This window comes from Microbacterium sp. SSM24, assembly GCF_025989145.1.
GTDB lineage: Bacteria > Actinomycetota > Actinomycetes > Actinomycetales > Microbacteriaceae > Microbacterium.
On the sequence record NZ_JAPDNQ010000001.1, the window covers coordinates 2,510,018 to 2,565,763 of the forward strand.

A 55,746-nucleotide genomic window follows, 5' to 3' on the forward strand; every position below is an offset into this window, starting at 1 on the left:
GCATCGACCAGGAGCTCCGAAGCCGCATCTCCGTCGAAGCCGGCTACGGGGAGCGCTTCGGTGTGGTCGACGACGAGCTGCGTCCGCTCGTCGGACGGATCGCCTCGCGCGCGGACGTCATCGCGACCTCCGACGTGGTCCTGCTGCCCAAGCCTCAGCTCGACGACCTCCGCGGTCTGCGCGACGGCCAGGTGCTGTGGGGCTGGCCGCACCTGGTGCAGGACGAGGCGATGACGCAGCTCGCCATCGACAAGCGACTGACGGTGATCGCGTTCGAGGCGATGAACCACTGGGGCAGCGACGGCGCGTTCGGGCTGCACGTGTTCCACCTCAACAACGAGCTCGCCGGCTACTGCTCGGTGCTGCACGCCCTGCAGCTGTGCGGATCGACCGGCGACTACGGGCGCCGCCTGACGGCCGTAGTGATCGGCTTCGGGGCGACCGCGCGCGGCGCCGTCACCGCGCTGCGCGCGCACGGCGTGCACGAGGTGCGCGTGCTGACCAACCGCCGGACGGCCGCAGTGGCTGCTCCGATCCACGCCGCGCACATCATCCAGTTCGACCACGACGACGAGCCGTATCTCAGCGAGGTCATCACCGACGACGGTCGCGTGCCGCTCGCGCCGTTCCTCGCCGAGAGCGACATCGTGGTGAACTGCACGCTGCAGGATCCCAACCATCCGCTCCTCTACCTCCGCGAGAGCGACCTCGGCGCCTTCCGCCCGGGCAGCCTCATCGTCGACGTCTCGTGCGACGAGGGGATGGGGTTCGAGTGGGCGCGGCCGACCTCGTTCCTCGAGCCGATGTTCACCGTGGGCGACACGATCAACTACTACGGGGTGGACCACAGCCCGTCGTACCTGTGGAACTCCGCCAGCTGGGAGATCAGTGAAGCGCTCCTGGGCTTCGTTCCGGTCGTGATGGGCGGATCGACCGCGTGGGCGGCGAACGAGACGATCCGCCGGGCGACGGAGATCGCCGACGGCGTCGTCGCCAACCCCGCGATCCTCGAGTTCCAGCGACGTGATTCGGCTTTTCCGCACCGGATCGGAATATCCTGACGCAGACCGCGTTGCATGAGATACATTCACATGCATAGAAACGCGAGGAGCGACGTGAACGACATCACACCCCAGATGCAGTTCGGCATCTTCACGGTGAGCGACATCACCGAGGACCCGACGAACGGCACGACGCCGAGCGAGGCGGACAAGATCCGCAACGCCGTGACCGTGGCCAAGCACGCCGAAGAGGTGGGCCTCGACGTCTTCGCGCTGGGTGAGCACCACAACCCGCCGTTCTGGTCCTCTTCGCCCACGACGACCCTTGCGTACATCGCCGCCCAGACCGAGCGGCTCATCCTGTCGACGGCCACGACGCTGATCACCACGAACGACCCGGTGAAGATCGCCGAGGACTACGCGATGCTGCAGCACCTGTCGGGGGGCCGCGCAGATCTGATGATCGGTCGCGGCAACACCGGGCCGGTGTACCCCTGGTTCGGCAAGGACATCCGTCAGGGACTGCCGCTCGCGATCGAGAACTACAACCTGCTGCACCGCCTCTGGCGCGAGGACGTCGTGGACTGGGAGGGCCAGTTCCGCACGCCGCTGCAGGGGTTCACCTCGACGCCGCGCCCCCTCGACGGCATCGCCCCGTTCGTGTGGCATGGCTCGATCCGCACGCCCGAGATCGCCGAGCAGGCCGCGTACTACGGCGACGGCTTCTTCGCGAACAACATCTTCTGGCCGAAGGAGCACTACCAGCGGCTGATCACGCTGTACCGTCAGCGCTACGCCCACTACGGACACGGCACGCCCGAGCAGGCGATCGTGGGTCTCGGAGGCCAGGTGTTCATGGCCAAGAACTCGCAGGACGCCGTGAACGCGTTCCGCCCGTACTTCGACAACGCCCCGGTCTACGGCCACGGCCCGTCGCTCGAGGACTTCAGCGAGATGACTCCGCTCACCGTCGGATCCCCGCAGCAGGTCATCGACCGGTACGCCGCGATGCGCGAGACCTACGGCGACTACCAGCGTCAGCTGTTCCTCATCGACCACGCGGGTCTGCCGCTCAAGTCGGTGCTCGAGCAGCTCGACATCCTCGGCGGCGAAGTCGTGCCCGTGCTCCGCAAGGAGCTCCTGCAGGGCCGCCCGGCAGAGGTTCCGGATGCTCCGACCCACGCCAACCGCGTGCGGGCCCAGTACGGCGACGCCGCTCCGCGACAGGCCGTCCCCGGCGCCAACCGCGGCGACAACCTCACGGCGGGCTCGCCCTACCAGGACGCACCGGTGAAGGCCGGGGCCGCGTTCGGCGCGGCCGCCACCCGGACGGAGGCCTGACATGAGCACGCGCCGCATCGCCGTCCTCTCGGCCGGCCTCTCCAACCCCTCCTCGACCCGCATGCTCGCCGACCGGCTCGCCGCCGCGACCGCGAAGCAGCTGACGGAGCGGGACATCGAGGTGGAGGTCGACGTGTTCGAGCTGCGCGACTACGCGCACGACATCACCAACAACCTGCTCACCGGGTTCGCGCCGCCCGCTCTCGAGTCGATGATCAACACGGTCGTGTCGGCCGACGCCGTCATCGCAGTGACGCCGATCTTCTCGACGAGCTACTCGGGACTCTTCAAGTCGTTCATCGACGTGCTGGATCCCGATGCGCTGTCCGGCAAGCCCGTGCTCATCGGCGCGAACGCCGGCACCGCACGTCACTCGCTCGCGATCGACTACGCGATCCGTCCGCTGTTCACCTACCTCCATGCGGAGCCCGTCTCGACCGGCGTGTTCGCCGCGTCGAGCGACTGGGGTGCGGCCGGAGACCAGGTCGCACCGCTGGGGGAGCGCGTCGAGCGCGGCGCCCGCGAGCTCGCCGACGCTATCGCGCGTCGCGAGCCCGCCAAGAACGACGACCCGTACGACCCGGCGAACTACCTCGGCGAGGGGCGCTCGTTCGGCCACCTCCTCGGAGGCCTCACCGGCGAGTAGCCGCTACGACAGCACGATGTCCGCGGGTGCGCGGAGAGGACGCCAGTCGCCCTCTCCGCGCACCGTCGTCTGCGGGAGCACGTCGGCGTGGACCAGCGGCCCGAGATCGACTCCGGCGAGCCCCTCGATGTCGGCGATCGGCGCCTGGAACGTGCGATACGCGCCGAGGCGGGGCACGGCGAGCACTCCCTGGCTCGTATCGATCAGGTCGGACTGGTCGAGCACGAACCCCGCTGCCTCGAGGAGGGGCGTACCCGCGGCATCCGTCTGCACCCACGCGGCGACTTTGAAGAACCGACGAGGGATCCGCACACCCCGGTACTCGGGGTCGTCGGCGGCCAGCACAGGTGCGGTGACGACGCTGATCCGCTGGTGGGTGGTCTCGGCGTACGTGAGGACGTGGTCCTCGAGCCCGAGCCACAGCTCCTTCGACTGGTTGAACGCGCCCGCCTGCGGTGCGGCGTTGGTGTAGAAGAAGGTCGCCTCCGTCGCCTCGCGCGCTTCGGCGACCGTGCCCCACCCGGGATCGCGCCGGCGCACGAGGTGCCCGCGGTCGAGGTCGTTGTCGGCGTACACCGCGGGTCCGGTCTGCTCGGACGCGGGGATGCGCTCGTCGAGGCGCCACTCGCCGGTGCGGGGCACGTCGCGCAGCAGGGACCCGTCGATGTTCACCGCCGTCACCGCGGCGAGCCGGCGCTCGGCGTCGAGCACGACCGTGAATCGCGGATACACCAGCTCTCGCGTCGCCGCGTCGCCCAGCGGAACGGGAAGCGGCACCACGACCCCGAGGAACAGCTCGTCGTAGCCCGTCACGTCCGCCATCCCCCCATCCTGCCCGGTGCCCCCGACTCTCTCGCCCCGTTCCGCGGTCGGAACACGCCGATGCACGGTCGCACAGACGACATTTTGTGACTGCGAAGTTTGCCCGCGCGGCCCGACGCGCGGGCGAGGCTCACTCGGCTGCGGGCGGGCGGCGCAGGCGTCGGGCGAGGACGGCGTCGATCGCGATGCCGAGGCCGACCGCGAGAGCGATCGACACGACCACCGCCACGACCGGGCCGCCGGGGAGGAGGGCCGCGACAGCCGCGCCGATGAAGGCCTGATACCCCGCCCACGCCAGCGCGGCGCCCGCGGCGATCGCGACGTACCGGGGTGCCGGAATGCGGCTCGCACCGGCGGTCAGGTTGACCGCGAGCCGCGCGAACGGGATGAACCGCGCGGTGAAGAGTACGAGGGCGGCGCGGCGCTCCAGCCGTGCACGGGACCATGCGAACGCCGCACGCACGCGGGGGGTGCGCATCCACCGCCAGCGCTCCAGGCCGATCGTGCGTCCGACGAGATAGCAGGCGGCATCGCCGATCGTCGCGGCGACGGCCGCCACCGCGACCACCGCCCACAGCGGCGGCTCGCCCTGCGCCGCCGCCAGCGCACCGAACGCCGTGACGGCGGCTTCGCCCGGCACCACGACCAGGAAGGCGTCGCCGAGCACGAGTGCGAACAGCAGCGGCAGCGCCCACGGACTCGCGGCGACGGCGGTCAGCAGGTCTTCGAGCACGCCTCCTTGGTACCCGGACACGGTGAACGGCGACCGAACGACGCCCGTCCGGTGACGAGCGTCGGTGCATCCGGTGAACTCTCGCCGAAGCCGGCCGGTTCGCGGCATCCGGTGCCGCCGCGTGCCCCCACGCTGGAATCGTGAGAGTCGCACTCCTCGCCGAATCGTTCCTGCCCCACATGAACGGGGTCACCGGGTCGGTCCTTCACGTGCTGCGCCACCTCGCAGCCGAGGGCCACGAGACCCTGGTGATCGCCCCCCGCGCCGGGGAGGTGACCGGCGACCTGCACGGCGCGCGCACCGAGCTGCTGCGGTCGGTGCCCCTGCCGAGCTATCCGGAGGTGCGGGTGGTGTTCGCGCGCGCCGCCCGCCTCGCCGCGATCCTCAAGGACTTCGACCCCGACGTGGTCCATCTCGCGTCGCCGTTCGTCCTCGGATGGCAAGGGCTCGCCGCCGCCGACGCCCTGCGCGTGCCGACGGTCGCCGTGTTCCAGACCGACGTGGCGGCCTACGCGGAAAGGTACGGGATGCCCGGCGCGAGTGCGCTCGTGGGCCGGCACATCGCCCGCCTGCACCGCCGCGCGACGCTCACCCTCGCACCGTCGACGGCGTCGCTGCGGCAGCTGGACGCCCTCGGCGTCGATCGGCTGCGCCGGTGGGGTCGCGGCGTCGACACCGCCCGATTCACGCCGGAGCGCCGCAGCGATGCCTGGCGCTCGCGCATCGCGCCGGGGGAGACCGTGATCGGCTACGTCGGGCGTCTCGCTCCCGAGAAGCAGGTCGAGGATCTCGCGGCGCTCGCCGACCTTCCGGGCACGCGGCTGGTGATCGTCGGAGACGGCCCGTCGCGGCAGGTGCTCGAGCAGACGCTGCCGCGCGCGGTCTTCACAGGTCATCTCGGCGGGACCGATCTCGCCGAGGCGCTCGCGAGCTTCGACGTGTTCGTGCACCCCGGCGAGTCCGAGACGTTCGGCCAGACGATTCAGGAGGCGCTCGCGAGCGGTGTGCCCGTCGTGGCCACCGGTGTCGGCGGACCGGTGGACCTCGTACGCTCGAGCGTCGACGGCTGGCTCTATCGCCCCGGCGACCTTCGCGATCTGCGGGCGCGCGTGTCCGATCTCGCGGGCGACGCGGGCAAGCGGCGCGCGTTCGCCGCAGCCGCCCACGCGTCGGTGCGCGACCGGACGTGGGATGCCGTCTGCCGGCAGCTGGTCGGCTTCTACGACGAGTCGCGGATGCTGCGCCCCATCGACGACGCGCTGCTCCAGCGTGCAGGGACCCGGCCATCGGCCCCGGTCGCAGTGTCGCGGGAACGTCCGGGCTGGACGCGGTACGTCGCCCTGGGCGACTCGCTCACGGAAGGGCTGTGCGACACATCGCGCATGCCCGCTGGGAAGTACCGGGGATGGGCCGATCGCCTCGCGCAGCTGCTCGCGAGCGAGGGCACCGGCCGCGAGCCGTTCCGCTACGCCAATCTCGCGGTGCGCAGCCGCCGGATGCGGGATCTGACGTCCGAGCAGCTCCCGGCGGCCGTCGCGCTTCGTCCCGACCTCGTCTCGATCCTGATGGGCGCCAACGACCTCGTCGCCGGCCGCGCCGACGTCGCCGCGCTCGCCGCCGAGCTCGAGTCCGCCGTGCGGGTGCTGCGCGCGACCGGCGCCGATGTGCTGCTCGTCACCCCCTTCCTCCCGCGCAGACGCGCCGCGAGGCTGTTCGCGTGGCGCTTCGCGCACTTCGCGTCCGAGCTCCGGCGGATCGCCGAGACGACGGGCGCGATCCTGCTGGACCTCGAGGCGCTGCCCGCGATCGGAGACCTCGATCTGTGGGCGGACGACAAGGTGCACCTCCGGTCGCGCGGTCACCGCTTCCTGGCGTATCGGGCCGCCGATGCGCTGGGCGTGCCCGACGCCGAGGCGCTCGGCGGTCTCGACGCCGCGCTGCACGCCGAGGACGATCCGGCGGCACCGGGGTCGTGGCTCCGACGCGACGCGCTGCCCTGGGTGTGGCGCCGCGCGCGCGGCCGGACCGCGGGCGACGGCGTCGCGGCGAAGCACACCGCGTACGTCGTCGTGGGCGGACGCGGCGATGTGCGGGAGCGGTCCCGGTTCTAGCGGCGGCGGTACTCGGTCTCCGGTCGGCCCGGCGTGCCATAGCGCGGCGCGCGCGAGGCCGCACCCGTCGTCACGAGGTGCTCGAGGTACCGTCGCACGGCGACACGCGACATGCCGAGTCGTTCCGCCGCCTCGACCGCCGAGACCGGCTCGTGCGCGTGCAGGTCTGCCGTCACTCGCGCGAGCGTGTCGGCGGACAGGCCCTTGGGCAGCGCGACCGTCGCCGCCGGGCGCAGCGCGCCGAGGAGCGCATCGATCTCGGCCTGCGTCGTCGATGTTCCGGCTGCCTCGCGAGCGCGCCTGCGGTACTCGACGTACTGCTCGAGCCGCTCGCGGAAGGTCGCGAAGGTGAAGGGCTTCACGAGGTACTGCGCCACGCCGAGCCCGACCATCTGGCGCACGACGTCGGCGTCGCGCACGCCGGTGATCGCGATGACGTCCACGTCGGCGCCGCGTGCGCGCACATGGCGCAGGACGTCGAGACCGGTGCCGTCCGGCATGGTGATGTCGAGCAGGACGAGGTCGATGCCCTCGCCGTGCTCGAGGACGGCGGAGATGGCTGCGCGGGCACCCGTGCACTCGGCGACGACCTCGAACCCGTCGAGTCGCTCGAGGTACGTGCGGTGGAGTTCGAGGGTCAGGGCGTCGTCGTCGACCACGAGCACGCCGATCATGAGCGCCTCGCGGGAAGGATGACGGTGAACACGGTCGGATCGGCGGCATGGTCGATCGACCCGCCCGCGCCCTCGGTGATCGAGCGCACGAGCGCCAGGCCGACACCGCGCCCCTCGGGTCCTGGTTCCTTCGTCGAGAAACCGTGCTCGAAGATCCGCTCGTCGAGTTCGGCGGGAACCCCGCCGCCGCTGTCGGAGACGTCGATGCGCAGCATCCCTTCGCCTGCGGCGGAGAAGCGGACCCGCACCCACCGCGGCACGGCCCCGGCCGCCGCCGCATCGAGCGCGTTGTCGATGAGATTGCCGACGACCGAGACGGCATCGACGGGGGAGAGGATGCTGCGCGGGGCGTCTTGCGCGATGTCGGCGGTCCACTCGACGCCCCGTTCGCGCGCCTGAGCCGCCTTGCCGAGAAGCAGCGCGCCGACCGTGGGGTCGCCGTCACGGCGGGCGGCGACCTGGTCGACCAGGTCCTGACTCTGTCGAGAGGTTTCGGTGAGGATGTCGATCGCCTCGCGCGTGCGGCCGAGTTCCAGCAGCGACACCGCTGTGTGCATGCGGTTGCCGTGCTCGTGGGTCTGGGCGCGCAGCGCCTCGCCCAGCGTCCGCACCGACTCGTAGGACGACACCGCGTCGCGGATCGAGCCGGCCGGAAGGTCTCCGGCCACCCGCCGCGTCGTGCGCTGCGCGAGGTAGGCGCCGACGAAGCCGGCCGCCAGCAGGGCGCCCGCGACGGCGAGCACTCCGGGCAGTCTCGGCACGATGTCGGAGGCGATGCTGCCGACGGTCACGCCGACCGACACCCAACCCACGAGCTCCCCGTCGCTGAGAACCGGCACGATGGTGCGCACGCTCGGCCCCAGCGTGCCCGTGAACTCCTCGGTCGCCGGCTGCGCCTCGGCCGGAATCGTTCCCAGGTACGGGCGCCCGATCTCGTCACGATCGCGGTGGGTGACGCGGATGCCGTCGGGAGTCATGATCGTGACGAAGTCGACGCCGGCGTCGTCCATGACGGATTCCGCGAACGGCTGCAGGCCGGCGTGCGAACCGTCCGCGAGCCCGGCGGTCACGACCGGGGTCACGGCGAGAGAGGTCGCGACGGCGCGCGTGACCTCCTCGGCCTCGGTGCGCGCCGCGCGCTGCGCGTCGAGCACCAGGAGCGCGGCGATGAGCAGGACCAGGGCCGTGACGGCGATCGCGACGACGACGAACACGCGCGATGCGGCGCTGCCCTGTCGTGCGCGTGCGTCCACGGACTCACCCCTCGCGATTCGTCGTCGTTCCCATCTTCACGCGCGGCGAGATGGGACGGCGCGAAAGCACCGCAGCGACGAAGAAGCAGATCGCGCCGACCGCCGTGCCGCCGTTCGCCCACGCCTCGTTGGCGAGCTCGCCCGTCGCAGGCACGATGTACGCCCCGACGGCCGAGACGCCGAACGCGACCGATCCGATGAAGTTCAGGCCGGTGCCGTGCCACGTGCGAGCCTCGGGGTCCCACAGCCGCCGCCGGTCCTTGGTCGCGACGATCGCGAGGAAGCTCGAGAGGAGGAACGCCAGCGATCCCCACGCGTCGGGCTTCCACCCGACACCCACGGCGTCGGGTCGTGAGATCGCGGCAGCGAGTGCGACGCCCGTCGAGAGGTTGAACAGGAGGGTTCCGGCGAACTGGATGGCCGCCGCCCACCAGTCCACGAGGTCGGGCTTCGACATCTCGCGGTGGGGGATGCTGCGGCCGCTCAGGCTGAGCTGGATGAAAGCGGCGAGCGTGAAGAAGATCGAGCCCACGAAGAACGTCACGTTCGTGCCGACGGCTCCGGCCCATGACGCGTAGAACGGCAGCGACCCCGCCAGGAAGCACAGCGAGCCGATCATGAACCCCCAGGCCTCGCGCCGGAGTCTTCGGGCTGGCGGCGGTGCGGTCATCATTCCTCCGGATCGGGACGAGGGGCGGAGATCGAGGCATCCGCTCTGCGACCAATACGACCACAACTCGTCTCCGAGCGCGCGACGCCGCACGCTGGGCGTCATGCCGGAGATGGTCCGGCGCCGAGCGGACAGCGACTGTCCACCCCTTGGAGGCGATGATGGCTCTTTCGACCCGGACGACTTCGTTCCGACTTCCCGGCTTCAACTGGCGCCGCGGCAAGCAGGCGTGGGACAAGCACACGTGGCTCTACATGGCGGTCATCGCCGCTGTCGTGCTCGGCGCGCTCGTCGGCCTCATCTGGCCGGAGGTCGGCGTGGCTCTCAAGCCGCTCGGCGAGGCATTCGTCGCGCTGATCAGGATGATGATCGCACCGATCATCTTCTGCACGATCGTGGTGGGCGTCGGCTCGATCGCGAAGGCGGCGACCGTCGGCAAGATCGGCGGGCTGGCGCTGCTGTACTTCATGGTCATGTCGACGTTCGCGCTGGCCATCGGCCTGGTCGTGGGCAACCTGCTGCACCCGGGAGAGGGCCTGAACATGGCCGGCTCGACGTACGAGGTCACGGGGGAGGCGAAGACCACGCAGGAGTTCGTCCTCGGGATCATCCCCACCACGTTCTTCTCGGCCTTCACGGGTGAGAGCGTGCTCCAGGTGCTCTTCATCGCGCTGCTCGTCGGATTCGCACTGCAGCAGATGGGCGACAAGGGCCAGCCGATCATGAACGCGGTGAAGCACCTGCAGGCGCTGGTCTTCCGCATCCTCGGCATGATCCTCTGGCTCGCGCCGGTCGGCGCATTCGGTGCCATCGCCGCCGTCGTCGGAAACACCGGCATCGCGGCGATCTGGGCTCTCGGAACGCTGATGATCGCGTTCTACATCACCTGCGTGCTGTTCATCGTCGGGGTGCTCGGAACACTGCTCTTCGCCGTGACGCGCATCAACATCTTCAGCCTCGTGAAGTACCTCGCCCGCGAGTACCTGCTCATCGTGGGAACCTCCTCGTCGGAGTCCGCCCTGCCGCGGCTCATCGCGAAGATGGAGCACCTCGGCGTCTCCAAGCCCGTCGTGGGCATCACAGTCCCGACCGGATACTCCTTCAACCTCGACGGCACGGCGATCTACCTCACGATGGCGTCGCTGTTCATCGCGAGCGGCATGGGCGCGCCGATGTCGATCGGCGAGCAGATCGGTCTCCTGGTGTTCATGATCATCGCGTCCAAGGGGGCGGCCGGAGTCACGGGCGCGGGCCTCGCGACGCTCGCCGGCGGACTGCAGGCGTACCGCCCCGACCTCGTGAACGGCGTCGGCGTGATCGTCGGCATCGACCGGTTCATGTCGGAGGGTCGCGCGCTCACGAACTTCACGGGCAACGCCGTCGCGACGGTCCTGATCGGCTCGTGGACGAAGGAGTTCGACGCGACCCGCGCCCGCCGGGTGCTGGGCGGCGAGCTGCCCTTCGATGAGACCACCCTCTCGGGCGACGACCACGACGGCATGTCGGACTCCCGCGACGCCGTCGGCGTGCAGGGACTCGAAGAGGCCGCAGTCGCCGAGGCCGAGGCCAAGGAGAAGCGCGCCCGCGAGCGCGAGTCGCTGCTCAGCCGCTGAACGCGCTATCACGCCGGGTCCGTCCGCACACGCGGGCGGACCCCTCGCGTGTCAGGACGGGTCGATCTCGCCCGACTCGATCGCCGACTCGCGCTCCTCGAGGTCGAGCTCATCCATCTGGTCCTCGACCGACTCCATGGGATCGAGGGTCGCCGGAGGCAGCTCGAACTCGACCTCGTCGCCAAGTGGCACATCGCGCTCGTCGTCGGGGATGCGCTCGCGGAAATCGCTCATGGCGGCCGCCTGTGGTCTATCCGCTCTTGCGGCGGAACTCGCGCTTGGTCACGGCGCCGTGCGTGCCGTGGATCGACGAGTCGCCGTCCATGTGCGCCTCGCCCTCGCGGTGATGCGAGTTCTTCTTGTCGAGTGCTTCCTTGAACTTGCGCTTCATCTCATCGGATGCCGCGCTGGCCGGCTTCTCGTCGGTGCTCATGACTCCACCCTAAGCACCTGCGGCGTCCCGGCACCAGACGCCGCCAGGATCCGAAGCCGGTGCTAGACGAGGACCATCCGTGCAGCGAGGAAGAGCAGGACACCCACCGTGACGGCGAGCCCGACGATCCCCGGCCAGCGCGGACGGGCGCGCACGACGGCGAGGATGCCGACGATCAGCGATGCCAGTCCGACGGCGGCGGTCGCGAGGATCCCGCTGTGCCGGGCCGTCACTGGTAGGATCGCAAAGGTTGCCCTGAGGCATCCGCTCAATTCAACATGAGCTCACGGAGCAGGCCGGCAGCTAGCTGGTCCCCTGTGGTGGTCTCCTCGTCGCGTTCGCGCCGGGTGGATTTCTACTGGTGGCCAGTGCTGGCGCGAATCCGCGGTCACCGCCGCGCGCCGAGATCTGCCTGTTCCTGCTCCTTCGAAGTGCTCGCGCATCATACGGATCCGCGAGTCTAAACAAAGAAGGAGAGACCTCTTGGAAGGTCCTGAAATCACCGCCGCCGAAGCCGTCCTCGACAACGGACGCTTCGGCACCCGCACCGTCCGGTTCGAGACCGGACGACTCGCCCAGCAGGCGCAGGGTGCAGTCGCCGCCTACCTCGACGAGGAGACGATGCTCCTGTCGGCCACCAGCGCCGGCAAGTCGCCCCGCGAGGGCTTCGACTTCTTCCCGCTGACCGTCGACGTCGAAGAGCGCTCGTACGCCGCGGGCAAGATCCCCGGCTCGTTCTTCCGTCGTGAGGGCCGCCCCTCGACCGAGGCGATCCTCGTGTGCCGTCTCATCGACCGCCCGCTGCGTCCGTCGTTCGTCGACGGTCTCCGCAACGAGGTGCAGATCGTCGTCACGGTGCTCTCGATCGCGCCCGGCGAGTTCTACGACGCGCTCGCCATCAACGCGGCGTCGCTGTCGACCCAGATCTCCGGTCTGCCGTTCTCGGGCCCGATCGCCGGCGTGCGCCTCGCGCTCATCCCCGGCCACGGCGAGAACGCCGACCAGTGGATCGCGTTCCCGACCGTGTCCCAGCTCGAGGAGGCCGTCTTCGACCTCATCGTCGCCGGACGCGTCCTGCCCGACGGTGACGTCGCGATCATGATGGTCGAGGCCGAGGCCACCGAGCACAGCTGGAACCTGATCAAGGCCGGCGCGACCAAGCCCAGCGAGGAGATCGTCTCGCAGGGTCTGGAGGCGTCCAAGCCGTTCATCAAGCAGCTCGTCGAGGCGCAGAACGCCGTGGCGAGCACCGCCGCCAAGGAGGTCCGCGAGTACCCGGTCTTCCTGCCCTACAGCCAGGAGACGTACGACTTCGTCGCCGGCCGCGCCTACGACAAGCTCGTCCCGATCTACCAGATCGCCGACAAGCAGGACCGCCAGAACGCCGATGACGAGCTCAAGGATGCCGTCAAGGCCGAGCTCCTCGCCGCCGTCGAGTCGGGTGAGCTGCCGGCCGTCGCGACGCTGGAGTTCAGCGCCGCGTACAAGTCGGTGACCAAGACGATCGTCCGCGGTCGCATCCTGGCCGAGGGCGTCCGCATGGACGGCCGTGGCCTCGCCGACATCCGTCCGCTCGACGCCGAGGTGCAGGTCATCCCGCGCGTCCACGGCTCGGCGATCTTCCAGCGCGGAGAGACCCAGATCCTGGGCGTCACCACGCTGAACATGCTCAAGATGGAGCAGCAGATCGACTCGCTGTCGCCGGTGACGCACAAGCGCTACATGCACCACTACAACTTCCCGCCGTACTCGACCGGTGAGACCGGTCGCGTGGGCAGTCCCAAGCGTCGCGAGATCGGGCACGGCTTCCTGGCCGAGCGCGCACTCGTGCCGGTGCTGCCGAGCCGCGAGGAGTTCCCGTACGCGATCCGCCAGGTGTCCGAGGCTCTCGGCTCGAACGGCTCGACGTCGATGGGTTCGGTCTGCGCCTCCACCCTGTCGCTGCTCAACGCCGGTGTGCCGCTGCGCGCGCCCGTAGCGGGCATCGCAATGGGCCTCGTCACCGACCAGGTGGACGGTCAGACCCGCTACGCGGCCCTGACCGACATCCTCGGCGCCGAGGACGCGCTGGGCGACATGGACTTCAAGGTCGCCGGCACGAGCGAGTTCGTCACGGCGATCCAGCTCGACACGAAGCTCGACGGCATCCCGTCGTCGGTGCTCGCGGCCGCGCTGACCCAGGCCAAGGAGGCCCGCCTCACGATCCTCGGCGTGCTCAACGCCGCCATCGACGGCCCCGACGAGATGGCGCCCACCGCGCCGCGCGTCATCAGCGTGCAGATCCCGGTCGACAAGATCGGCGAGCTCATCGGGCCCAAGGGCAAGACGATCAACGCCATCCAGGACGAGACCGGCGCGCAGATCTCCATCGAGGAGGACGGCACCGTCTACATCGGCGCGGTCGACGGCCCGTCGGCCGAGGCCGCCCGTGCCCAGGTCAACGCGATCGCCAACCCCACCAACCCCGAGGTGGGCGAGCAGTTCCTCGGCACGGTCGTGAAGATCGCGACCTTCGGCGCGTTCATCTCGCTCCTGCCCGGCAAGGACGGCCTGCTGCACGTCAGCGAGGTCCGCAAGCTCGCCGGCGGCAAGCGCGTGGAGAACGTCGAGGACGTGCTCGGCGTGGGCCAGAAGATCCTCGTCAAGATCACGAAGATCGACGACCGCGGCAAGCTGTCGCTGGAGCCGGTGCTCGAAGAGGCAGCGGACCAGGAAGGCTCCGCCGCCGCGAGCGAAGGCCCGGGAGACGCTCCCGCCGAAGGCTGATCGCCCGAGGTGCTGTCCGGATGCCCGCTCTCTCCTTCGCGGAGGGGGCGGGCATCCGTCGTTCTGCCGGCCGACCGGTGAACAGGTCCGCCGAATGGGGGACATACGGCTGATGCGCGCCGCCTCGTGATGAAAGCGTTATGCAATGTTTACCGACTGTACGCGTCGGTGGTCGGCCATGTGTCCGGACTGGCCTACCCTCATAGGTACGTGCCGGGGGGTGCGGAATCGGTATCACGGAGAAGCCCACGGGACTCCTCGTGAGGGGGTGAGTCATGGCTGTCTTCGGCGTTGGATCGACGCTCTCTTCGCAGAGCGCTCAGGTCGGTGCGCCCCTGGGCGTGCATCCGTCCGCGCCGATCCCCGTGCAGGGGCCGTCGATCGGCACCAGCGTGCGTGTCGCCCTCGGCGAGAGCGGATTCGACGTGTTCCCGCTGATCCTGGGCGGAGCGGAGTTCGGGTGGAACGTCGACCTCGAGTCCAGCCACGCCATCCTCGACACCTACGCCGAGCTCGGCGGCAATGCCGTGCACACGTCCGACAGCTTCTCCTCGGGCCGCAGCGAGCACATCATCGGCCAGTGGATCCACTCGCGCGGTCTGCGCGACGAGGTCGTTCTGGCGGTGCGGGTCGGCGGACACGCCGACAATCCTGGGCTCGGATCCGTCAACCTGATCCGGTCGGTGGAGGCGTCGCTCACGCGACTGCGCACCGACCGCATCGACGTGCTCTACCTCGACGCGACGACCGACACGACGTCGGCCCTCGAAGACACGCTCGCCACGGCGGAATGGCTGGTCGAGACCGGAAAGGTCCGCACGATCGGGGCGGTCGGCTATACGCCCGCGCAGCTGGTCGAAGCGCGCATCTACTCGTCCGCCGGCTTCCCGCGCATCACCGTGCTCGACGTGCCGTTCAACGTGCTGCGGCGACACGAGTTCGACTCCGACCTTCGCCTCGTCGCCGGGGCGCAGGGCATGGCCGTGACACCCTCGCACGCTCTTGAGCACGGCTTCCTCGCCGGGCGGCAGCGCACGCGGCTGCGCGGGGCCCTGTCGGTGCGAGGAGCTCAGATCGCCGCCAACCTGAATCGACGGGGGAGTCGCACGCTGCGCGCGCTCGATGCCGTCGGCAGCGAGCTGGGGGTGCCCGACGCCGCGGTCGCGCTCGGGTGGCTGCTCGCTCAGAAGCTCGTCACGGCGCCGATCGTGAACGCGTACGCGCCACAGCACGTGGAAGAGCTCGTGCAGGGTGTGGGTGTGCGCCTGAGCCGTGCACAGCTGGCCGATATCGCCCGCGCAGCCGAATAGCACGCCGACACGTCCACGGACCGTGATCGTTTCGTGACGTAGGCTGAATGAGTGTCCCGTCGGGGCACGCGACCCCCGACGGAGTGAGCTGCGTGACGCACTACATCTACCTCGTGCGGCACGGTGAGCACCAGGATGCCGAGCACGGCCTCGTCGACGGACCCCTGTCGCCGCGCGGTCGGCGCCAGGCCTCGCTCCTCGCCGATCGTCTGTCGGGCGTGCCGTTCGACGCCGTGTGGCATTCGCCCCTGGAGCGGGCCAGCCAGACCGCGCGGGCCGTCCAGGAACGCATGCCGTCGTTGCAACCCGAACCGTCCGCCCTCCTCTTCGACTGCGTGCCGACGGGGATGACCGACGACACCCCGTCCGCCTTCGAGCCGTTCTTCGGCTCGGTCACCGAAGCCGAGGTCGAGGCCGGGCGCGCTCAGATGGCCGATGCGGTGAGCGAGTATCTCGCGCGCAAGCGCGGCGAGGTGCACGAGCTGATCATCACGCACAACTTCGTCATCGCGTGGTTCGTGCGCGAGGTGCTCCAGGCGCCCGAGTGGCGCTGGATGACCCTCAACCAGGCGCACTGCGGGCTCACGGTGATCGCGCAGAAGCAGGGGCGCCCGTGGACCCTCCTGTCGCACAACGACCTCGCGCACCTCCCGGTGGAGCTGCGCACCGGTCTTCCCGAGGTCTACCCGGTCTGAGCGTCGTCCCCGAGCGCCTTGCCGTACCAGCGGGACGCGTTCGGGTTGTCGTTGTAGGGCTCGATCGCGACGAACCCCGAGCGCGCATAGAGCACGCCGGCGGCCTCGAGCGAGTGGTGGGTGTCGAGTACGAGCTCGCGCGCGCCGAGATCCCTCGCGTGCTCCTCCAGCCCGTCGAGCAGCAGGCGTCCCCAGCCGCGGCCGCGGGTCTCGGGGCGCAGGTAGAGGTGCTTGACCTCGTAGCGCGTGCCGTGCGGACCGTCGGCGATGTGACGGATGCCGCCGCAGCCGACCGCGCGGCCCTCGTCGTCGACGACCACCAGGAACACCCCCGCGGGCGGGACGAACGCGGCGGGCAGCGGGAAGGTCGTCGTGTAGGCGACATCCTGGTCGGCGAAGCCGGCCGTGCGTGCCTGGAAGTACTCGGCGAGGAGCTCGTGCGCCTCGGGGGAGTCGACGGGGGATTCGCGCAGTGCTGCCACGTCCTCCAGCGTAGGCGGCGCAACGGGTCGCGGAAGCGGTCGCACCTAGGATGGAGCAATGACGACGCGCGTGGCCATCGTGGGAGGCACCGGCAAACTCGGCGGCATCATCCGTGAGGTGGTCGAGCACGAAGCGGGGTTCGAGGTGGCGGCCGTGCTGACGTCGCGCTCCGAGCTTGCTGAGCTCGACGGCGCCGATCTGGTCATCGACGCGTCGGTCCCCGCCGTGTCGATCGACGTCGTGCGCGCCGCCGTCGAGCGCGGCATCAACGTGCTCGTCGGAACATCCGGCTGGTCGGCCGAGCGCATCGCCCTCGTGCGCCCCCTCGTCGAGGCCGCCGGGACCGGTGCCGTCTTCATTCCGAACTTCTCGCTCGGCTCAGTGATCGGCTCGGCGCTCGCCGCGGCCGCCGCGCCGTTCTTCCCGTCTATCGAGATCGTCGAGGCGCATCGCGAGACCAAGATCGATTCGCCGAGCGGCACCGCCGTGCGCACGGCCGAGCTCATCGCCGCCGCGCGCGCCGGCGTCGGGCCGGTCGAGTCGCCCCACGTCGACCAACGTGCCCGCGGTCAGCAGGTCGCCAGCGTGCCGATCCACTCGCTGCGCCGCCCCGGCGTCGTGGCGCGCCAGGAGGCGATCCTCTCGGGAGCGGGAGAGTCGCTCACGATCGTGCACGACACCGTCGAACCGGCGCTCGCGTACGGACCCGGCATCCGTCTCGCCCTCGCGGCAGCGAAGGACGCCACCGGCGTGATCGTCGGCCTCGACAGCTTCCTCGACATCGGCCTGCGGCGTCCCGGCGACGCTGCCGCCGAGCATCCTGTCGACGAGGGCGGCGTGCCCGGACAGGTGGCGAGGACCACCGGCGCATGAGCGCGCGCATCGGCGTCGCCGTCATGGCGGTGCTCCTGGCGCTGTACATCGCCCTCGTGGCCCAGCGGGCGTGGCTGCTGCTCGTGAGTGGAAATCCGGTGGGGGTGCTGATGGGCGTCGTGCTCGTCGTCCTTCCCGTCATCGCGGTGTGGGCGCTCGGCAGAGAGATCTGGTTCGGCGTGCGCGCGGAGCAGCTCGGTCGCCGGCTCGAGGCGGAGGACGCCCTGCCCGCCGAGGAGATCCAGGTCCGGCCCAGCGGACGCGCGGTGCGCTCCGAGGCCGACGCCCTCTTCCCCGCGTACCGCGCCGACGTCGAGGCGCACCCCGACGACTGGCGCGCGTGGTACCGACTCGGACTCGCGTACGACGCGTCCAGCGACCGGCGTCGGGCCCGCGAGGCGATCCGTCGCGCGATCCGCCTGGAGCGGGACGAGCAGCGCGCCTGAGGTCAGTCCGCCGCAGGGACTGCCGCAGCGACGGCTTCCTCGACGGTGCGGTGAAGGAAGGTGAACCCGGATGCCTCGAGCACGGCGGGCGCGACATCCGCATCGGTCGTCAGGAGGGCCTCGGTGGCGTCCGGGCCCAGCACGGTCCGCATCGCCCACACCGGCGCTCGCAGCAGGAACGGGCGGTTCCGTCGCACGGCGAGGGCGAACCCGAGGTCGTTGGCGGTGGCGCGATTCGGCCCCGTGAGGTTGACCGGGCCGGTGAGGCCCGCGTCGATGACGTGGCGGATGGCTCGTATCTCGTCCTCCAGTGAGATCCACGGCCAGGCCTGGGTCCCCTTGCCGATCGGCCCGCTCACGCCGAGGTCCGTGAGAATCATGAGGGGCTTGAGCACGCCGTCCCGATGGACGATCGGCGCCGTGCGGAGCATCGAGATCCGAGCGTCGTCTCCGGCCGCCCCTGCCGCGGTCTCCCACTCGCCGCACAGATCGGCGAGGAAGGTCTCCCCGCGGGGTGAGGTCTCGTCCAGGCGGCGTCGCGGCGCCGAGCCGTAGTACCCGACAGCGGACGCGGAGACGAAGTGCGGAGCATCCGTCCCCAGTTCCCGCACGGCGCGCGCGATCGCGAGCGTGGGGGTCACGCGCGACCAGAGCAGCGTGTGGCGGTACTTCGGCGTCCAGGGGAAGCGGCCGATGCTCGCGCCGTTGAGCCCGACGACCGCCTCCGCGCCGGCCAGCACCCCGGGGTCGAGCGGAGCGTCGTCCGTCAGCCATTCGACCTCGTCGGGGGCCGTGGGCGCGTGACGCACGAGAAGTGTCACCTCGACGCCGTCGGCGCGGAGACTCTCGACGAGCGCCGACCCGATCAGTCCCGACGCGCCCGCCACCACGACCCGGCCTCTGCCGGATCGCGGTGTCGCAGCATCAGGCAAGCGTCGCCTCGAGCGTGATGTCGATGCCGGCGAGCGCCTGCGAGACAGGGCAGCCGGCCTTGGCCTCCTGGGCGAGCCGCTCGAAATCCTCGGGCTCGAGTCCGGGGACGACCGCGTTGACGTTCAGGTGGCTGCCGGTGATGCCGGTGCCCGGCTTGAAGGTGACGGATGCCGTCGTGTCGATCGACTCGGGAGGGGTGCCGTTCTCGGCGAGCGCGAGCGAGAAGGCCATGCTGAAGCACGATGCGTGAGCGGCGGCGATGAGCTCTTCCGGCGTCGTGGTGGTGGTGGACCCTTCGCTGCGGGCCTTCCAGTTCACATCGAAGGTGCCCAGGCCCGACGACACGAAGGTCACCTCGCCGGATCCGTCGAAGAGGCCGCCCTTCCAGGCGGTGGTGGCTTCGCTCGTGACCGTCATGGGTGCCTCCCGTCGCTGCGCCCGACGACCGGGCGTCTCGCGGTCAGCCTAACGGCGGGGCGTGATGCCGCGCGACGGGTTGACGGCGCACTGCCGTCGTGTTCGGGCGTCAGGCCGAGGCGGGGCGGGCGCGGCCGACGATGCCGACGCGCTGCAGAAGCAGGTAGAGCTGGCAGCCGAGGCACAGACCGAACGCGGCATTGAGGAACGCCGCGACGAAAGCCATCGCCGCCGCGATCGTGAGCGCCCACGGCACACCGAACAGCTGCAGCACGAGGCCCAGCGTCGCCACGAAGAGTCCGACACCCTGCGCGAAGCGCGGCGGGCGAGGATCCTCGAGCTCGGTCGGGGGCTTCAGGCGTGGCGCCACCGCCTTGCGGTAGAGCACGGCCCACGGGGCGGTCCGCGGCGAGAGCACGCCCCACAGGAAGAGGAGGCCGATCACCAGCAGCAGGAGGAATGCGGGGTCGAGCACGCGTTCGGCGAGCGACGCCTCCGGCAGAAGCCAGCTCCCGAAGAGCGGCGTCACGGGCTCATAGCCGAACCAGCCGAACGCCGCCGCGCCGTACGCCGTGGAGAGCCCGGTGAGCCCGAGGAACACATCGATCAGAAGGAGGAGCGCCGTGATCCCGGCGACGAAGCGGGGACCTCGGGGGTCGATGCCGCGCGGGGCGGGAGCATCCGGGTTCCTAGACATTGGCGTCCTCCGAGATCAGTCGGTTCAGTTCGAGTTCGAGCACCTCGCGGCTGGGGGTGCCGCCGAAACGGGTCTGGACGACGCCTTCGCGGTCGAGCACGAGAGTCGTGGGCGTCTGGAGCACATGGAAGTGCTTCGCGATGTCGGGCCGATGCGTGAGGTCGACGTCGAGATGCCGCACGCCGTCGTGGGCGTCGGCGATCGACGCGAGGGTGCGGTGCACTCCGGGACAGCGCGCACACAGCTCGGTGCTGAACTGCAGGAGGGTGGCGACCTCGCCGAGTCCGTCGGCGCCGAGGCGCTCGGGCTCGACGACCTCGTGCGGCACGTGACGCTGAGGCCGCGACTGCGCCCAGCGCAGGTACACGCCGACGCCGACGGTCACCGCCAGGAGCAGGGCGATGGCGACGAGCGCGGTGACGAGGTTCACAACTGATCAGGGTATCTCCGTTCACCTGAATGGATACCGGATGCCGGTATGTGACGTTCCGGACGTAACAAACCCGGGTGGGGGAGGGCGCGGGTATCGTGGCAGCCGTGACCGGCGCCATCGCGACTCCCTACGAAGACCTCCTGCGTGACGTGCTCGAGAGCGGCACGCACAAAGACGACCGCACCGGCACCGGGACAACGAGCGCCTTCGGGCGCCAGATCCGCTTCGACCTGTCGCAGGGCTTCCCTCTCATCACGACGAAGCGGGTGCACTTCAAGTCGATCGCGTACGAGCTGCTGTGGTTCCTCCGGGGCGAGTCCAACGTGCGCTGGCTGCAGGAGAACGGTGTCACGATCTGGGACGAATGGGCCGACGGCGACGGCGAGCTGGGCCCCGTCTACGGCGTGCAGTGGCGGTCGTGGCCGACGCCGGACGGCGCGCACATCGACCAGATCTCGCAGGTCATCGACCAGATCCGCGCGAACCCCGACTCCCGGCGCCTGCTCGTCTCGGCCTGGAACCCCGCCGACATCCCCGATATGGCGCTCGCACCGTGTCACGCGATGTTCCAGTTCTACGTCGCCGACGGACGCCTGTCGTGCCAGCTCTACCAGCGCAGCGCGGACCTCTTCCTCGGGGTGCCGTTCAACATCGCCTCGTACGCGCTGCTGACGCTCATGGTCGCCCAGCAGACCGGTCTGGAGCCGGGCGACTTCGTCTGGACCGGCGGCGACTGCCACATCTACGACAACCACCTCGACCAGGTTCGCGAGCAGCTCACGCGCGACCCCTACCCGTACCCCACGCTGCGCTTCGCGCGGAAGCCGGAGTCGATCTTCGACTACGCATTCGAGGACTTCGTCGTCGAGGACTACCAGCACCACCCGGCGATCCGCGCGGCGGTCGCGGTATGACGGCACGCATCGGCCTCGTGTGGGCCGAGGCGTCCGGTGGCGTCATCGGAGCGCAGGGCGGCATGCCCTGGCACGTGCCGGAAGACCTGGCGCACTTCAAGGAGGTCACGGCCGGCGCCCCCGTCGTCATGGGCCGCAGGACGTGGGAGTCGCTGCCCGACCGGTTCCGGCCGCTTCCCGGGAGGCGCAACCTCGTCGTGACGCGCAGCGATGACTGGGCGGCTCCCGGCGCGGAACGGGCGCCGTCCCTCGAAGAGGCCCTCGCGACGGCAGCGGAGACCGCGCCCGAGTGGATCTGGATCATCGGGGGCGGCGAGCTCTTCCGCGAGAGCATCGAGTCGGCGGATCGCCTCGAGGTGACCGAGCTCGACCTCGAGGTCGACGGCGACACCTTCGCGCCGGATCGCGCGGACTGGCACACCGTCGACGTGCAGCCTGCCGGGGGCTGGAGCACGTCGAGGAGCGGCATCCGCTACCGCTTCCTCCGGCTGGAGCGACCGGCCTAGGCTTTCCCGCATGGCGAAGACAGCGGTCATCACGGGGGCGAGTTCGGGCCTGGGCGCCGAGTACGCACGGCAGCTGGCGGCCCGCGGCGCTGATCTGGTGCTCGTCGCACGCGACCGCGAGGCGCTGGACGGCCTGGCGCGCGACCTGGTCGCGCGACACCATGTCGGCGTCGAGGTGATGGCGCTCGACCTTCTCAAGCCCCGACAGCGCGCGAAGCTCGAGAGGCGCCTCGCCGATCACGAGCATCCGGTCGAGATGCTGGTCAACAACGCCGGGTTCGGACTGCCGCTGGCGTTCGAGCGCAACTCCGTCGAAGACGAGGTCCGCCACCTCGATCTGCACGTCGAGGTGCCGCTGCGGCTCTCGCACGCGGCACTCGGACCCATGCTCGAACGCGGTCACGGCCGCATCCTCAACGTCGCGTCGGTCGCCGGGTTCACCCCGCGCTCGACCTACGGCGCGTGCAAGGGCTGGCTGATCAGCTTCAGCCGCTGGGCGAACGTGGAGTACGAGAAGCGCGGCGTCACGGTGACGGCGGTGTGCCCAGGGTTCACTCACACGAACTTCCACGAGCGCGCCGGGCTCCCGCCGGGGCAGGAAGGCGTGCCCGACTGGATGTGGCTCGACGCGACGACGGTCGTGAGCGAATCGCTCCGCGACGCCGCGCGCGGGCGTGCGGTGTCGATCCCGTCAACCAAGTACAAGATGCTGGTCGCGCTCACGCGCTTCGCCCCCTCGGCGCTCGTCGCGCGCGCCGCTGCGACCGGACGCTGACGCCTTCCGCGCCGCGCGCGCTGCGGCATCCCGATAACCTGGGAGCATGACGCATACGGGCAACCCCTTCGGACAGGTTCTCGTCGCGCTCGTCACCCCGATGACGGCCGACGGCGAAGTCGACTGGGCCGCCGTCGAGAAGCACATCGACGACGTCATCGCCGCCGGCGCCGACGGCATCGTCGTCACCGGTACGACCGGCGAGACCTCGACGCTCACCGACGCCGAGAAGATCCGCCTCGTCGAGATCGGCAAAGACGTCGCAGCGGGCCGCGCGAAGATCATCACGGGCGGCGGATCGAATGAGACGGCGCACGCGATCGAGCTGTACAAGGCCAGCGAGCAGGCCGGCGCCGACGGCATCATGATCGTGACGCCGTACTACAACAAGCCGACGCAGGCGGGCATCCTGACCCACTTCCGGCTCGTCGCGGACGCGACCGACCTGCCGGTGATCCTCTATGACATCCCCGGCCGCACCGGCGTCCCGATCAAGTACGAGACGATCCTGCGCCTGGCCAAGCACCCGAACATCCTCGCCATCAAGGACGCCAAGGGCGACTTCAGCGAGGTGAGCCGCGTGCTCAACCAGACCGACCTGATGTACTTCTCGGGTGACGACGCCAACGTGCTGCCCCACCTGGCGATCGGCGCGACGGGTCTGATCGGGGTGACGGCGAACATCGCCCCCGCGCCGTACCGGGCCATCGTCGACGCCGTCAATGCGGGCGACCTCAAGACCGCGACCGCCGCGCACCAGCAGCTCGAGCCGCTCGTGCGCGCCGTGATGACGCACGTTCCCGGCACTGTCTCGGCGAAGTACATCCTCCACGGCCTCGGTCGCATCGGCAGCCCGCGCGTGCGCCTGCCGCTGGTCGGCCCCGAAGAGTGGGAGGCCGCCAAGATCGAAGACGAGCTCGCACTCGTGACCGGCGTCCCCGGCGCCGACTTCTCGAACTTCCGTCCCGACCGCAACGCCGCCGCCGGTGGCGCCCTGCCGAAGGTCTCGGGCACTACGCGATGACAATGCGCACCGGCGCGTCCACGACGGGACGCCGGAGCGAGAACGGACCGGATGCCGCGGCATCCGGAGCATGCACCGGCCCCGCCGGCGCATCGGAATGAGCCCAGGAGGCCCACCATGCCCACCACCCCGTTCGACCCGCCCGCCCTCGAGCCGGGCACCCTCCGTGTGACGCCCCTCGGGGGACTCGGCGAGGTCGGTCGCAACATGACGGTCTTCGAATACGACGGGAAGCTCCTGATCGTCGACTGCGGCGTGCTGTTCCCCGAGGAGCATCAACCCGGCGTCGACCTGATCCTCCCGGACTTCGAGCCGATCAAGGGTCGCCTCGATGACATCGTCGGCGTGGTGCTGACGCACGGCCACGAGGACCACATCGGGGCGGTGCCCTACCTTCTCAAGCTGAAGTCCGACATCCCCATCGTCGGGTCGGGCCTGACGCTCGCGCTCACCGAGGCGAAGCTCAAGGAGCACCGGATCAAGCCGTACAGCCTGACCGTCGCGGAGGGGCAGCACGAGAAGCTCGGGCCCTTCGAGCTCGAGTTCATCGCGGTGAACCACTCGATCCCCGACGCGCTCGCGGTCGCCGTGCGCACGCCCGCCGGCCTGGTGCTGGCCACGGGCGACTTCAAGATGGACCAGCTTCCGCTCGACGGCAGGCTGACCGACCTCCGTGCCTTCGCGCGCCTCGGCGAGGAGGGCGTCGACCTGTTCCTCGTCGACTCCACGAACGCCGATGTGCCGGGGTTCACCCCGCTGGAGCGCTCGATCGGCCCCGTTCTCGACCAGGTGATTGGCCGCGCGCCGCGCCGCGTGATCGTGGCCAGCTTCTCGAGCCATGTCCACCGCGTGCAGCAGGTGCTGGATGCCGCGGCCGCCCACGGCCGCCGTGTCGCACTGCTCGGTCGGAGCATGCTGCGCAACATGACGATCGCCGAGGACCTCGGCTATCTCAACGTTCCCGATGGCGTGCTCATCGACTACAAGAAGGCGCGCGACCTGCCCGAGGACCAGATCGTCTACATGTCGACGGGGTCCCAGGGAGAGCCGATGGCTGTGCTCAGCCGCATGGCCAATCTCGACCACGCGATCGAGCCCGGTCCGGGCGACACGGTGATCCTGGCGTCGAGCCTCATCCCGGGCAACGAGAACGCTGTCTACCGGGTGATCGACGGCCTCACCAAGCTCGGAGCGAACGTCGTGCACAAGGGCAACGCCAAGGTTCACGTCTCCGGTCACGCGGCGGCCGGCGAACTGCTGTATTGCTACAACATCCTCAAGCCGAAGAACGTGCTGCCGATCCACGGCGAGTACCGGCACCTCATGGCCAACGCGCGCCTCGCGCAGGACACCGGCATCGATCCCGAGCGCACGATCCTCGCCGAGAACGGCACGGTCATCGATCTCAAGGACGGGAACGCGCGGGTCGCCGGACAGCTGGACCTCGGTTTCGTCTACGTCGACGGGTCGACGGTGGGCGAGATCACCGACGCCGACCTCAAGGATCGCCGGATCCTCGGCGAAGAGGGATTCATCTCGGTGATCGTCGTGGTGGACGCTTCGACCGGCAAGGTGATCTCGGGTCCCGAGATCCACGCGCGGGGGTTCGCCGAGGACGACGCCGTGTTCGACGACGTCAAGCCGAAGATCGCGGCCGCTCTCGCGGAGGCCGCGAAGTCGGGCGTGCGCGACCAGCACGCGCTGTCGCAGATCGTTCGCCGCACCATCGGGCGCTGGGTGAACCAGTCGCTGCGCCGCCGGCCGATGATCATCCCGCTCGTCATCGAGGCGTGACGCCGCCGTCACGCAGAGACCGGGCGGACGAGGCATCCGCTCTCCGTCGCTAAACTCACGGCATGTCCCCCTCGTTCTCGGTACGCGCCGCCACGCAGGCGGACGGGGCGTTCCTCGGGGACATGGTCGTCGAGGCCGCGAACTGGCGACCCGGCGGCGGGCAGCCCAAGCATCAGCTGATCACCGGCTCCGACCACAGCCGGTACGTGGCGGGATGGATGCGTCCGAGCGACGCCGGCATCGTCGCCGAGGACGCCAACGGTGAGCCGATCGGCGCGGCGTGGTACCGGATGCTGCCCCGCACCGATCCGGGGTTCGGGTATGTCGGCACGGGGGTGCCCGAACTGATCATCGGCGTGCGTCCGATCTGGCGCGCGCACGGGGTCGGCCGTGCACTGCTGCAAGCCCTCTGCGCCCAAGCGCGCACCCAGGGCTTCGGGCGCATCAGCCTCAGCGTCGAGCGTGGCAACTTCGCCGCCACGCTCTACCGCAGCGAGGGATTCGCGGTCGTGGAGGCCGGTCACGGCCGAGACACGATGGTCAAGCGCCTGCGCTGAAGCGGATCGGGGGCCGTCGAAGCCCCGCGCGGCTCCGCGGAAAAGTCGGGAGCCCGGCTTACCGTGGGGGAATGGCCAGGAGCTCCAGCCCGACCAAGAACGGTCGCGCGCCCTCACGCACGCAGGCGTCCTCGTCGCGCGCCAAGAAGCCGGAGCCGGCGCCGAAGCGCTACGTCGGCGAGTCCGATCGGCCCCCGGTGATCGTGCGGGCGTGGCTCGGGCTCGCCCACGCCACGGGCGCGCTGTTCCGGGCGTTCGGTCCCGAGACGCTCGAGAAGGATCAGCGGCGCGACGGCTTTCCGTTCTTCCTCGTGCTGCTCGCGGTCGCCGGTGCGGTGAACGAGTGGTTCTTCATCGGCAACGAGATCGCCGGGGGGATCAGCGCCTACACCGTCGGTGCGCTCGTCGGCCGCGAGGCGTTCATCCTTCCGGTGCTCCTGCTCGTGCTGGCGGGCTGGATGTTCCGGCATCCGTCCTCGGTGCACGACAACGGCCGCATCGGCATCGGCTTCGGCCTGTTCATGTGGACCATCGCCGGCTTCTGCCATGTCGCCGGCGGACGCCCGCAGCCCAGCGAGGGCCTCCTCGCGCTGAGCGAGGCCGGCGGTCTGTTCGGATGGATGCTCGGCGAGCCGCTCGCACTCGTGCTCACCGACGTCGGCGCGTACATCGTGCTGTCGCTGCTGGCCGTGCTCAGCATCCTGATCATCACGAAGACCCCGCCGAACCGCATCGGGCGACGCCTGGGCGAGCTCTACGCGTGGATGTTCGGCGCCGAACCGCGCACCGACACCGCGGTGGCGGATGCCGCAGCCGACGCCGACGCGGACGACGACCCGTCGCTGCCGTGGTGGCGTCGCAACAAGACGGGTCGTGAGAAGGACCCCGACGACGGCGTCCTCGGATCGGACGACCTCACCGCGCTGCTCGCCCCCGGCACCTCGCAGGGCGGGTTCGACCAGGTCTTCGAGGCGCCGCCCGTGCCCGAGACCGCTCCGGCCGATGCCCTCACCGAGATCATCGACCCGGCCGTGCTGTCGGCAGCCAAGGCGTCGAAGGGCTCGAAGACGTCACTGCGCGACGACAGCGTCGACCCGCTCGAAGACGGCGTGCTGCCCGGGCTCGCCGGCATCGGCACCGACGCGCCCGCGGCCGCCAGCACGGCGCCGTACCGGCTGCCGGCGGTCACCGCGCTCGCTGCGGGAACGCCGCACGTCGCTCGCTCGCAGGCCAACGACGACACCGTCAAAGCGATCACCAGCGTGCTCGAGCAGTTCTCGGTCGACGCTCGCGTCACCGGGTTCTCTCGCGGCCCGACCGTCACCCAGTACGAGATCTCGCTCGGCCCGGGTGTCAAGGTCGAGCGCATCACGGCCCTCACCAACAACATCGCCTACGCGGTCGCCTCGAACGAGGTCCGCATCCTCGCGCCGATCCCCGGCAAGAGCGCGATCGGCGTCGAGATCCCCAACGCCGACCGCGAGATCGTGACGCTCGGCGATGTGCTGCGCTCGCAGAACGCGCAGCAGTCCACGCATCCGATGACGATCGGGGTGGGCAAGGACGTCGGCGGCGGCTACGTGGTCGCCAACCTCGCGAAGATGCCGCACCTCCTCGTCGCGGGGTCGACGGGGTCGGGCAAGTCCAGCTTCGTGAACTCGATGATCACGAGCCTGCTGATGCGGGCCAAGCCCGCCGACGTCCGCATGGTGCTCATCGATCCGAAGCGCGTCGAGCTCACCTCCTATGCGGGCGTGCCGCATCTCATCACCCCGATCATCACGAACCCGAAGAAGGCGGCCGAGGCGCTGCAGTGGGTCGTGAAGGAGATGGACATGAGGTACGACGACCTCGCGTCCTTCGGGTTCCGTCACATCGACGACTTCAACCGCGCGGTCGTCGCCGGTGAGGTCATCCTGCCGCCCGGCAGCGAGCGGGTGCTGAAGCCGTACCCGTACCTCCTCGTCGTCGTCGACGAGCTCGCCGACCTCATGATGGTCGCCCCGCGCGACGTCGAGGACTCCATCGTCCGCATCACCCAGCTCGCCCGTGCGAGCGGCATCCATCTGGTGCTGGCCACCCAGCGGCCGTCGGTCGACGTCGTGACGGGCTTGATCAAGGCGAACGTCCCATCGCGTCTGGCGTTCGCGGTGACGAGCGTGACCGACTCACGCGTCATCCTCGACCAGCCGGGGGCCGACCGCCTCATCGGGCAGGGCGACGGGCTGTTCCTCCCGATGGGAGCGTCGAAGGCCCTGCGCGTCCAGGGCGCGTGGGTGAGCGAGCAGGAGATCGAGAAGGTCGTCAAGCACGTCACCGCGCAGGCTCGGCCCGAGTACCGCAACGACGTCGCGGTCGCGGCCGAGAAGAAGGAGATCGACGCCGACATCGGCGACGACCTCGAGCTCCTCCTCGCGGCGGCCGAACAGATCATCTCGACGCAGTTCGGCTCGACCTCGATGCTCCAGCGCAAGCTCCGCGTCGGGTTCGCGAAGGCCGGTCGCCTCATGGACCTGCTGGAGTCCCGCGAGATCGTCGGGCCGTCCGAGGGGTCGAAGGCGCGCGACGTGCTCGTCACGCCCGATCAGCTGCCGGCGGTGCTGGCCCGTCTGCGAGGCGACGATGTTCCGGATGCCTCGGCTCCGGCATCCGACCCGTACGGCTCCGACGCCGTCGACGCGCAGTACGACGGCTACCCGGTGGTCGAGGGTGACGACGGGTCGGAGGACGCCTGGGGCCTGACCGGCCGCGACTGATGCCGTCGCACGGATAGGCTCGGCGCATGGCCATCCCGCGGCAGCTTCCGAACATCATCACGATCGTGCGCATCCTGTGCGCACCGGTGTTCCTGTGGATGCTGCTGGCCGACGGGGGAGCGGACGGCCCGCTGCGGTGGTGGGCGGCGGTGCTGTTCATCGTCGCGATCGCGACCGACGGGATCGACGGGTACCTGGCACGCAGGCACGACATCGTGACCGACCTCGGCAAGCTGCTCGATCCGATCGCCGACAAGGTGCTCACGGGGTTCGCCTTCATCGGTCTGTCCATCCTCGGTGAGCTTCCGTGGTGGATCACGGCGCTCGTGCTCGTGCGCGAGGTCGGCATCACCGTGCACCGCCTGATCGTCGCGAGCGACCACGTCGTCGCGGCGGCGTGGATGGGCAAGCTGAAGACGCTCGCGCAGGCGGTCGCTCTCTCACTCGCGCTCTTGCCGCTGTGGACCCTGGTCGGCGACTGGATCTTCTGGGTCAACGGCGTCACCATGACGATCGCCGTCGTGCTCACGGTCGCGAGCGGCATCGACTACGTCATCACCGAGGCTCGGGGGGCGCGGCGGGCGAAGGGCGCGGCGTGACACCGGCCGCGGAACTTCTGGCCGCGCTGGCCGCGAAGGGCTGGACGGTCGCCGTCGCGGAGTCGCTCACCGGTGGCCTCGTCGCCGCCACGATCGTCGAGGTCCCCGGAGCGTCCGCCGCACTGCGCGGCGGCGTCGTCGCCTACGCGACGGACATCAAGCGCGACGTCCTCGGGGTGGACGCCGGTCTTCTCGCCTCGGCGGGCGCCGTCGATCCCGAAGTGGCACGGCAGATGGCCTCGGGCGTGCGGACACTCCTCGGGGCCGACGTGGGCATCGCCACGACGGGAGTCGCGGGACCCGGGGCGCAGGACGGAAAGCCGGTGGGCACGGTCTGCATCGCGGTGGTCACGCCGGATGCGGCGGTGTCGTCCACCGAGATCTTCTCGGGCGACCGGGCCGCGGTCCGCGCCGCGGCGACCGAGGCCGCTCTCCGCGCTGCGCTGGCGCGGCTCTGAGATACCCGCGATCGCCGACGCCGCGGTGCGGGAACACATCGGGTTTCTTCTCGGTTACATTCGGTGATTCCCACCCATTCCCCAGTTCACGGGATTAGATTGGCATCATCCGGTGCTGTACTGTGATCACCCCGGATAAGCGGAATCAGAAGTGAGGAGGGGGCCCACAATGATCCTGGTTCGTCAAGAGATCGGCGAAGTGCTTCGCGACTTCCGCCAGCAGAAGGGTCGGACCCTCCGACAGGTCGCGAGCCGCGCAAGCGTGGCGCTCGGCTACCTGAGCGAGGTGGAGCGCGGTCAGAAAGAGGCCTCGAGCGAGATCCTCGCATCGGTCGCAGAAGCGCTCGACGTGCCCATCTCGATCATCATGCGCGAGGTCGGCGATCGCATCTCGGTGCTCGAAGGCCTGCAGACCTTCCCCGACGTGGTCCCCGACGACCTCGTCGCCGCCGTCGACGCCGAGCTCTCGCTCCGCTGACACTCCTGTTCCACCGCCTCCCCGGAGCCGCACGCCTTCATGCGCCGCAGTGAGTTCGACCGAGCCGTCGACGACGAGTTCGGACTTCGCGGCGACGCGCTCGTCGTGGACCTCGTCCTGCCGGGAGCCGGCGGCCGCACCGCCGCCGAGGCTCTGAAGGCCGGTGTTCCGCCGCGCGAGGTGTGGCTGGCCCTGTGCGCCGAGACCGACGTTCCGCTCGAACGCCGCTACGGCGCGGGTCGACTCGAACCCAAGCGCTGAGCCGCGAAATCGACCGCCGCGTGTGAGGAAATCGCGGCGTGTCTTTTCGAACGGGTGTTCGATACCGGCGTAGGCTCCTGCACAGCAGGTGTCGAGGACGTTTCTGTCCCCGAGAGCGGGGGAGCGAAGACGGATGTCGGAGCCCCTCCCTAGCGTGGACAACGTCGAACGACACCTCACGCCTTGTCGCAGCATCCGTCCCACCGGGGCCGGAGCGCGACAGCCTACAGGCGACGGAACGCGAGCATTAGGAGCACGTCATGCCCTCAGCAGTTGACCGCGAGAAGGCCCTCGAATCGGCCCTCGCCCAGATCGACCGGCAGTTCGGAAAGGGCTCGGTCATGCGACTGGGCAGCGACGAGCGCGCTCCTGTCGAGGTCGTCCCCACGGGATCGATCGCGCTCGATGTCGCGCTCGGCATCGGCGGACTTCCCCGTGGCCGCATCATCGAGATCTACGGTCCGGAGTCGTCGGGTAAGACCACGCTCACGCTGCACGCGATCGCCAACGTGCAGCGTGCGGGCGGCATCGCCGCGTTCATCGACGCCGAGCATGCGCTCGACCCGGACTACGCCCAGAAGCTCGGCGTCGACATCGACTCCCTGCTCGTGTCGCAGCCCGACACCGGTGAGCAGGCGCTCGAGATCGCCGACATGCTGGTGCGCTCCGGGGCGATCGACCTGGTCGTCATCGACTCCGTCGCCGCGCTCGTGCCCAAGGCCGAGATCGAAGGCGAAATGGGCGACACGCACGTAGGTCTGCAGGCGCGCCTTATGTCGCAGGCGCTGCGCAAGCTCACCGGTGGGCTCAATCAGACCAACACCACGATGATCTTCATCAACCAGCTGCGCGAGAAGATCGGCGTGTTCTTCGGCTCTCCCGAGACCACCGCCGGCGGCAAGGCACTGAAGTTCTACGCCTCGGTGCGCCTCGACATCCGTCGCATCGAGACGCTCAAGGACGGCACCGACGCTGTGGGCAACCGCACGCGCGTCAAGGTCGTGAAGAACAAGATGGCGCCGCCCTTCAAGCAGGCCGAGTTCGACATCCTCTATGGTGTCGGCATCTCGCGCGAGGGCAGCCTGATCGACTTCGGTGTCGAACACGGCATCGTCAAGAAGTCCGGTGCCTGGTACACGTACGACGGTGAGCAGCTCGGCCAGGGCAAAGAGAACGCCCGCAACTTCCTCATCAAGAACGAGGACGTCGCCGCCGAGATCGAGTCGAAGATCAAGGCGAAGCTCGGCATCGGCCAGCCGAAGGCGGTCGAGGCTCCGGCAGACGACCTGGCCGCGCGCCGCCCGGCGTAGTGTCGACGTCGCTCGACAAGCGTGTTTCGACGTCGCTCGACAAGCGTGTTTCGACGTCGCTCAATAAGAGTGTTTCGACGTCGCTCAACAAGAGTGTTTCGACGTCGCTCAACAAGCGGGGTGGGCTATGAGTGACGGGGGCGAGCGCGAATCGCTCGCCCCCGTGATCCCGCTCTTCGGTGGTCCGGTGCCTCAGCGCCCCGAGCCTGCGAGCCGGGCGACCGAGCCCGGTCGGGCACGGCACGTCTCCCGCGAGGTCCTCGATGAGGACGACGACCCGCGGGTCGCGGCGGCGTGGGACGCGCTCGAGGCGGTCATCGACCACGGTCGTGCAGATGGCGGGCAGCCACCGCCGGTGTCCCCTTCGGGGCCGTCTGCCTCCGACCGGTCGGTTCCCGGCTGGCATCCGACATGGGCGTCCGACCGCGCGCCCCGCCGACCCGAGAGCGCCGATGAGGCGGATGACGAGCCGAGCGTCGACCTCGCCGAGAAGGCGCTCCTCAAGAAGCTGCGCACCCGATCGCTCTCGGTCTCCGAAGCCCGCACCGCGCTCCGTGAGCACGACCTCGACGACGCAGCGATCGAAGCGGTGATCGCGTCGATGGAGGAGTACGGCTACCTCGACGACGCGGCGCTGGCCGAGCAGCTCGTTCACAACGGTGTCGACCGTAAGGGGCAGGGGCGTCAGCTCATCGCGCAGACGCTGGCCAAGCGCGGCGTCCCGCGCGACATCGCCGATGCGGCGCTCGCGACACTGCCCGACGACGACCTCGAGCGGGCGCTGGAGTTCGCGCGTGGCAAGGCGCGATCGATGCAGAGCCTCGATCGCGACACCGCGCTTCGTCGTCTGTCCGGCCAGCTCGCCCGCAGGGGCTACGGCGGATCGCTCGCCATGACCGCGGCACGCCTCGCACTCGACGAACGTCCTTCGGGATCGAGCGGCGTCCGCTTCCGCTGAGGGACTGCTCTCGAGCGCCGGCGAAGGCCGTCGACGGCGGGCATCGGCGCTCATCCCCGGCATCCGTACGCGGGTCAGGATGACGCTGCGGCCCCGGCGCCACCACGGGCCGAAATCTCAGAACCGGCTCGTAGAATGGCATCCATCATGACCATGCCGTCCAGCTCTCCGACCCTCATCGCACCCTCTGAGGCCGCGCACGGCGCGGACGGGCGCGCTCGCACCTACGAGGTGCGCACGTTCGGGTGCCAAATGAACGTGCACGACTCCGAGCGCCTGTCGGGTTCGCTCGAGAGCGCCGGCTACGTGCGCGCCGAGACCGGTGAGGACGCCGATGTGGTCGTCATCAACACGTGCGCCGTGCGTGACAACGCCGCCGGGAAGCTGTACGGAACGCTCGGCCACCTGAAGTCGCGTAAAGACAAGCACGACGGCATGCAGATCGCGGTCGGCGGCTGCCTCGCCCAGATGGACAAGGACACCGTCCAGGAGAAGGCTCCCTGGGTGGACGTCGTGTTCGGCACCCACAACATGGGGTCCCTGCCGAGCCTCCTCGAGCGCGCGCGGCACAACGGCGAGGCCGAGCTCGAGATCCTCGAGTCGCTCGAGATCTTCCCGTCGACCCTGCCGACGAAGCGCGACAGCATCCACAGCGGCTGGGTGTCCATCTCCGTCGGGTGCAACAACACCTGCACGTTCTGCATCGTGCCGAGCCTCCGCGGCAAAGAGAAGGACCGTCGTCCCGGCGACATCCTCAACGAGATCCGCCTCCTCGTCGACGACGGCGCGATGGAGGTGACGCTCCTCGGTCAGAACGTCAACTCCTACGGTGTCGAGTTCGGCGACCGCCAGGCATTCGGCAAGCTCCTGCGCGCCGCCGGCGAGATCCCCGGACTCGAACGCATCCGCTTCACGAGCCCCCATCCGGCCGCGTTCACCGACGACGTCATCGACGCGATGGCCGAGACCCCCGCCGTCATGCCGCAGCTCCACATGCCGCTGCAGTCGGGGAGCGACCGCATCCTCAAGGCGATGCGCCGGTCCTACCGCAGCGACCGATTCCTCGGCATCCTCGACCGTGTCCGGGCGAAGATGCCGGATGCCGCCATCTCGACCGACATCATCGTCGGGTTCCCCGGCGAGACCGACGAGGACTTCGAAGACACCATGCGCGTCGTCGAGCGGGCCCGCTTCGCGAGCGCATTCACCTTCCAGTACTCGATCCGCGAGGGCACACCGGCGGCGACGATGCCCGACCAGGTGCCGAAGGCGGTCGTCCAGGAGCGCTACGAGCGGCTGATCGCCCTCCAGGAGCGCATCTCGCTCGAAGAGAACCAGAAGCAGGTCGGCCGCGAGCTGCAGGTGCTCGTCGCTACCGGCGAGGGCAAGAAGGACGCCGAGACGCACCGACTGACCGGTCGGGCCGAAGACAACCGCCTCGTGCACTTCGAGGTGCCCGCAAGGTCCGACATCCCCCGTCCCGGCGACCTCGTCAGCGTCGTCGTGACGCACGCGGCTCCGTTCCACCTCCTCGCGGACTCGTCGGACGGCGCACCGCTGCGCATCCGCCGCACGCGGTCGGGCGACGCGTGGGATCGCACGCAGGCCGAGTCCTGCGGCGTCCCGGCGCCGGCTGGCGACGCCGGCGCGCCGCGCGCCGTGTCGCTCGGACTCCCGACGCTGCGCATCGGCGTGTGACCGTCCCGCCGAGCCCGCCGCGCCTGTGGGGGATCGTCGGCGCCACCGGCACCGGCAAGACGGCGCTGTCGCTCGACCTCGCCGAGACGCTCCTCGCTCGGGGCATCCCGGCCGAGCTCGTCAACGCCGACGCCATGCAGCTGTACCGCGGCATGGAGATCGGCACGGCCAAGCTGCCCGAAGCGGAGCGGCGCGGCATCCGTCATCACCTCTTCGACGCGCTCGACGTGACCGACGACGCGGCGGTCGCGTGGTACCAGGATGCTGCGCGAGACGTGATCACCGAGATCCACGCCCGCGGCGCCGACGCGATCCTCGTCGGCGGATCGGGGCTCTACGTGTCGAGCGTCGTCTTCGACTTCCGGTTCCCGCCGCATGACGCCGCGCTGCGGGCCGAGCTCGAGGCAGAGCTCGAGGCGCACGGCCCGGGCATGCTGTTCGCCCGCCTGAGAGACGTCGATCCCGTCACCGCCGCCCGGGTCGACCCGAAGAACGGTCGCCGCATCGTGCGCGCGCTCGAGGTCCTGGCGCAGGGCGTCCCCACCCACGGCGCCGCTCTGCCCGACGCGCCGGTGCTGTGGCACGATCCGACGACGCTGATCGGCGTGACGGTGCCACGCGAGGAGCTCGTCGCGCGACTCGACGCCCGTGTGGAGCGGATGTGGCGGGACGGCCTGCTCGACGAGGTCGCCGCCCTCCGTGTCACGGGTCTGGAGGACGGCGTCACGGCGCGGCGTGCGATCGGCTATGCGCAGGCACTCGCTCAGCTCGATGGCCGCCAGTCCGAGTCCGAGGCCATCGCCGAGGCGCAGGCGCTCACGCGCCGATACGCGCGCAGGCAGGTGTCGTGGTTCAAGCGCTACGACGCGGTGCGCTGGGTCGAGCCGGGGCATCCGGTCGCCGACCTCGTCGAGGGTCCCTGACACCGGCGAGCCGCGTCGCCGCGCGCCTCTAGACTTGGGTCATGCCGCAGATCTCGTTCACCAAGGGTCACGGCACCGGCAACGACTTCGTCATCATCCCCGATCCCGACGGCGCACTCGAGCTCTCCGACGACCAGGTCGCGGTGCTGTGCGACCGACGATTCGGCATCGGCGCCGACGGCACCCTTCGGGTCGTGCGATCGGGCGCGATCGACGAGGGGGCGGATGCCGCGGCCGCCGGAGCCGAGTGGTTCATGGACTACCGCAACGCCGACGGGTCGCCGGCCGAGATGTGCGGGAACGGGATCCGCGTCTTCGCCCGGTACCTCGCCGAAGTCGGCTGGGCTTCGCTCGACGGCGAGCCGCTCGCCATCGGCACGCGCGCCGGCGTCAAGACCGTCACGCGGAGCGAGCTCGGCCTCGAGGTCGACCTCGGACCGTGGCGCATCGAGGGCGACGACGTGCTCGTGCGCGCCCGCGGAATCGGCGCACCGCGCCCCGGCCTCGGCATCGACGTCGGCAACCCGCACATCGTCGTGGCGCTGCCTGACGTGCGGGAACTCGAGGGCCTCGACCTGACGGTGCTGCCGCAGCTGCATCCGGAGCCCCCGCACGGCGCGAACGTCGAGTTCGTCGTGCCGAGCGACCCGCTCGTGCACGAGGGCGTGGGGTCGATTCGCATGCGCGTGTTCGAGCGCGGCGTCGGCGAGACCCTCAGCTGCGGTACGGGCGTCGCGGCCGCGGCTCTCGCGGTGCGCCATTGGGCGGGCATGGCCGCGCCGGATCACTGGACCGTCGAGGTGCCCGGCGGCACGCTGGGTGTGCGGATGCCGCTCGTCGGCGACGAGCACCACGTGCTGCTGTCCGGTCCGGCGACGCTCGTCTATTCGGGTGAGGTCGCGCTGGCCTGAGCGAGCGCCCGTTCCCCGACGGGTCAGGGCAGCTCGATCGCCTCGGTCGGCGGGGTGCCGTGCCGCCGCACCTTGATCACGCGGAATCCGCGCCCGGTGGCGGCGCGATGGACGCTGTAGCCGTGGTCGAACGTCGCGGCCAGCCAGCGCTGCAACGAGTCCGATCCGAGGTTGCGCTGCACGACCAGCCACGCATCGGCGCGCTCGTCGAGGCGGGGGATCCAGCGTTCGAGGAGTCCGTGCAACTCGTTCTTGCCCACCCGGATCGGCGGGTTCGATCGGATCGTGCGGAACGAGATGTCGTCGGGAACATCGTCGGGCAGCACGGCGTTGACATTGTCGAGGCCGAGCGCGGCGGCATTGCGGCGGACGAGGTCGAGCGCCCGCTCGTTCACGTCCACGGCCCACACGGTGGCGTGGGGGGACTCGAATGCGAGTGTGAGGGCGACGGGTCCCCACCCCGCGCCGAGGTCCAGCAGGTTGCCGCCGGGCGGGGGCGGGGGAGTGTTGGCGAAGAGCACCGCGGTGCCCGAGTCCACGTGATCGGGGCTGAAGACACCGCCCGCGGTCGTCACCTCGACATCGCGGCCGGCGAGGGTCACGCGGATGCGGCGGAGGTTCTCGGGACTGGCGGGCGCCGCACTGAAGTAGTGGTCGCTCCCCATGACCGATGAGCCTAGCGGAGGACCTCCCCGGCACGGGAGGCTAGAATTCACGGATGCCTCGAACCGGCCGATGAGGCCGCGAAAGCATCATTTCGAGAGGAACGAATGACGGATACGACAACTCCCCAGAGCACCGACGAGACACCGGTGGACCCGGTGGATCGCGTGCTGGCGCGCGCCGAAGCGCGATCCGGGGTGCGCGTGTTCGGCGCCGCGCAGGCGCTGCAGGACGAGACCACGGTCGGCACCGCCGACACGGACGGCGAGCAATGGGATCGCGAGGAGCGCGCCGCGCTGCGCCGGGTCCCGGGCCTCTCGACCGAGCTCGAGGACGTCACCGAGGTCGAGTACCGGCAGCTGCGTCTCGAGAACGTCGTGCTGGTCGGTGTGCACCCCCAGGGTGCGCAGGAGGATGCCGAGAACTCGCTGCGCGAACTGGCAGCCCTCGCCGAGACCGCCGGAGCGGTCGTGCTTGACGCGGTGCTGCAGCGGCGCCCGCATCCGGATGCCGCCACCTACATCGGCCGTGGCAAGGCGCAGGAGCTGCGCGACATCGTCGCGGCGGTCGGGGCCGACACCGTGATCGCCGACACGGAGCTCGCGCCGAGCCAGCGGCGTGCGCTGGAGGACGTCGTGAAGGTCAAGGTCATCGACCGGACGACCGTGATCCTCGACATCTTCAGCCAGCACGCCAAGAGCCGGGAAGGCAAGGCGCAGGTCGAGCTCGCGCAGCTCGAATACCTCCTTCCTCGCCTGCGCGGCTGGGGTGACTCGATGAGCCGGCAGGCCGGCGGCCAGGTCGGTGCCGGCGGCGCCGGCATGGGCTCGCGCGGTCCCGGTGAGACGAAGATCGAGCTCGACCGTCGCCGCATCCGCACCAAGATGGCCCTGCTGCGTCGCCAGATCCGCGACTTCGCGCCCGCGCGCGATGCCAAGCGCGCCGAGCGCAAGCGCAACACGATCCCCTCCGTGGCGATCGCGGGGTACACGAACGCCGGGAAGTCGAGTCTGCTCAACCGCCTCACGAGTGCGGGCGTGCTCGTCGAGAACGCCCTGTTCGCGACGCTGGATGCCACGGTGCGCCGCTCCGAGACGACCGATGGGCGCGTGTACACGCTGACCGATACGGTCGGCTTCGTGCGCAACCTCCCGCACCAGCTCGTGGAGGCCTTCCGCTCGACGCTCGAAGAGGTCGGCGGCTCCGATGTGATCGTGCACGTGGTCGACGGTTCGCACCCTGACCCGGCCGCCCAGTTGGCGACGGTGCGAGATGTGATCGGCGACGTCGGCGGGCGCGGCATCCCGGAGCTCGTGGTCTTCAACAAGGCCGACCTGATCGACGAGGACACGCGGCTCGTGCTGCGCGGGCTCGAGCCGAAGGCGCTCTTCGCCTCGTCCCGCACGGGCGAGGGCATCGAAGAGCTGCGGGCGGCGATCGAGACGGCTCTCCCGCTTCCGGCGGTGGAGCTCGAGGTGCTCGTGCCGTACGACCGCGGAGACCTCGTCTCGGCGATCCACGAGCAGGGCATGATCCTGTCGCAGTCGCATGAAGCCGGCGGCACGGCCGTGCACGCCCGCGTCGGAGAGCACCTCGCGGCGCGCCTCGCGCCGTTCGTGCGCGATCGCTCGAACTAGTCCAGATCGAGGGGTTCGACGCCGTCGGGGTCGAATCCGAGGACGACGCCGAGGAACGCGATCTCGGCCTCGAGCTGGCGAACGACGGTCTCCGCCCGACGGAATCCGTGCCCTTCGCCCTCGAACACCAGGTAGGCGTGCGGGACGCCGTTCTCCTTCAGCGCGTCCCGCACCGCCTCGGACTGCGAGGGCGGCACGACCCGGTCCTCGAGCCCCTGCTCGATGAGCAGGGGAGTCCGCAGCCGGTCGAGGCGTGACAGCGGAGACCGCGCGGCGTACAGCGCCTCCGCCTCCGGCAGCGGTCCGACCATCGAGTCCAGGTAGCGCGCCTCGAAGTCGTGGGTGTCCTCGGCGAGGCGGCGCAGATCGGCCACCCCGTACCTGCTGATCCCGGCCGCGAAGGTGTCCGCGAGCGTCAGTGCGCACAGCACGGTCCAGCCTCCCGCAGAGCCGCCCGCGATGGCCAGACGGTCCGCGTCCGCGATTCCGGCGGCCGCGAGACCGGTGGCTGCGGCGATCACGTCATCGACGTCGACGACGCCCCACTGCCCGAGCAGGCGCTCGCGGTATGCGCGGCCGTACCCGCTGGATCCGCCGTAGTTGACGTCGAGCACGCCGATTCCGCGGCTCGTGAAGAAGGCGATCTTGCCGGATGCCGCGCCCCCGACATGTGCCGTCGGGCCACCGTGGACGAGCACCAGATACGGCGGCTTCTCGTCGGGCGAAGCCGTCACGTCCGGGTTCGTCGGGGGGTAGTCGAAGGCATGGACCGGACCCCGCGGGCCGTCGAACGTGACGGCGCGGGCGCGCGGCATCCACTCCGCACCCCAGGGCGACGCACCGCCCACCACGGCGCGGGTGGATGCCGGCTCATCGACGTCGATGTCCCACAGCGCGGTGCCGTCGGCGCCGGCACCGCTCACCAGCACGCGGGAGCCGCGAACGTCCTCGATCGAGAGTCCCGCCACGCCTTCGCACGGGATGCCGCGTTCGCTCTCACCGTCGATCAGGACGAGCTCGTCGGCGCCGTGGGTGCGGATGGCCAGCACACGTCCGTCGTCGAGCACCGTGAACCAGCGCTGACCGAGCACCCAGACGGGGCCGCCCGTGTCGGCGTCGGCGGGTGCCACCGGGTGGCGTTCGAGATCGGCCGTGAGACGCAGCTTCCACAGGTTCCAGCGGCCGGTCGGATCGTCGGCGTAGAGCAGATCGTCGTCGCTCGTCCACTGGGGCTGAAGCGGTGCGGTCTCTCCTCCCGCGACCGTGGTCCATTCGGCGACGACGCCGTCCTCGAGCCGCCCGACGCGCAGCTCCGTGCGGTCCCACGGCATCGCGGGGTGGTTCCAGGCGATCCACGCCAGGTGCGAGCCGTCGGGGGAGAGCCCCGGGTGGGCGAGGAAGTCGCTGTCATCCACGAGCGACGACAGGAGCGCAGCATCCTTCGCCGCCCCTCCGTCGAGGGGGATCTCGACGATGTCGCGTCGCGGCACGGCGGATGCCCCGTGCACCTCGCGCACCGCGAGCAGTCGGCCCCGCTGCCATGTCAGCCCACCGAAGCGCGTGTCGCCCACGACGGGCGTGAGCGGGCGAGGGGCGCCGTCGTGGGCGACCTTCCACACCCGCTGATCCGTCTTCTCGACGAACACCAGTGCGTCGTCCTCGACGGTCGTCCACGAGCCGCCGCCGTATTCGTGCACGCGCGAACGCGCGCTCCACGGCGCGGCGATCACATCGGATACGACACCGGATGCCGCGCGCCGCCGGACCGCGCTGCGCCCCGCCTCCTCGGCGACGGTCTCGCCCCACCAGACCTCGTCGCCGACGTACCGCGCCCCCTCGATGCGGGGCGAAGCCGCCGACACCGCCCGCGCCGACAGCGGGGACGGCCAGGTTCCGTAGGGCAGAGGAGTGCTCACGAGACCACGCTACGGCGAAACGGTTCCTCGAAACACAAGGTCACAGGACGGGGTCGGCGTGCGGCGCTCGGCTAGCTTGGACCCATCGTCGCCCGGGTCGCATACCTCCGGGCAGGGAGCGACAGCCGAGCCCGGCACCCGCCCGCGATGACACCGCGTCCCCGGTCTCCGGGCGGCGCGCCCGTCCGCGGCCGCCCGGCCTCCGTCCCCCGACCCGAGAGCACGCCATGTCGATCGATCTCAGCGCCCCTCCGGTGCCGTTCTCGTTCGAGGTGTACCCGCCGAAGTCCGAGGCGGGGACCCTCGCGCTGCACGAGACGATCCGGCGCCTGGCCGCGGCCGGACCTCGATTCATCTCGGTCACCTACGGCGCGGGCGGCTCGACCGGCGGGCGCTCGCTCGACCTGCTGCGGCACATCCTTCGCGAGACGCCGGTGGCTCCTCTGGCGCACCTGACGTGCGTCGGCAACACCTATGCCGGGGCGAACGCGCTGATCCGGGAGTTCCTCGACGCCGGGGTCACGAGCTTCCTCGCGCTGCGCGGCGACCCGCCGGCGGGTGCCGCCGAAGGCGAGGCGTTCCTGGGCGACCTGGAGAGCTCGGCGCAGCTCGTGCAGCTCATCGACCGCGTCCAGGCGGAGCGCGCGCCCTACACCGAACAGGCGATCCCGGGCGTTCCCGGGGCCGTGCGTGTCGAGCCGCGTCCGAAGGTCGACATCGCTGTGGCGGCGTTCCCGAACGGGCACCCGCGGTCGCGGCATCCGCGTGAGCACATCGACGCGCTCCTGGCGAAGCAGGCCGCCGGTGCCACGCTCGCCCTCACGCAGCTCTTCTTCCACGCCGACGACTACCTCGCTTTCGTGCAGCGCGCGCGCGAAGCGGGCGTGACGATTCCGATCCTCCCGGGGATCATGCCGATCACGTCCCCGTCGCGTCTGCGCCGCGTGCTCGAGCTCAGCGGCGAAGAACTGCCCTCCGAACTCGCGATCGCCCTCGAGGTCGAGCCGACGCTCGAGGGACAGCGCGCGGTCGGCGTCGCATACGCCGCAGATCTCGCCCGCGACGTCGTCGCCGGTGGTGCCCCGGGCGTCCACCTCTACGCGTTCAACAGCCACGACACGGTGCTCGCGGTACTCCGCGACGCCGGCATCCTCACCCACCCCCTCGAACAGGAGGCCGCACGATGACCGACACCACCCCCGAGTTCCCCCGCGGAACGATCCTCGGCTACCCGCGCATCGGACGCCGTCGCGAGCTCAAGCGCGCGGTCGAATCGCATTGGAGCGGCAAGACCGACGAGCAGACGCTCGAGGCCACCGCGGCCGACCTGCGTCGCTCGACGCGTGAGCGCCTCGCCGAGCTGGGCTTCGGCCGCGACGACTCGTCGATCCCCGAGTCGTTCTCGTACTACGACCAGGTCCTCGATGCCGCGCTCGCCGTCGGCGCCCTCCCCGAGCGTTTCGCCGACCTGCGGGGGGTCGACGGAACGATCGGACTCGACGCGTACTTCACGGCCGCGCGCGGCGCCGGTGAGAACGCCCCGCTCGAGATGACCAAGTGGTTCGACACGAACTACCACTACCTCGTGCCCGAGATCGGTCCCGAGACCCGGTTCGCCCTGTCGACCGACCGATTCGCCCGCCAGGTGGCCGAGGCCAAGGCCGACGGCTTCATCGTGCGTCCCGTCGTCGTCGGTCCGGTGACGCTGCTCGCCCTCGCGAAGGCGACGGATGCCGCGCCCGACGGGTTCGACCCGCTCAGCCGGCTGGACGACCTTCTGCCCGTCTATGCCGAGCTGCTCGCCTCGCTGCGCGCCGCCGGGGCCGAGTGGGTGCAGCTCGACGAGCCCGCCCTCGTGAGCGAGAGCCTCCCTGCCTCCGCCGCCGCGCTCGCCGCGGCCGCACAGCGCGCGTACGCCGTCCTCGGCGGTGCATCCGATCGCCCGGCGATCCTGGTGACCGCCGGCTACGCCCAGCTCTCCGCCGAGGCGTGGACCGCCCTGGCCGCCTCGCCGGTCGAGGCGCTCGCGATCGACCTCACGCGTGGGGCCGTGCCCGCGGCCGTGCCCGGCATCGAGGGCAAGGTCCTCGTGGGCGGCGTGATCGACGGCCGCAACATCTGGCGCGGCGATCTGGCCGGCGCATGGGCCACGCTCGAGGCGCTGCAGGAGCTCGGCGCAGCGCAGGTCTCGGCCGGCACCTCGACGTCGCTGCAGCACGTTCCGCACGACGTCGCCGACGAGTCCGCCCTCGATCCGCGCCTCGCCTCGTGGCTCGCCTTCGCTGACCAGAAGACGGGGCAGGTCGTCACCCTCGCCCGCGGCCTCGCCGAGGGAGCTCCCGCCATCGCCGAGGACGTGGCTGCGGCATCCGCTGCTCTCGCCGACCGTCAGAGCGCCCCGGGCGTGCGCGACGGTGCCGTGCGCGAGCGTGCCGCAGCCCTCACCGAGAGCGACTTCGATCGTGGCGACTACGAGGCGCGCGTAACGGCTCAGGATGCCGCGCTCGGCCTCCCCGTGCTGCCGACGACGACCATCGGGTCGTTCCCGCAGACGGGCGACATCCGCCGTGCACGAGCCCGCCACGGCAAGGGCGAGATCACGACCGAGGAGTACGAGCAGTTCCTCCGCGACGAGATCGCGCGCGTCGTCACGCTGCAGGAGGATCTCGGGCTCGACGTGCTCGTTCACGGCGAAGCCGAGCGCAACGACATGGTGCAGTACTTCGCCGAGAACCTCGACGGCTTCGACGTGACCGAGAACGGGTGGGTGCAGTCGTACGGCTCGCGCGCGACGCGTCCGTCGATCCTGTGGGGCGACGTGTCGCGTCCGGCCCCGATCACGGTCGCATGGTCGGCCTTCGCGCAGTCGCTCACCGAGAAGCCCATGAAGGGCATGCTCACCGGGCCGGTGACGATCCTCGCGTGGTCGTTCGTGCGCGACGACCAGCCGCTCGCCGACACCGCCAACCAGGTCGCACTCGCCCTGCGCGACGAGATCGCCGACCTCGAGGCCGCCGGCATCGCGGTCATCCAGGTCGATGAGCCGGCGCTGCGCGAGCTGCTCCCGCTCAAGAAGGCCGCTCAGCCCTCGTACCTCGAGTGGTCGGTCGGATCGTTCCGTCTCGCGACGGCCGGTGCGGCCGAGGCCACGCAGGTGCACACGCACCTCTGCTACTCGGAGTTCGACGTCGTCATCGACGCGATCGCGGCGCTCGACGCCGACGTCACGTCGATCGAGGCCGCGCGCAGTCGTGGCGAGGTCATCGGCGACATCGCCGCGTCGGGCTTCACCCACGGCGTCGGTCCCGGTGTGTACGACATCCACTCGCCGCGCGTGCCGTCGGTGGCCGAGGTCGCCGACCTGCTCGACCGCGCCGCGACCGAGCTGCCGCTGCGCCAGGTGTGGGTCAACCCGGACTGCGGTCTCAAGACCCGCGGCTACGACGAGACCGTCGAGTCCCTGCGCAACATCATCGAGGCGACGCGGTCGATCCGCGACAAGGTCGGTGCGGCGGTCTAGCCCTTCGCGCCCTTCTTGGACGAAGCGGATGCCGCGGCCCCTGCGGTCGCGGCATCCGCCGTTTCCACCACCACGACCTCTTCGGCGACGACGACCGCGTCGGGATCGATGACCTCGGTCGCCTCGACCTCCGCCTCGCCGTGCTCCTCGGCGCGCCGCTGCAGGAGCTCGAGGATCCACGCGGCCACGAACGCGACCACGATCACGAGGATGACATCCCCGAACGACAGCGGTCGCAGCGCGAAGAGCCACAGCACCGCGAGGACTGCGATGACTGTGCGCACGAGCACCTTGTAGCGCGCGAGCCACCCGCCGAAGCCGCCGGTGTCGAGTCCGCGAGAGGCGAGCTGGCGCCGAGCGGACGAGTTCATGCCGCGCACGGCGCCGCGCGCGCCCTCTGCGGCGCGGGAGCGTCCCATCGCCCAGCCGAGGATCGCGACGAACACGCCGAGCACGCTCAGCACGACGGCGGTCTGGGTCATCGAGCCGACGAGCTGTGCGTAGATGACGTCGAGCGCCGAGGGGGAGAGGCCGAGATCGCCGGCGACGATGCCCATCGCAGTGTCGCCGATCGCTAGCGTCGCAGCGAGAGCCCCCGCGCCGATCGCGATGCCGAGTCCTGTGCCGAGCACGGCGACGCTGCGTCGCCGTGCGAGCGCGATGCCGAGGCCGAACAGTGCGAGGGTGATGACCGGCAGCCACCAGCCGAGCGTCGTGGCCAGCGCGTACGCGGTGCGGATCGCGGCGAGGTTGTCGCCCTTGCCGATGATGACGACGTGGTCGACGGCGGGGATGAGCTGAGCGGCGCTGACCCCGCGATCGGTGAGGCGCTGCTTGACGTTGTCGACGATCGCTCCGACCTGGATGCCGACGCCTTCGTCGGTGCGGACGACGAGTCCGCCGCCGTCCGACGTCGCTGCGGTCGTGAGGGCTCGGTGCGCGGCGCGTGTGGCCGTCGCCCAGACGTCGGAGAAGGCATCCGACTCCACGACGCGGGTCACCGCCGTGGTGACGAGGTTCTCGAGGCCGTCGGCGGCGGGCGCCTGAAGCATGGTGAGTGCCTGCGCGGCGCGCGGCGGGAAGCCGTCGATGGAGGCGATGCCGTCGAACACGTCCGCGGTCAGCTCATGGAAGTCGACCTTGGCGTTGACCGCCTCCATCGTCTCGTCGATGATCATCGCCTGCACGGCGGCGTCATCCACGAGCGGGGCGAGGGTCGCCACGAACGCGTCCTCCTCGACCAGCTGCACACGCGCCCACGCCGAGACGATCGACACGGGGACGAGGATCGCCGCGACGATGATGCAGATCGCCGAGACGATCGCGCGCCACCGGCCGCCTGTCGGGCGGCGCGCCGCGGGCCCAGGATCGCCGGCGAGGCGCGCGTTCTCGGACTCCAGCTCGCGGATGCGCGCGGTCAGGGCCTGCGTGTCCGCGGTGTCGATGTCGCTCATGGCGCCATTCTGGCCGACCGGCGGCCCGCTGCGCTAAGGATCACCCGCCACGGGTGATCAGACCGCGCGCAGCACCGCCACGACCTTGCCGAGCACGACGGCGTCGTCGCCGAGGATGGGCTCGAACGCGGAGTTGCGCGGGAGGAGCCAGGTGTGGCCGTCTCGCTGGCGGAACGTCTTGACCGTTGCCTCGCCGTCGAGCATCGCCGCGACGATGTCGCCGTTGTCGGCGGAGGGCTGGGAGCGCACCACGACCCAGTCGCCGTCGCAGATGGCGGCATCGATCATCGACTCTCCCGACACCTTCAGCATGAACAGGTCGCCCTTGCCGACGAGCTGCCGGGGAAGCGGGAAGATCTCCTCCACCTGCTGCTCCGCCGTGATCGGCACACCTGCGGCGATGCGGCCGACGAGCGGCACGAGGGCGGCGTCGCCGACCGACGGGGCGAAGTCGGCCGGATTCTCGGTCGCGAGGCCCGGGAGGTCGATCAGCACCTCCATCGCCCGCGTCTTGCCGGCGTCGCGCCGCAGGTAGCCGCTCAGCTCGAGCTGGTTGAGCTGGTGGGTGACGCTGGAGAGCGACTTGAGGCCGACGGCGTCGCCGATCTCGCGCATGCTCGGCGGATAGCCGTGCCGGACGATCGAGAGCTGGATGACCTCGAGGATGGCGCGCTGCTTGTCGCTCAGGCTCTTGCGGCGCCGCGTCTGCGGTCGCTCGCGCCCGGTGGCGTCGCTCATGTCCGGCTCCTGTCTCACTGCCCGCGGAGGCCCCGTGGAGTGCAGCGGTCTTCGAATGTCGGAGGCCCGTGGTGGGGTACTCGTATCGAAACCGTATCCGGCTTCGACCGTCGAGCAGGGCAGCGTCACCGCGTGTCGCGTTCGATGGATCGTCGTCAGATCCGGCTGTTGACATCCTAGACCATCGAAGATAGCTTCGGTACAGAGGTTCGCATCCCCCGCTCCCGGCCGAGCGGCGGATGCGAACCTCCCCCCACCACGAGGAGCAGATCATGACCGCGATCAGCATCACGACATCACCGGCACTGAACGCACGCGCGTTCGCAGCGGCAGGGCGCGGCACGCGCCTGCGTCTGACGGTGCGCGGACGCCGTGTGCTGGCGACGGTCGCGGCCCTCCCGGCCATCATCGCGATCGCGGTGGCCATGATCTCGGGCGGGTCCGCTCTCGCGTCCCGCGACACAGGCGCGCCGGCCGGCTCCTTCGAGACGGTGACCGTGTCGTACGGCGACTCGCTGTGGACGATCGCAGAAGAGGTCGCACCGCAGTCCGACCCGCGTGACGTCGTCGATGCCATCGTCCGCCTCAACGCGCTCGAGGGCGTGACGCTCCAGGCGGGGCAGAGTCTGGCCATCCCGGCGGAATACGCCACAGGGCGCTGACTCCGCGCTCTACCATGGGAGGGGTGAGTCCCCGCCTCGAAGACCTGCCCCTGCGTGATGATCTGCGCGGTATGACGCCCTACGGCGCGCCGCAGGCGCCGCTGCCGGTCGCGCTCAATGTGAACGAGAACACGCATCCCGTTCCGCAGGAGGTCGCCGACGACATCATGGACTCGCTCGCGCTCGCGCTGGGCGATGTCAACCGCTACCCGGATCGAGAGTTCACCGCGCTTCGCGAAGGATTCGCCGACTACCTGGGTCACGGTCTCACGCGCGAGCAGATCTGGGCCGCGAACGGGTCGAATGAGGTCCTGCAGCACGTCCTCCAGGCGTTCGCGGGGCCAGGACGCACAGCGTTCGGCTTCGCCCCGACCTACTCGATGTACCCCCTCCTCGCGCGCGCCACCGGCGCCGAGTGGATCGCGGGCACGCGAGGCGCCGACTACACGGTCGACGCCTCCGATGCGGCCGTGCAGGTGGCGGATGCCGCGCCCGACGTCGTCTTCCTCTGCGCCCCCAACAATCCGACCGGAACGCCGCTCGGCCTCGACGTCATCGAAGCGGTGTACGACGCGACCGCCGGGGTCGTCGTGGTCGATGAGGCGTACTTCGAGTTCGCGCCCCGCGACGAACGGTCAGCCCTCACCCTCCTGCCCGGCCGGGAGCGCCTGGTGGTGTCGCGCACGATGAGCAAGGCGTTCGCCTTCGCAGGCGCCCGCGTCGGCTACCTCGCCGCCGATCCGGCGTTCGTCGACGCGCTCCGCCTGGTGCGACTCCCGTACCACCTGAGTGCGCTGACGCAGGCCGCGGCATCCGCTGCTCTTCGTCACGCTCCCACGATGCTGAGCATGGTCGATGAGATCGTCTCGCAGCGCGACCGCATCTCGGCCACGCTCGACGCGCTCGGGTACACGCCGCACGCATCCTGGACGAACTTCGTCCTCTTCGGCGGTGTCACCGATCCGGCGGCCACCTGGCGCGCGCTGTACGACCGCGGCGTGCTGATCCGCGACGTCGGGATCGCGCAGCACCTCCGCGTCACGGCAGGCACCGAGGACGAGACGACGGCGTTCCTCGACGCGCTCGCCTCGCTAGGATCGAACGCATGAGCGCCGCTCCGCGTACCGCGTCCATCCGCCGCTCCACGAGCGAGTCCACCGTCGAGCTCGAACTCGACCTCGACGGCTCCGGTCGCAGCCGCATCGACACCACGGTGCCGTTCTTCGACCACCTGCTCACGGCGTTCGCGAAGCACTCGCTCACCGATCTCACCGTGCGCGCGTCCGGCGACACCGACATCGACGCCCACCACACCGTCGAGGACATCTCGATCGTGCTGGGGCAGGCGATCCGCGAGGCCCTCGGCGACAAGTCGGGCATCTCCCGCTACGGAGACGCGCTCGTCCCTCTCGACGAGGCGCTCGCACAGGCCGTGGTCGACATCAGCGGGCGACCCTACCTCGTGCACACCGGGGAACCCGCAGGATTCGAGCACCACCTCATCGGCGGTCACTTCACCGGCTCCCTCGTGCGGCACACCTTCGAGGCGATCGCATTCAACGCGGCGCTCACCGTGCACGTCCGGGTCATCTCCGGACGCGATCCCCATCACATCGCCGAAGCGGAATACAAGGCGTTCGCGCGCGCGTTCCGGCAGGCCAAGGCACTCGATCCGCTCGTCGACGGCATCCCCAGCACGAAGGGTGCTCTGTGAGCTCCAGGCCCCTCGTCGCGGTGCTGGACTACGGTTCCGGCAACGTCCACTCCGCGGTCAAGGCCCTCGACGCGGCCGGCGCGGATGCGCGCCTGACCTCCGATCGCGGACTCATCCGTGATGCGGATGGTCTTGTCGTGCCTGGGGTCGGAGCGTACAGCGCCGTGATGGACGCGCTGCGCGCGAGCCGCGGCGACGAGCTCATCGAGCGCCGACTGGCCGGCGGACGACCCGTCCTGGGCATCTGCGTCGGGATGCAGGTGCTGTTCGAACGCGGCGTCGAGCGCGGCGTCGACACCGAGGGCATGGGGGAGTGGCCGGGAGCCGTCACAGAGCTCGACGCGGCGGTGCTGCCCCACATGGGCTGGAACACCGTCGATCCGGGCGAGGGGTCGCGTCTGTTCCGCGGCATCGAGGATGAACGGTTCTACTTCGTCCACTCGTTCGGCGCGCAGCACTGGACCCTCGATGTCCAGCCGCCTTTCCCGCAGCCCGCCCTCACGTGGTGCACGTACGGTCAGCCGTTCCTGGCAGCGGTCGAGAACGGGCCGCTGTCGGCGACCCAGTTCCATCCCGAGAAATCGGGGGATGCCGGCATCCGGCTTCTCGCGAATTGGATCGACGGCCTCGGCGGGGCTACCCTCTGAGATCGTGCCGTCTACGGGAGCCTCCCTCTCCGAGACCTGCCAGCACGAGGAGCCATGAACGATTTCGCCTCTACGCCCGAGCTGATCCTGCTGCCCGCTGTCGACGTCGCCGACGGCAAGGCCGTGCGCCTGACCCAGGGGGAGGCGGGCACGGAGACGAGCTACGGAGACCCCGTCGACGCGGCCCTCGACTTCGCCCGCCAGGGTGCGCAGTGGATCCACCTCGTGGACCTCGATGCCGCCTTCGGGCGCGGATCGAATGCCGGCATCATGCGCAAGGTCATCAAGCAGGTGCGGGGTGTCCAGGTCGAGCTCTCCGGCGGCATCCGCGACGACCGCACACTCGAGGCAGCGCTCGAGAGCGGTGCCGCGCGCATCAACCTCGGCACCGCCGCCCTTGAGAACCCGGAGTGGGCAGCCGACGTCATCGGCCGCTACGGCGACGTGATCGCCGTCGGTCTGGACGTGCGCGGCACGACGCTCGCCGCTCGCGGCTGGACCCGCGAGGGCGGCGACCTGTGGACGGTTCTCGACCGCCTGGAGTCCGCCGGCTGCAGCCGCTACGTCGTCACCGATGTCACCAAGGACGGCACGCTCCAGGGCCCGAACGTCGAACTGCTGCGCGAGATGACCGCGCGCACGCCCAAGCCGATCGTGGCCTCGGGCGGCGTGTCGAGCCTCGACGACATCGCAGCGCTCCGCGATCTCGTCCCGCTCGGCGTCGAAGGCGCGATCGTGGGCAAGGCGCTCTACGCGGGTGCCTTCACGCTCGCCGAGGCGTTGGATGTCGCCGGACACTGACCCCCGGGCCGACTCGGCCGGAGTCCCGTGGGAGGGTCGCAGCTTCCACGCGAATCCGCACTCGGCCGACGACGGATCGGCTGATCCCGCACTCCTCGCCGCGCTGCTCGCGTTCCGAGCCAGAACGGGCGGTCAGGTCGAGGTCGTCGACGCGTATCGCGCGGCGCGCCTGCTCATCCCGCTCCTGGCCGAGAAGGGCGACGAGGGCATCGGCGCCCACGGTCTGGCGGTCGACAAGACGCAGGAGCTCTCGATCGTCACCGTCGCAGCCCCCGACGGCCGTCGGGTGCTGCCGGTGTTCACCTCGGTCGACACGATGAGGCGGTGGGACGCCTCGGCCCGCCCGGTGCCGGCCGACGGGACGCGCACGGCGGCCGCGGCATCCGCCGACGACACCGATCTCATCGTCATCGACCCCGGCTCGACCACCGAGTTCGTGCTGCGCCGGCCCGCGGTGTGGGCGATCGCGCAGGGTCATGCGTGGGAGCCGAGCTTCGCGTCGCCCGAGGTCTATGCGGGACTCCAGGAGAGCATCGGCGGCGAGCTGGCGGTGATCGATCTCGCGGTGGAGCCCGGAGATCCCGACGCGCGCCTGCGGGGTCCGGAGCTCGTCGTGCGCCTCCACCTCATCCACGGGCTCGAGAAGGTCGAGCTCGACGCGGTGCTCTCGCGCCTGGCGACCCGCTGGGCGGCTGACGATCGCATCGCCGTGCTCGCCGACTCGCTCACCGTGAGACTCATCCGCGCCTGACGCGTATCCCACGCGCCGCACGGCGCTCTTCTCCAGGAGCCGGTGATCCTGCTGCGGCCCCTTGCCGCACCCCGCCGACCGGCGGAGGATCAGGAATCGAGTCGCCAGAACACGCCGTGTGATCGCACCGCGTTCCGGCGTGTCCTGGCGACTCGAGAAGCGAGAAGGGGAAGTCATGCACGACGACACGATGAGGCAGCAGTACCGCGACGCACTGGAGGTCGCGCACCGACGCGCGCTGGAGTGGCTCGACACGATGGACGAGCGTCCCATCCGCCCCGAGCTCGACGTCGACGGGATCCTCGAGCGACTCCCGCACGATCTCCCCGAGGACGGGGCGGACGCGGCTGCGGTCGTCGAACAGCTGGCCGAGGCATCCGGCCCGGGGCTGATGGCGATGGGGTCGTCGCGGTTCTACGGCTTCGTCATCGGAGGTGCGTACCCTGCGTCGCTCGGCGCGGACTGGCTCGTCTCGGCGTGGGACCAGAACACCGGCTCACGGCAGCCGACACCCGCGACGGCGGCGATCGAGGAGGTCGCCGCGGCGTGGCTCCTCGATCTGCTCGGCCTTCCCGCCGCCAGCGGCCTGGGCTTCACCACCGGCGCGACGATGGCCAACACCTCGTGCCTCATCGTCGGGCGCGACACGCAGCTGCGCCGCGCGGGGGCGGATCCGCTCGCCGGTCTGCAGGGGGGACCTCGACTGAGGTTCCTCGCGGGCGGTGCCGTGCACACCTCGGTCGTGCTCGCTGGACGGCTGGCGGGCCTGGGGGAGCCGGTCACGGTCGGGGCAGACGGCGAGGGCTGCATCGACGTCGCGGGACTCGAACGGGAGCTGGCGGCGGATGACGCTCCCGCGATCGTCGCGCTCCAGGCCGGCGATGTGCACTCGGGTGCGTTCGACGACTTCACCGCGGCGATCGCCGTGGCGCGCAGCGCGGGCGCGTGGGTGCACGTCGACGGCGCCTTCGGCCTGTGGGCGGCCGCGAGTCCGCGCCTGCAGCACCTCACCGCGGGTGTCGCCGATGCGGACTCCTGGGCGACCGATGCGCACAAGACGCTCAACGTGCCGTACGACTGCGGGGTCGCGATCGTGCGGGACGAGGCTGCGATGACGGCGGCGCTCGGCGCCCACGCGGCCTACCTGCCGGCCGTGGCGAGCATCTCCGACCCCTACGACCGAGTGACCGAGCTCTCCCGTCGCGCGCGCGGCGTGCCGGTGTGGGCGGCGCTGCGCACCCTGGGCAGGCGCGGCGCTGCGCGCCTGGTGGAAGGACTGGCGGATGCCGCGGCCACCCTCGCCGAGGGTTTCCGCGGGATTCCCGGACTCGAGGTCGTCAACGACGTCGTCTTCACCCAGGTCTGCCTCGCGGCGCGCGATGACGCCGAGACGGCCGCGCTCGGCGAATGGCTGCGTGCCGAAGGAACCGTGTGGGCATCCTCCTCGACGTGGCGCGGGCGCACGGTGGTGCGTTTCGCCGTGAGCAACTTCAGCACGGGCGCGGAGGCGGTTCGCCGCACGGTAGACGCCGTGGCTCGCGGCGCGGCCGCGCTCGGCATCCGGGATTAGTTGACCGGTCCGGTCCACTTCTCGCCGGGACCCTTGCCGATCGGGTCGGGGATGGTCGACGCCTCGCGGAAGCCCAGCTGGAGAGAACGCAGACCGTCGCGCAGGGACCGCGCGTGCATGTCGCTGATCTCGGGAGCACCCGCGGTGATGAGGCCGGCGAGGGCGTTGATGAGCTTGCGCGCTTCGTCGAGGTCGGTCTGCGCGGCGGGATCGTCGGCGAGGCCGACCTTCACGGCGGCGGCGCTCATCAGGTGCACGGCGGCGGTCGTGATGACCTCGACCGCGGGGACGTCCGCGATGTCGCGCGTCGCGGCCGATGCCGCGCGTTCCTGTTCCTCCCAGCGGGAGTGGCGGTCGTCGTCTGAGGGCGGAATCGTGGTCACGCGCTTCTCTCTGCTAGACTCGTGCGGGCTCCGGTGCGTTCTGCTCCGGATCGAAAGAGGATCACATCCCACCCGCGCTTGCCGTTCCAGGCTACCGGGTCACGCACTCCGCCCCGACCGCGCAGCGTTCGGGACAGATGCTCGCGAGCGGAGAACCGCGCGCGACGACAGGGTGCAGAAGCCGGCGCTGAGCGCCGAGCGGGTGGAATGAACTCCTCTTCAGCCCGCGTCACGTCCCATGTGTCGCGGTGGCCGACATCCGTATGAAAGAGGAGTTCCGCATCAGCGATCCCCGCACCAACGACCGCATCCGCGTCCCCGAGGTCCGCCTCGTCGGACCCGCGGGTGAGCAGGTCGGCGTCGTCCGCATCGAGGTGGCGCTGCGCCTGGCCCAGGAGGCCGACCTCGATCTCGTCGAGGTGGCCCCGAACTCGAAGCCGCCCGTGGTCAAGATCATGGACTACGGCAAGTTCAAGTACGAGGCTGCGCAGAAGGCCAAGGAAGCGCGTCGCAATCAGGCGAACACCGTCCTCAAAGAGGTCCGGTTCCGTCTGAAGATCGAGGCCCACGACTACATCACCAAGCTCAAGCGCGCCGAAGGCTTCCTGCAGTCGGGAGACAAGGTCAAGGCCATGATCCTGTTCCGCGGTCGCGAGCAGTCGCGTCCCGAGCAGGGTGTGCGTCTTCTCCGCAAGTTCGCGGAGGACGTCGCCGAGTTCGGCACCGTCGAGTCGAACCCGACGATCGACGGCCGCAACATGGTGATGGTGGTCGCCCCGCACAAGAACAAGTCCGAGGTGAAGACCGAGCAGAACGCTCAGCGCGCCGCGAACAAGGAAGCCGCACGTTCGGCTCGTACCGGCCCCGGCGCGTCAGACGACGACGCCGCGGTCGAGACCGAGACCGCCACGGCCGAATAGGCCCCACATACTCCCGCTCCGGCGGGACCCCGACTCCCGCCTGGGCGGGAAGTGAAACGAAGGAAGAAGAGATGCCGAAGCAGAAGACCCACTCGGGTGCCAAGAAGCGCTTCAAGGTCACCGGTAGCGGCAAGCTGATGAAGCAGCAGGCCAACATGCGCCACAACCTCGAGGGCAAGTCGTCGCGCCGCACGCGCCGCCTCAACCAGGAGCAGGTCCTGGCCCCGGGTGACGCCAAGGTCGCCAAGAAGCTCCTCGGCCTCTGAGCGCCGACGCACTGATAGGAAACAGAAGAAATGGCTAGAGTCAAGCGGGCCGTCAACGCCCACAAGAAGCGTCGCGTCATCCTGGAGCGCGCGTCCGGTTACCGGGGTCAGCGTTCGCGCCTGTACCGCAAGGCGAAGGAGCAGGTCACCCACTCGCTCGTCTACGCGTACCGCGACCGTCGCAAGCGCAAGGGCGACTTCCGCCGCCTGTGGATCCAGCGCATCAACGCTGCGAGCCGCCAGAACGGCATCACGTACAACCGTTTCATCCAGGGCCTCGGCCTCGCGGGTGTGCAGGTCGACCGTCGTATGCTCGCCGAGCTCGCCGTGAACGAGCCCGCCGTGTTCGCGTCGCTCGTCCAGACGGCCAAGGCCGCGCTGCCCGAGAACGTCAACGCTCCCAAGAGCGCCTGACCACTCTCTTCCGAAGGGGCGTCCTCCGCACGGAGGGCGCCCTTTCGTCGTCCCTGCCTGACAGGGAATCGCCGGCCGCGACCCTAGACTGATCCCGTGCTCGAGAACCCTCGCTCTCCGCGCGTTCGCGCTGTCGCGAAGCTGACGAAACGGAGCGCTCGCCAGGAGACCGGACTCTTCCTTCTGGAGGGTCCGCAGTCCGCGCGCGAGGCGCTGGGTCACCGTCCCGACACCCTGGTCGAGGTGTTCGCGACGCCGAGCGCACTGGAGCGCCATTCCGATGTCCGTGACGCCGCGCGAGATGCGGGGATCGAGGTCGTGTTCACGACCGAGGCCGTGCTGGACGCGATGGCCGACACGGTGACGCCGCAGGGGATCGTGGCAGTGGCCCGGCAGTCTCCGACGTCGCTGCGCGACGTGTTCGCGGCGATGCCCCGTCTCGTCGCGATCTGCGAGGAGGTCCGCGACCCGGGCAACCTCGGCACCATCATCCGCGCGGCCGATGCCGCGGGGGCGGATGCCGTCATCCTCACGGGACGCACCGTCGATCCGTACAACCCGAAGGTGGTGCGCGCCACCACCGGCTCCCTCTTCCACGTGCCCGTCGCGGTCGGCGTCGACCTGGCGTCCGCAGTAGAGAAGGCGCATGCCGCGGGTGTGCGGGTGATCGCCGCGGATGTCGGAGGCGGGGACTTCCTCGCATCCCGGAACCTCCTCGCCGAGCCCACCGCGTGGCTGTTCGGCAACGAGGCGCGAGGGCTCGAGGACTCCGCGCTCGTGCTCGCCGATCTGTCGCTGCGGCTGCCGATCTACGGGGCGGCGGAGTCGCTGAATCTCGCCACTGCGGCGAGCGTGTGCCTCTACGAGACCGCTTTCGCGCAGCGCGCAGGCTGATCCGGCACCGTGTTACAACACGGTTAAGACGCATTTCAACCCCTGGCCGGGCGTCGGTCGCCCGGCCTAGGGTGCCGGTATGACGACGCCTGATGAAAGCGCGCCGAAGACGTCGAACATCACTGTGCGACGCGGCGACCCTCTGGTCGAGATCACCGATGTCCAGAAGCACTACGGCGAGTTCCAAGCGCTGAAGGACATCGATCTGACCGTCAATCGTGGGGAGGTCGTCGTGGTCATCGGCCCGTCGGGCTCCGGCAAGTCCACGCTCTGCCGCACCATCAACCGCCTCGAGACGATCACGAGCGGCACCATCAGGATCGACGGCAAAGAGCTGCCGAAGGAAGGCAAGGACCTCGCGGCGCTGCGCGCGGACGTCGGCATGGTGTTCCAGTCGTTCAACCTCTTCGCCCACCTGACGATCCTCGACAACGTCACGCTGGGGCCGATCAAGGTGAAGGGCATGAAGAAGGCGGATGCCGAGAAGCTCGGCACCCAGCTCCTCGAACGGGTCGGCGTCGCCC

The 55,746-nt window shown here is 70.2% G+C and carries 59 protein-coding genes (2 of these 59 only partly in view); 41 read left to right on the forward strand and 18 right to left on the reverse strand.

The features are described 5' to 3' along the window. The 3 genes from OL358_RS11570 to OL358_RS11580 form a co-directional block, all read left to right on the forward strand. Positions 1–1,061 carry the 3' portion of a N(5)-(carboxyethyl)ornithine synthase gene (locus OL358_RS11570; RefSeq protein WP_264710116.1) on the forward strand. It extends 91 nt beyond the left edge of the window, so only the last 1,061 of its 1,152 coding nucleotides appear in the window; its start codon lies off the left edge, out of view; the stop codon is at positions 1,059–1,061. 75 nt (positions 1,062–1,136) lie between these two features. Beyond that, positions 1,137–2,342: an LLM class flavin-dependent oxidoreductase gene (locus tag OL358_RS11575; RefSeq protein WP_264710290.1), complete on the forward strand. Its 1,206-nt coding sequence runs from the start codon at positions 1,137–1,139 to the stop codon at positions 2,340–2,342. A 1-nt stretch (position 2,343) separates the two neighbouring features. Continuing rightward, the gene (locus OL358_RS11580) at positions 2,344–2,988 is read left to right on the forward strand and encodes an FMN reductase (protein WP_264710117.1); all 645 of its coding nucleotides are present in this window, start codon (positions 2,344–2,346) and stop codon (positions 2,986–2,988) included. Between the two features lie 3 nt (positions 2,989–2,991). Here the strand turns inward: OL358_RS11580 and OL358_RS11585 are convergent, their stop codons facing one another. Both OL358_RS11585 and OL358_RS11590 read right to left on the reverse strand, forming a co-directional pair. Next, a complete protein-coding gene (locus OL358_RS11585; RefSeq protein WP_264710118.1) occupies positions 2,992–3,810 on the reverse strand; it encodes a DNA/RNA non-specific endonuclease in 819 nt (272 codons plus the stop codon). Positions 3,811–3,940: 130 nt separating this feature from the next. Further along, positions 3,941–4,543, reverse strand: coding sequence for a DedA family protein (locus OL358_RS11590; protein WP_264710119.1), 603 nt, complete (start codon positions 4,541–4,543; stop codon positions 3,941–3,943). 140 nt (positions 4,544–4,683) lie between these two features. Here OL358_RS11590 and OL358_RS11595 point away from each other — a divergent pair, with 140 nt between their 5' ends. Next, positions 4,684–6,654, forward strand: coding sequence for a glycosyltransferase (locus OL358_RS11595; RefSeq protein WP_264710120.1), 1,971 nt, complete (start codon positions 4,684–4,686; stop codon positions 6,652–6,654). Here OL358_RS11595 and OL358_RS11600 read toward each other — a convergent pair. From OL358_RS11600 to OL358_RS11610, 3 genes are read right to left on the reverse strand one after another with little or no spacing between them, the layout of a single operon-like run. After that, positions 6,651–7,328, reverse strand: coding sequence for a response regulator (locus OL358_RS11600; protein ID WP_264710121.1), 678 nt, complete (start codon positions 7,326–7,328; stop codon positions 6,651–6,653). The two genes, OL358_RS11595 and OL358_RS11600, sit on opposite strands and share 4 nt — an antisense overlap. Further along, a complete protein-coding gene (locus OL358_RS11605) occupies positions 7,325–8,581 on the reverse strand; it encodes an ATP-binding protein (RefSeq protein ID WP_264710122.1) in 1,257 nt (418 codons plus the stop codon). Before OL358_RS11605 ends, OL358_RS11600 begins: the two co-directional genes overlap by 4 nt. Positions 8,582–8,585: 4 nt before the next feature. After that, on the reverse strand, positions 8,586–9,200 hold the full coding sequence (locus OL358_RS11610) for a YrhK family protein (RefSeq protein WP_264710123.1): 615 nt from the start codon (positions 9,198–9,200) through the stop codon (positions 8,586–8,588). Positions 9,201–9,412: 212 nt separating this feature from the next. Here OL358_RS11610 and OL358_RS11615 point away from each other — a divergent pair, with 212 nt between their 5' ends. Next, positions 9,413–10,864 carry a cation:dicarboxylate symporter family transporter gene (locus OL358_RS11615; protein WP_264710124.1) on the forward strand — a complete coding sequence of 484 codons (1,452 nt, stop codon included), beginning with the start codon at positions 9,413–9,415 and terminating at the stop codon, positions 10,862–10,864. Positions 10,865–10,915: 51 nt separating this feature from the next. Here the strand turns inward: OL358_RS11615 and OL358_RS11620 are convergent, their stop codons facing one another. The 3 genes from OL358_RS11620 to OL358_RS11630 form a co-directional block, all read right to left on the reverse strand. Next, on the reverse strand, positions 10,916–11,098 hold the full coding sequence (locus OL358_RS11620; RefSeq protein ID WP_264710125.1) for a hypothetical protein: 183 nt from the start codon (positions 11,096–11,098) through the stop codon (positions 10,916–10,918). Between the two features lie 16 nt (positions 11,099–11,114). Beyond that, positions 11,115–11,297, reverse strand: coding sequence for a DUF5302 domain-containing protein (locus tag OL358_RS11625; protein ID WP_264710126.1), 183 nt, complete (start codon positions 11,295–11,297; stop codon positions 11,115–11,117). 62 nt (positions 11,298–11,359) lie between these two features. After that, on the reverse strand, positions 11,360–11,530 hold the full coding sequence (locus OL358_RS11630) for a hypothetical protein (RefSeq protein WP_264710127.1): 171 nt from the start codon (positions 11,528–11,530) through the stop codon (positions 11,360–11,362). A 250-nt stretch (positions 11,531–11,780) separates the two neighbouring features. On the opposite strand from OL358_RS11630, the gene OL358_RS11635 reads away from it, so the two are divergent. From OL358_RS11635 to OL358_RS11645, 3 genes are all read left to right on the forward strand, one after another. Beyond that, positions 11,781–14,063, forward strand: a complete 2,283-nt coding sequence (locus OL358_RS11635; RefSeq protein WP_264710128.1) for a polyribonucleotide nucleotidyltransferase — start codon at positions 11,781–11,783, stop codon at positions 14,061–14,063. A 275-nt stretch (positions 14,064–14,338) separates the two neighbouring features. Next, entirely contained in the window at positions 14,339–15,373 is a 1,035-nt protein-coding gene (locus OL358_RS11640; RefSeq protein ID WP_264710129.1) for an aldo/keto reductase, read from the forward strand. Between the two features lie 92 nt (positions 15,374–15,465). Further along, positions 15,466–16,068 carry a histidine phosphatase family protein gene (locus OL358_RS11645; RefSeq protein WP_264710291.1) on the forward strand — a complete coding sequence of 201 codons (603 nt, stop codon included), beginning with the start codon at positions 15,466–15,468 and terminating at the stop codon, positions 16,066–16,068. On the opposite strand, the gene OL358_RS11650 is transcribed toward OL358_RS11645, so the two are convergent. Beyond that, positions 16,056–16,550 (reverse strand): GNAT family N-acetyltransferase, encoded by a 495-nt coding sequence (locus OL358_RS11650; RefSeq protein ID WP_264710130.1) that lies wholly within the window; start codon positions 16,548–16,550, stop codon positions 16,056–16,058. The two genes, OL358_RS11645 and OL358_RS11650, sit on opposite strands and share 13 nt — an antisense overlap. A gap of 58 nt (positions 16,551–16,608) precedes the next feature. On the opposite strand from OL358_RS11650, the gene dapB reads away from it, so the two are divergent. Beyond that, positions 16,609–17,424: a 4-hydroxy-tetrahydrodipicolinate reductase gene (dapB, locus tag OL358_RS11655; RefSeq protein WP_264710131.1), complete on the forward strand. Its 816-nt coding sequence runs from the start codon at positions 16,609–16,611 to the stop codon at positions 17,422–17,424. Beyond that, complete coding sequence (locus OL358_RS11660; protein ID WP_264710132.1) at positions 17,421–17,870, forward strand: hypothetical protein; 450 nt, start codon at positions 17,421–17,423, stop codon at positions 17,868–17,870. The genes dapB and OL358_RS11660 overlap by 4 nt, the downstream gene beginning before the upstream one ends. A 2-nt stretch (positions 17,871–17,872) precedes the next feature. Here the strand turns inward: OL358_RS11660 and OL358_RS11665 are convergent, their stop codons facing one another. The 4 genes from OL358_RS11665 to OL358_RS11680 form a co-directional block, all read right to left on the reverse strand. Beyond that, the gene (locus OL358_RS11665; protein WP_264710133.1) at positions 17,873–18,760 is read right to left on the reverse strand and encodes a TIGR01777 family oxidoreductase; all 888 of its coding nucleotides are present in this window, start codon (positions 18,758–18,760) and stop codon (positions 17,873–17,875) included. Between the two features lie 34 nt (positions 18,761–18,794). Further along, entirely contained in the window at positions 18,795–19,220 is a 426-nt protein-coding gene (locus OL358_RS11670; protein ID WP_264710134.1) for an OsmC family peroxiredoxin, read from the reverse strand. A 109-nt stretch (positions 19,221–19,329) separates the two neighbouring features. Continuing rightward, entirely contained in the window at positions 19,330–19,917 is a 588-nt protein-coding gene (locus OL358_RS11675) for a DUF4395 domain-containing protein (RefSeq protein ID WP_264710135.1), read from the reverse strand. Continuing rightward, on the reverse strand, positions 19,910–20,347 hold the full coding sequence (locus OL358_RS11680) for a TlpA family protein disulfide reductase (RefSeq protein ID WP_264710136.1): 438 nt from the start codon (positions 20,345–20,347) through the stop codon (positions 19,910–19,912). The genes OL358_RS11675 and OL358_RS11680 overlap by 8 nt, the downstream gene beginning before the upstream one ends. 98 nt (positions 20,348–20,445) lie before the next feature. Here OL358_RS11680 and OL358_RS11685 point away from each other — a divergent pair, with 98 nt between their 5' ends. From OL358_RS11685 to dapF, 16 genes are all read left to right on the forward strand, one after another. Continuing rightward, positions 20,446–21,264: a thymidylate synthase gene (locus OL358_RS11685; RefSeq protein ID WP_413631461.1), complete on the forward strand. Its 819-nt coding sequence runs from the start codon at positions 20,446–20,448 to the stop codon at positions 21,262–21,264. Next, positions 21,261–21,770, forward strand: coding sequence for a dihydrofolate reductase (locus tag OL358_RS11690; protein WP_264710138.1), 510 nt, complete (start codon positions 21,261–21,263; stop codon positions 21,768–21,770). The genes OL358_RS11685 and OL358_RS11690 overlap by 4 nt, the downstream gene beginning before the upstream one ends. A gap of 10 nt (positions 21,771–21,780) precedes the next feature. After that, a complete protein-coding gene (locus OL358_RS11695) occupies positions 21,781–22,545 on the forward strand; it encodes an SDR family NAD(P)-dependent oxidoreductase (protein ID WP_264710139.1) in 765 nt (254 codons plus the stop codon). 46 nt (positions 22,546–22,591) lie between these two features. After that, positions 22,592–23,569, forward strand: coding sequence for a 4-hydroxy-tetrahydrodipicolinate synthase (dapA, locus tag OL358_RS11700; RefSeq protein WP_264710140.1), 978 nt, complete (start codon positions 22,592–22,594; stop codon positions 23,567–23,569). Between the two features lie 117 nt (positions 23,570–23,686). Then, positions 23,687–25,363, forward strand: coding sequence for a ribonuclease J (locus OL358_RS11705; protein ID WP_264710141.1), 1,677 nt, complete (start codon positions 23,687–23,689; stop codon positions 25,361–25,363). Positions 25,364–25,425: 62 nt separating this feature from the next. After that, positions 25,426–25,920, forward strand: coding sequence for a GNAT family N-acetyltransferase (locus tag OL358_RS11710; RefSeq protein ID WP_264710142.1), 495 nt, complete (start codon positions 25,426–25,428; stop codon positions 25,918–25,920). Positions 25,921–25,991: 71 nt separating this feature from the next. Then, a complete protein-coding gene (locus OL358_RS11715) occupies positions 25,992–28,676 on the forward strand; it encodes an FtsK/SpoIIIE family DNA translocase (RefSeq protein WP_264710143.1) in 2,685 nt (894 codons plus the stop codon). Positions 28,677–28,702: 26 nt separating this feature from the next. After that, on the forward strand, positions 28,703–29,275 hold the full coding sequence (gene pgsA / locus OL358_RS11720; RefSeq protein WP_264710144.1) for a CDP-diacylglycerol--glycerol-3-phosphate 3-phosphatidyltransferase: 573 nt from the start codon (positions 28,703–28,705) through the stop codon (positions 29,273–29,275). Then, positions 29,272–29,733: a CinA family protein gene (locus tag OL358_RS11725; RefSeq protein WP_264710145.1), complete on the forward strand. Its 462-nt coding sequence runs from the start codon at positions 29,272–29,274 to the stop codon at positions 29,731–29,733. Before pgsA ends, OL358_RS11725 begins: the two co-directional genes overlap by 4 nt. A 169-nt stretch (positions 29,734–29,902) precedes the next feature. Further along, positions 29,903–30,211 (forward strand): helix-turn-helix domain-containing protein, encoded by a 309-nt coding sequence (locus OL358_RS11730; RefSeq protein WP_056121071.1) that lies wholly within the window; start codon positions 29,903–29,905, stop codon positions 30,209–30,211. 39 nt (positions 30,212–30,250) lie between these two features. Next, entirely contained in the window at positions 30,251–30,472 is a 222-nt protein-coding gene (locus OL358_RS11735) for a DUF3046 domain-containing protein (RefSeq protein ID WP_056121069.1), read from the forward strand. 260 nt (positions 30,473–30,732) lie between these two features. Continuing rightward, positions 30,733–31,782 (forward strand): recombinase RecA, encoded by a 1,050-nt coding sequence (recA, locus tag OL358_RS11740; protein ID WP_264710146.1) that lies wholly within the window; start codon positions 30,733–30,735, stop codon positions 31,780–31,782. 127 nt (positions 31,783–31,909) lie between these two features. Continuing rightward, positions 31,910–32,740 carry a regulatory protein RecX gene (locus OL358_RS11745; protein WP_264710147.1) on the forward strand — a complete coding sequence of 277 codons (831 nt, stop codon included), beginning with the start codon at positions 31,910–31,912 and terminating at the stop codon, positions 32,738–32,740. A gap of 147 nt (positions 32,741–32,887) precedes the next feature. Then, complete coding sequence (gene miaB / locus OL358_RS11750) at positions 32,888–34,438, forward strand: tRNA (N6-isopentenyl adenosine(37)-C2)-methylthiotransferase MiaB (RefSeq protein WP_413631465.1); 1,551 nt, start codon at positions 32,888–32,890, stop codon at positions 34,436–34,438. After that, complete coding sequence (miaA, locus tag OL358_RS11755; protein WP_264710148.1) at positions 34,435–35,361, forward strand: tRNA (adenosine(37)-N6)-dimethylallyltransferase MiaA; 927 nt, start codon at positions 34,435–34,437, stop codon at positions 35,359–35,361. The genes miaB and miaA overlap by 4 nt, the downstream gene beginning before the upstream one ends. Before the next feature lie 41 nt (positions 35,362–35,402). Further along, the gene (gene dapF / locus OL358_RS11760; protein ID WP_264710149.1) at positions 35,403–36,272 is read left to right on the forward strand and encodes a diaminopimelate epimerase; all 870 of its coding nucleotides are present in this window, start codon (positions 35,403–35,405) and stop codon (positions 36,270–36,272) included. 23 nt (positions 36,273–36,295) lie between these two features. Here dapF and OL358_RS11765 read toward each other — a convergent pair whose 3' ends face one another. Then, positions 36,296–36,937 carry a class I SAM-dependent methyltransferase gene (locus OL358_RS11765; RefSeq protein ID WP_264710150.1) on the reverse strand — a complete coding sequence of 214 codons (642 nt, stop codon included), beginning with the start codon at positions 36,935–36,937 and terminating at the stop codon, positions 36,296–36,298. A 105-nt stretch (positions 36,938–37,042) separates the two neighbouring features. Here OL358_RS11765 and hflX point away from each other — a divergent pair, with 105 nt between their 5' ends. Beyond that, on the forward strand, positions 37,043–38,572 hold the full coding sequence (hflX, locus tag OL358_RS11770; RefSeq protein ID WP_264710151.1) for a GTPase HflX: 1,530 nt from the start codon (positions 37,043–37,045) through the stop codon (positions 38,570–38,572). Here the strand turns inward: hflX and OL358_RS11775 are convergent. After that, positions 38,569–40,488: a prolyl oligopeptidase family serine peptidase gene (locus OL358_RS11775; RefSeq protein ID WP_264710152.1), complete on the reverse strand. Its 1,920-nt coding sequence runs from the start codon at positions 40,486–40,488 to the stop codon at positions 38,569–38,571. The genes hflX and OL358_RS11775 overlap by 4 nt on opposite strands. A 227-nt stretch (positions 40,489–40,715) precedes the next feature. On the opposite strand from OL358_RS11775, the gene OL358_RS11780 reads away from it, so the two are divergent. Together OL358_RS11780 and metE are read left to right on the forward strand one after the other, a co-directional pair. Further along, on the forward strand, positions 40,716–41,675 hold the full coding sequence (locus OL358_RS11780) for a methylenetetrahydrofolate reductase (RefSeq protein ID WP_264710153.1): 960 nt from the start codon (positions 40,716–40,718) through the stop codon (positions 41,673–41,675). After that, a complete protein-coding gene (gene metE, locus OL358_RS11785; protein WP_264710154.1) occupies positions 41,672–44,008 on the forward strand; it encodes a 5-methyltetrahydropteroyltriglutamate--homocysteine S-methyltransferase in 2,337 nt (778 codons plus the stop codon). The genes OL358_RS11780 and metE overlap by 4 nt, the downstream gene beginning before the upstream one ends. Here metE and OL358_RS11790 read toward each other — a convergent pair. After that, positions 44,005–45,462 carry a hypothetical protein gene (locus OL358_RS11790; protein ID WP_264710155.1) on the reverse strand — a complete coding sequence of 486 codons (1,458 nt, stop codon included), beginning with the start codon at positions 45,460–45,462 and terminating at the stop codon, positions 44,005–44,007. The two genes, metE and OL358_RS11790, sit on opposite strands and share 4 nt — an antisense overlap. Before the next feature lie 57 nt (positions 45,463–45,519). After that, the gene (gene lexA, locus OL358_RS11795) at positions 45,520–46,200 is read right to left on the reverse strand and encodes a transcriptional repressor LexA (protein WP_264710156.1); all 681 of its coding nucleotides are present in this window, start codon (positions 46,198–46,200) and stop codon (positions 45,520–45,522) included. Between the two features lie 272 nt (positions 46,201–46,472). Between lexA and OL358_RS11800 the strand changes: the two genes are divergently transcribed. The 7 genes from OL358_RS11800 (at position 46,473) to OL358_RS11830 (ending at position 52,345) form a co-directional block, all read left to right on the forward strand. Beyond that, positions 46,473–46,862, forward strand: a complete 390-nt coding sequence (locus OL358_RS11800; RefSeq protein WP_264710157.1) for a LysM peptidoglycan-binding domain-containing protein — start codon at positions 46,473–46,475, stop codon at positions 46,860–46,862. Between the two features lie 71 nt (positions 46,863–46,933). Further along, on the forward strand, positions 46,934–47,971 hold the full coding sequence (locus OL358_RS11805; protein WP_413631515.1) for a histidinol-phosphate transaminase: 1,038 nt from the start codon (positions 46,934–46,936) through the stop codon (positions 47,969–47,971). Further along, the gene (gene hisB, locus OL358_RS11810) at positions 47,968–48,576 is read left to right on the forward strand and encodes an imidazoleglycerol-phosphate dehydratase HisB (protein WP_264710159.1); all 609 of its coding nucleotides are present in this window, start codon (positions 47,968–47,970) and stop codon (positions 48,574–48,576) included. The genes OL358_RS11805 and hisB overlap by 4 nt, the downstream gene beginning before the upstream one ends. Then, positions 48,573–49,223 (forward strand): imidazole glycerol phosphate synthase subunit HisH, encoded by a 651-nt coding sequence (gene hisH / locus OL358_RS11815; protein WP_264710160.1) that lies wholly within the window; start codon positions 48,573–48,575, stop codon positions 49,221–49,223. The genes hisB and hisH overlap by 4 nt, the downstream gene beginning before the upstream one ends. A 54-nt stretch (positions 49,224–49,277) precedes the next feature. After that, positions 49,278–50,024 (forward strand): bifunctional 1-(5-phosphoribosyl)-5-((5-phosphoribosylamino)methylideneamino)imidazole-4-carboxamide isomerase/phosphoribosylanthranilate isomerase PriA, encoded by a 747-nt coding sequence (priA, locus tag OL358_RS11820; protein WP_264710161.1) that lies wholly within the window; start codon positions 49,278–49,280, stop codon positions 50,022–50,024. Then, positions 50,008–50,775, forward strand: a complete 768-nt coding sequence (locus tag OL358_RS11825) for an SseB family protein (protein ID WP_264710162.1) — start codon at positions 50,008–50,010, stop codon at positions 50,773–50,775. Before priA ends, OL358_RS11825 begins: the two co-directional genes overlap by 17 nt. Before the next feature lie 175 nt (positions 50,776–50,950). Next, complete coding sequence (locus OL358_RS11830; protein ID WP_264710163.1) at positions 50,951–52,345, forward strand: pyridoxal phosphate-dependent decarboxylase family protein; 1,395 nt, start codon at positions 50,951–50,953, stop codon at positions 52,343–52,345. Here OL358_RS11830 and OL358_RS11835 read toward each other — a convergent pair. After that, positions 52,342–52,719, reverse strand: coding sequence for a DUF1844 domain-containing protein (locus OL358_RS11835; protein ID WP_413631516.1), 378 nt, complete (start codon positions 52,717–52,719; stop codon positions 52,342–52,344). The genes OL358_RS11830 and OL358_RS11835 overlap by 4 nt on opposite strands. Positions 52,720–52,991: 272 nt before the next feature. Here OL358_RS11835 and infC point away from each other — a divergent pair, with 272 nt between their 5' ends. The 5 genes from infC to OL358_RS11860 form a co-directional block, all read left to right on the forward strand. Continuing rightward, the gene (gene infC / locus OL358_RS11840; protein WP_264710292.1) at positions 52,992–53,648 is read left to right on the forward strand and encodes a translation initiation factor IF-3; all 657 of its coding nucleotides are present in this window, start codon (positions 52,992–52,994) and stop codon (positions 53,646–53,648) included. Positions 53,649–53,719: 71 nt separating this feature from the next. Beyond that, positions 53,720–53,914, forward strand: a complete 195-nt coding sequence (rpmI, locus tag OL358_RS11845) for a 50S ribosomal protein L35 (protein ID WP_191718014.1) — start codon at positions 53,720–53,722, stop codon at positions 53,912–53,914. 30 nt (positions 53,915–53,944) lie between these two features. Next, entirely contained in the window at positions 53,945–54,328 is a 384-nt protein-coding gene (gene rplT, locus OL358_RS11850; protein ID WP_204979719.1) for a 50S ribosomal protein L20, read from the forward strand. 96 nt (positions 54,329–54,424) lie between these two features. Continuing rightward, positions 54,425–55,222 carry a TrmH family RNA methyltransferase gene (locus OL358_RS11855; protein ID WP_264710165.1) on the forward strand — a complete coding sequence of 266 codons (798 nt, stop codon included), beginning with the start codon at positions 54,425–54,427 and terminating at the stop codon, positions 55,220–55,222. Between the two features lie 79 nt (positions 55,223–55,301). Further along, positions 55,302–55,746: the 5' portion of an amino acid ABC transporter ATP-binding protein gene (locus OL358_RS11860; RefSeq protein WP_413631471.1), read on the forward strand. 347 nt of this gene lie beyond the right edge of the window; 445 of the gene's 792 nt are visible here — the first part of the coding sequence; the start codon lies at positions 55,302–55,304; the stop codon falls past the right edge of the window.

Excerpts from the sequence above, each read along its gene's own strand:
- infC (WP_264710292.1), top strand. The coding sequence starts at position 52,992 with ATGAAAGAGGAGTTCCGCATCAGCGATCCCCGCACCAACGACCGCATC.
- OL358_RS11710 (WP_264710142.1), top strand. The coding sequence starts at position 25,426 with ATGTCCCCCTCGTTCTCGGTACGCGCCGCCACGCAGGCGGACGGGGCG.
- dapB (WP_264710131.1), top strand. The coding sequence starts at position 16,609 with ATGACGACGCGCGTGGCCATCGTGGGAGGCACCGGCAAACTCGGCGGC.
- OL358_RS11675 (WP_264710135.1), bottom strand. The coding sequence starts at position 19,917 with ATGTCTAGGAACCCGGATGCTCCCGCCCCGCGCGGCATCGACCCCCGA.
- OL358_RS11705 (WP_264710141.1), top strand. The coding sequence starts at position 23,687 with ATGCCCACCACCCCGTTCGACCCGCCCGCCCTCGAGCCGGGCACCCTC.
- OL358_RS11830 (WP_264710163.1), top strand. The coding sequence starts at position 50,951 with ATGCACGACGACACGATGAGGCAGCAGTACCGCGACGCACTGGAGGTC.
- OL358_RS11695 (WP_264710139.1), top strand. The coding sequence starts at position 21,781 with ATGGCGAAGACAGCGGTCATCACGGGGGCGAGTTCGGGCCTGGGCGCC.
- OL358_RS11585 (WP_264710118.1), bottom strand. The coding sequence starts at position 3,810 with ATGGCGGACGTGACGGGCTACGACGAGCTGTTCCTCGGGGTCGTGGTG.
- metE (WP_264710154.1), top strand. The coding sequence starts at position 41,672 with ATGACCGACACCACCCCCGAGTTCCCCCGCGGAACGATCCTCGGCTAC.
- OL358_RS11575 (WP_264710290.1), top strand. The coding sequence starts at position 1,137 with ATGCAGTTCGGCATCTTCACGGTGAGCGACATCACCGAGGACCCGACG.
- miaB (WP_413631465.1), top strand. The coding sequence starts at position 32,888 with ATGACCATGCCGTCCAGCTCTCCGACCCTCATCGCACCCTCTGAGGCC.
- OL358_RS11690 (WP_264710138.1), top strand. The coding sequence starts at position 21,261 with ATGACGGCACGCATCGGCCTCGTGTGGGCCGAGGCGTCCGGTGGCGTC.
- OL358_RS11730 (WP_056121071.1), top strand. The coding sequence starts at position 29,903 with ATGATCCTGGTTCGTCAAGAGATCGGCGAAGTGCTTCGCGACTTCCGC.
- pgsA (WP_264710144.1), top strand. The coding sequence starts at position 28,703 with ATGGCCATCCCGCGGCAGCTTCCGAACATCATCACGATCGTGCGCATC.
- OL358_RS11800 (WP_264710157.1), top strand. The coding sequence starts at position 46,473 with ATGACCGCGATCAGCATCACGACATCACCGGCACTGAACGCACGCGCG.
- dapF (WP_264710149.1), top strand. The coding sequence starts at position 35,403 with ATGCCGCAGATCTCGTTCACCAAGGGTCACGGCACCGGCAACGACTTC.
- OL358_RS11625 (WP_264710126.1), bottom strand. The coding sequence starts at position 11,297 with ATGAGCACCGACGAGAAGCCGGCCAGCGCGGCATCCGATGAGATGAAG.
- OL358_RS11780 (WP_264710153.1), top strand. The coding sequence starts at position 40,716 with ATGTCGATCGATCTCAGCGCCCCTCCGGTGCCGTTCTCGTTCGAGGTG.
- rpmI (WP_191718014.1), top strand. The coding sequence starts at position 53,720 with ATGCCGAAGCAGAAGACCCACTCGGGTGCCAAGAAGCGCTTCAAGGTC.
- OL358_RS11610 (WP_264710123.1), bottom strand. The coding sequence starts at position 9,200 with ATGATCGGCTCGCTGTGCTTCCTGGCGGGGTCGCTGCCGTTCTACGCG.
- OL358_RS11805 (WP_413631515.1), top strand. The coding sequence starts at position 46,934 with ATGACGCCCTACGGCGCGCCGCAGGCGCCGCTGCCGGTCGCGCTCAAT.
- priA (WP_264710161.1), top strand. The coding sequence starts at position 49,278 with ATGAACGATTTCGCCTCTACGCCCGAGCTGATCCTGCTGCCCGCTGTC.
- recA (WP_264710146.1), top strand. The coding sequence starts at position 30,733 with ATGCCCTCAGCAGTTGACCGCGAGAAGGCCCTCGAATCGGCCCTCGCC.
- OL358_RS11600 (WP_264710121.1), bottom strand. The coding sequence starts at position 7,328 with ATGATCGGCGTGCTCGTGGTCGACGACGACGCCCTGACCCTCGAACTC.
- rplT (WP_204979719.1), top strand. The coding sequence starts at position 53,945 with ATGGCTAGAGTCAAGCGGGCCGTCAACGCCCACAAGAAGCGTCGCGTC.
- dapA (WP_264710140.1), top strand. The coding sequence starts at position 22,592 with ATGACGCATACGGGCAACCCCTTCGGACAGGTTCTCGTCGCGCTCGTC.
- lexA (WP_264710156.1), bottom strand. The coding sequence starts at position 46,200 with ATGAGCGACGCCACCGGGCGCGAGCGACCGCAGACGCGGCGCCGCAAG.
- OL358_RS11670 (WP_264710134.1), bottom strand. The coding sequence starts at position 19,220 with ATGACGGTCACGAGCGAAGCCACCACCGCCTGGAAGGGCGGCCTCTTC.
- OL358_RS11620 (WP_264710125.1), bottom strand. The coding sequence starts at position 11,098 with ATGAGCGATTTCCGCGAGCGCATCCCCGACGACGAGCGCGATGTGCCA.
- OL358_RS11640 (WP_264710129.1), top strand. The coding sequence starts at position 14,339 with ATGGCTGTCTTCGGCGTTGGATCGACGCTCTCTTCGCAGAGCGCTCAG.
- OL358_RS11615 (WP_264710124.1), top strand. The coding sequence starts at position 9,413 with ATGGCTCTTTCGACCCGGACGACTTCGTTCCGACTTCCCGGCTTCAAC.
- OL358_RS11735 (WP_056121069.1), top strand. The coding sequence starts at position 30,251 with ATGCGCCGCAGTGAGTTCGACCGAGCCGTCGACGACGAGTTCGGACTT.
- OL358_RS11715 (WP_264710143.1), top strand. The coding sequence starts at position 25,992 with ATGGCCAGGAGCTCCAGCCCGACCAAGAACGGTCGCGCGCCCTCACGC.
- hisB (WP_264710159.1), top strand. The coding sequence starts at position 47,968 with ATGAGCGCCGCTCCGCGTACCGCGTCCATCCGCCGCTCCACGAGCGAG.
- hflX (WP_264710151.1), top strand. The coding sequence starts at position 37,043 with ATGACGGATACGACAACTCCCCAGAGCACCGACGAGACACCGGTGGAC.
- OL358_RS11790 (WP_264710155.1), bottom strand. The coding sequence starts at position 45,462 with ATGAGCGACATCGACACCGCGGACACGCAGGCCCTGACCGCGCGCATC.
- OL358_RS11745 (WP_264710147.1), top strand. The coding sequence starts at position 31,910 with ATGAGTGACGGGGGCGAGCGCGAATCGCTCGCCCCCGTGATCCCGCTC.
- OL358_RS11765 (WP_264710150.1), bottom strand. The coding sequence starts at position 36,937 with ATGGGGAGCGACCACTACTTCAGTGCGGCGCCCGCCAGTCCCGAGAAC.
- OL358_RS11825 (WP_264710162.1), top strand. The coding sequence starts at position 50,008 with ATGTCGCCGGACACTGACCCCCGGGCCGACTCGGCCGGAGTCCCGTGG.
- OL358_RS11580 (WP_264710117.1), top strand. The coding sequence starts at position 2,344 with ATGAGCACGCGCCGCATCGCCGTCCTCTCGGCCGGCCTCTCCAACCCC.
- OL358_RS11660 (WP_264710132.1), top strand. The coding sequence starts at position 17,421 with ATGAGCGCGCGCATCGGCGTCGCCGTCATGGCGGTGCTCCTGGCGCTG.